The organism is Nocardia sp. MDA0666 (assembly GCF_003023875.1).
GTDB lineage: Bacteria > Actinomycetota > Actinomycetes > Mycobacteriales > Mycobacteriaceae > Nocardia > Nocardia aobensis.
In genome coordinates this window covers 114,663-171,978 of record NZ_PYHT01000006.1, presented here as the reverse complement: position 1 = coordinate 171,978, position 57,316 = coordinate 114,663, and the positions used below count along the sequence as shown (strand labels likewise).

Below are 57,316 nucleotides of genomic sequence, written 5' to 3'. Positions count from 1 at the left end.
TGCTGGATCGCAACATCCACATCCACTTCCCGGCCGGTGCGGTGCCCAAGGACGGTCCGTCCGCGGGTGTCACCATGGTCACCGCCCTGGTGTCGCTGGCCCTGGGCCGGCAGGTGCGCGGGGATGTCGGCATGACCGGTGAGGTCACGCTGAACGGACGGGTGCTGCCGATCGGCGGTGTGAAGCAGAAGCTGCTCGCCGCCCAGCGCGCCGGCCTGAAGACCGTGTTCATCCCGGCCCGCAACGAGCCGGACCTGGACGAGGTCCCCGCGGAGGTGCTGGCCGCCCTGGACGTCCGCCCCGTCGCCGACGTGGCCGACATCCTGGCCTACGCCATCGAACCGGTCACCGAACCGGCCTACCAGGCCTTCGCCGCGAGCGCCTGATCGGACGACCGGCTGTTACGAGTCGAGGGGCCGTTCACCTTTCGGGGTGAACGGCCCCTCGCCGCGTTTCGGTCTGCCGCTCGCCGTGCTCGTTCACCGGCGAGGGCGGCGCAGCAACCAAGCCCAGAAGGAGCGGCGGGGTGGTTTCGGGTAGCGGACGCGGATCGAGCCCGAGGTGATCGATCCGTCGACGCGCAGTGTCGGACAGCCCGGCAGCGGGGGTTCGGTCACCCGGTTCTTCGCCTTCCCGCTGACGAAGGACACCCGGTCCAGATCCACCTGCCAGCCGCGTGGGACGGTCAATCGCACACTGCCGGAGGCGATTCCGACGTGCATGTCCACGACGGCGAGCGGGCAGATCGCCTCGGTGAAGTCCAGGCGCACCGAACCGGAGGCGGCGGAGACGGTGATCTCGGCGGGCACGATCCACTGGCCGTCCTTGCGCAGCGAACCACTGACGGTGCTCAGAACCAGGGGTTCGCGCGCGGTCGCCACCGGCAGATCGGCGGTGACCGCGGCGAGCTCCTCGCGGGTGTCCGCCGCGTAGGCGACGGCCAGGCGCCGGTCGAGCTCGGCGAGATCGAGGGAGCCGTCGTTCAGAGCCAGTCGCAGCAGCCGCTCCACCTGGGCGCGTTCGTGGTCGGTGATGCGCACCGTGGGGGCCGGCCGGTCACGGGCGATGTCCGGGCGGCGGTCCGGGGATTCGGTCATCGGCACATCCTCATGGTCGTGATGCCGAAATCCTACGTGCGGTGCGCCCCCGGGATATCGGTCGGCGCAGCACCTACGTGTGCTGCCGTGCCGGGTGTGCGTGCTCGCCGACCATGGTGCTGTGCAGCGGCGTAAGGGTTCCCCGCCGGTGCGCCCGCAGTAATCCCCGCCTACGGCTCACGCGCTCCGTCGGTGGGCAGAGCTCGCTCGACCACGCGCACCGTGCCCTGCGCGACGGCACAGATCGTGCTGGAACCATCGCTGTCGCAATAGATCTCGCAGCGGGTGACGGCTTGGCGGCGGGTGGCGTCGGTGACCGTCGCGTGCGCGCGAAGCCGCCCGCCCCGCGCGGGGCGCAGGTAGGTGACGGTGAAGCCGCCGGTCAGGACGTTCGGGCCCAGCGCGGATCCGGCGGCGAAGGTGAGCGCGTTGTCGGCCAGATAGGCCATCACCCCGCCGTGCACGAAACCGAACTGCTGAGCGTGCTCGGGACCCACGTCGATCACCAAAGTGGCCGCACCGCCCTCGAACTCGGTGATCTCGGTGCCGACGTGCTGCGCGAACGGCTGCGCGGCCAATACCGCGCGGGCCTGCTCCACGGTGAGCTTGTCGGTCGATACACCAGCCGGTCGCGGTGGTGACGCGGTAACCTCGTCCATCTGCACTGTCCTCTGCTGCCGGAGTTGTCAGTTGTTACGCAACGACTTCCACGCCGCCGCGGCCAATTCCGTGGCGACATCGGTCGGCGCGGTGCGGATGCTGCCGCTCACCCACTGCCGCGAGTACTCCTGCGCCGGGCCCAGCCACAGCGCGTACAGCAGGTCGAATTCCAGGTCTCGGACCGTGCCGTAGCGGGCGTGGGTGCGCCACCAGCGCGCGACGGAGGTGAGGAATTCCCGATTGCTGTCGCTGTCGCGTACTCCGGGTGGCCGCGGTGACATGAGAATTGTTGCGCGGTACTGGTTTTCGGTGACCCAGCGCAGATGCTCGGTGACTCCGGCGGTGACTCCGCTCTCGGCGTCGGTGCTGTCGGCGATGCTCGCCCAGAAGGTGCGCTGGTAGTCGGCCAGCGCATTGGCCCACACCTGGCGGTACAGATCGGCCTTGTCCGGGAAGTGGTGGTACAGCGCGCCGACGCTCGCTCCCGCGTCGGCCCTGATTCGGCTCAGCGTCGCGTCGAGCGTCCCGTGCTCGGCGAACTGCCGCTCGGCCGCCAGCAGCAACCGATCTCGAATCTTCATAACCAGAATTTAGTTCTGTTTCGGCGCCGGCGCAAGGCACTACCTGCGAAGTCCCTCCGGCTGTCGGTGCCGTGCGGTAAGAACGGTCTCGTGGCCAGGTGGCTGTTGCATGTCGACCTCGACCAATTCCAGGCGGCGGTGGAGTTCCGCCGCCATCCCGAGCTGCGTGGGCAGCCGGTGATCGTGGGCGGCAACGGCGATCCGAACGAACCGCGCAAGGTGGTCACCTGCGCGTCGTATCCGGCGCGGGCCTTCGGTGTGCGGGCGGGAATGCCGCTGCGCACCGCGGTCCGCAAATGTCCGGACGGGGTGTTCCTGCCCCTGGACATGACCACCTACGAGGAGGCGTCCGACGAGGTCATGGAGGTGCTGCGGCGGTTCCCGGTGCGGGTCGAGGTGCTGGGCTGGGACGAGGCGTTCCTCGCCGCCGACACCAACGATCCCGAATCGCTGGCACGCGAGATCCGCAGTGCGATAGCGGAATTGAACCTCACGTGTTCGATAGGTATCGGCGACAACAAATTGCGCGCGAAACTGGCGACCGGATTCGCGAAGAGCGTCGGCAAAGGTACGGACGCGAAGGTCGCGGACAGCACCGACACCGAGGTCGAGGGTACGGCTGCTGACGAGGTTGCGGGACAGGAGCATTCGGAAGGGGAGGCAGCGTTGGCGCCGCGGACCGAGCCCGGTGCGGGAATCTTCCGGCTCACCGCCGAGAACTGGAACGAACTCATGGCGCACCGCCCGACCAGCGCCCTGTGGGGTATCGGCACTCGCATCGCGCAGCGAATGTCGGCCCTGGGCATCGACACCGTCGCCCAGCTCGCGGCCGCCGACCGGAACATCCTCGCCGCCGAATTCGGCCCGGCCACCGGTCCGTATCTCTGGGTGCTCGGCCACGGCGCCGGCGATACCGATGTGGTGACCGAGCCGCGAATTCCGGTGGGCCGCAGCAAATCCGAGACTTTCCCGCACGATCTGACCGATCGCGAGGAGATTCGCGCCCAGGTGGCGCGGCTGGCCCGCGAGGTCGTGGAGGAGATGGCCGCGGCCGGCCGGACCGGCACCCGGGTGGGGGTCACGGTGCGTACCAACACCTTCTACACCCGCACCAAGCAGAAGAAGCTGCCCGAACCGACGATCGACGCTGAGACGATCACCGCGGTCGCACTCGAGATCGTCGACCGCTTCGAACTCGATCGGCCGGTCCGGCTGCTCGGGGTGCGACTCGAACTCGTCCCGCCATAGCCCCAGTCCCGCAACAGCCCGGCCTCCACGTTTCCGTGCCCGGCTGCCGGATATGTCTCGGTGGTGGCGGCGTCGCACGCGGTGCGGCCGTTTGTCATGCTGGGCCCGCAGACTCGACCGAAAGGCAGCCCATGAGCGAGTACGAGACGATCACTTTCGAGCGCACCGGCCCCGTCGCCCGGATCACCCTGAACCGGCCGAAGGCCGCCAACGGTATCGACCACGTCCTCGGCCGGGAACTGGCCGATATCGCGGGACAGTGTGTGGACGATCCCGCGCTGAAGGTGGTCGTGCTGACCGGTGCAGGCAGGTTCTTCTCCGCCGGCGGCGACCTCAAGGCCATGGCTGCCCAGGACGGCGGCGCCGGCCACTACGTAAAGGGCCTGGCCGACGACCTGCACGAGGCGCTCTCGTCGTTCGCCCGGATGGATGCCCTGCTGGTCGTGGCGGTCAACGGTGTCGCCGCGGGCGCCGGATTCAGCCTGGCGATGGCCGGTGATCTGGTACTCGCGGGCGAATCGGCGGCGTTCACCATGGCCTATACCCGCGCCGGGCTGAGTCCCGACGGCGGCGCCTCCTACTATCTGCCGCGCCTGATCGGCCTGCGCCGCACGCAGGAACTGATGCTCACCAACCGCACCCTGACGGCGGCCGAGGCGCTGGACTGGAATCTCGTGCATCGCGTGGTGCCGGACGCCGAACTCGCCGCCGCCGTGGACGAACTGGTCGCGGAATTCGCGGCGGGCCCCCGGCATTCGAATGCCAGCGTCAAGAAGCTGCTGCTGGTGAGCTCCTCGCACACGCTCGAGGAGCAGACCGCGCGCGAGGCGGCATTCATCTCCGCCTGCGCCGATTCGCCCGACGGCACCGAGGGCATCGCGGCATTCCTCGGCAAGCGCGCCCCCGTCTTCGAGTGAGGGACTGAGCCGTCGCCACGAGCGAACCCGGTCGCGGGCCACTAGGGTGGGGTGCCATGTTCTCGGCGCCCGGCTTCGCACGCGGGTGGGCGCCGGTCCCGGTGTGGTCGGCGCGGCGGCGTGGCGAGGTGCGCGGAGGTCATGCGGAGATCGCCTCGTCCGGCATTCGGATCGACAGCACGACGGAGGTCGCCCCGCGCGGCTCGTCGGCCGCAGACCGCCTCGGATCGGCGCCCGCGGTGCCGCGCGGCCCATCCGGCGGATTCTCGGGACTCCGCCGTACTGCGGGTTTCGCCGGTCTGCGCGCGGTGACCCGTCGTCCCGTACTGCTGGTGGCGGTACTGCTGATCCTCGCGCAGATCGGGTTGCGCGGCTGGGTGGCCGGGCGCGGCTATTTCTACTGGGACGATCTCATCCTGGTGGGCCGCGCCGACCGCTATCCGCTCTGGTCCGCCGACCTACTGCTCTACGACCACGACGGCCACTTCATGCCGCTGGCCTTCGCCACCGCGTGGCTGGTGACCCGGATCGCGCCGCTGCAATGGGCAGGGCCGGTGGTGACCATGCTGCTGCTGCAGCTCGCGGCCTCGGTCGCGGTGCTGCGCATGCTGCTGGTACTGGTCCCACGGCGAGCCGGTGCGGTCCGCTGGGCCGTGCTGATTCCCTTGATCGGTTATCTGTTCTGTCCGCTGACCCTTCCGGCCTTCGCCTGGTGGGCGGCTTCGCTCAATGCGCTGCCGCTACAGTTCGCGCTGGCATGGGTGATCGCGGATGCGGTGCTGCTGGTGCGCACCGGCCGGGGCCGGTATGCGATCTCCGGTGTGCTGGTGCTGATCGTGGGGCTGTTGTTCTTCGAAAAAGCGGTGGTGGTGCCGTTCGTCGCGTTCGCTGTCGCGGTGTTGGAGCGCTACATCGTCGGCGCCCGCACCGTCGATGCGGATTCGCCTGCGGGCGATCGTGGCGGCCCGAGCGGGTGGGCGTCGATTCGCGACGTGGCGCGCACGGGCGCGGCGCTGTGGGCCGGTTCGGCGTTGATCCTGGCGGGCTGGGGCGCGGCCTATCTCACCGTCGCCGACCACATCGCGGTCGACACCAGCCTGGCCGGGGCGCGGCGACTTCTGCACAGCGCCACTTCCTTGGGGATCGTCCCGACCCTGCTGGGCGGGCCATGGGTCTGGGCGCGCTGGCTGCCGTCGACACCGTGGGCCACGCCGCCGGGGTGGACCGTGGTGCCCGCCTGGCTGATCCTCGCCGCGGTGGTCCTGGTGACACTGCGACTGCGCCGTCGCGTGCTACCGGTGTGGATCCTGATCGCGGGATACGTTCTCGCCGTTGCGCTTCCGATCGTGCTGATCCGCGGTGGCCCCAATACCGCCGCCGAACTCATGCAGTCGCTGCGCTATCTGGCCGACGTGGCGGTGGTGCTGGCAGCGGCGACCGCTCTGCTGCTTGCTGCGCGGCCGCGAACAACGAGCCGGCACGCGGACGCGATCGGGCCGAAATCACCTGGCCCGGTGATGGCTTCGCGGGCAGTCGCGTTCGTGCTGACAGCGGCATTCGTGGTGAGCAGCATCTACACGACCGTCTCGTTCGCGCGCTCGTGGGAAATCTCCCCCACGCGCACCTATCTCACGAATGCCCGTGCGGCCTTCGCGGATCGGGACGGCGCACCGTTGCTGGAGCAGGAGGTGCCGTGGGGTGTGCTGACGCCGATGACCTATCCGCAGAATCTCGTCGCCCAGGTGCTGGGCCCGATCGCCCCGGACGGTGCTTTCGGCACGTCCACACCGCACCTGCGGATGATCACCGACGAAGGCAAACTCGTCGATGCCTCGGTCTGGTGGAATCGCCGCATTCTTGCCGGTCCCGAACCTGGCTGCGGATACCGCATCGACGGCTCCGACCCGGTGGCGCTGTGGCTGGACGGGCCCATGATCGAGCACGGGTGGACCGCGCAGATCAACTATTTCGCGAATCGGGACGGACGCCTCACCGTGGCGATGGAACACGGCGAGACGGTGGTGGCGCCCGTGCGTGCGGGTGTCCACACGGTGTTCGTCCATGTGGTCGGCAGCGGTGAGGTGTTGCGAATCGGTTCTCGTACTTCCGGTTTGGATGTGTGCGTCGGTGTCGGTCCGGTAGGGGTCGCCGCATTCGGGCATTGATCGCCGCCGCGCCGAACGGGGTGCGGCCGCAAGTCGGTCGTAGCCGCGAGGCGTCCGCCCTCCTATGCTCGGACGCATGCAGTTCCAGGCGATGGTTGCGCACGAGACCGACGACGGCGTGGTACTGGCCCGCGAGGAGGTGGGCGAGGACTTCCTCGGGCCGGGCACGGTGACGATCAAGGTGCACTATTCGAGTGCGAACTTCAAGGACGGGCTGGCGATCACTCCGCGCGGCGGCGTGGTGCGCAATTACCCGATCATCCCCGGCATCGACCTGACCGGCGAGGTGGTGGCCTCCGAGGATGCCGCCTTCACGGCGGGTGATCTCGTGATCGCGCACGGTTACGAGATCGGTGTCGCGCACAACGGCGGCTTCGCCGAATACGCGCGCGTACCCGCCGAATGGGTGGTCAAGCTGGAGGGCCTGAGCCCGCGCGAGGCAGCGGCCCTCGGCACCGCCGGATTCACCGCGGCCATGAGCGTGCAGGCACTGCTCGACCGCGGACTGGCCCCGGGTGACGGGCCGGTGCTGGTGACCGGTGCGACCGGCGGCGTCGGCAGTGTCGCGGTGGACATCCTGTCCGGCCTCGGCTACGAGGTCACCGCCTCTACCGGAAAGACCGATGCGGGCGAACTGCTGTCCACCCTCGGTGCGGCCGCGGTGATCGGCCGCCTGCCCGAGGATCCGGACGCGAAGCCTCGCCCGCTGGGTAAGGCACAGTGGGCCGGCGCGGTGGACAGCGTCGGTGGTAATTCACTCGCCCACATCCTCAGCACCGTCCGCTACGGCGGGTCGGTGGCCGTCAGCGGCCTGACCGGCGGGACCGAACTGCCCACCACCGTCATGCCGTTCATCCTGCGTGGAGTCGGCCTGCTCGGCATCGATTCGGTGAACTTCCCGATCGACCAGCGGCGCGCGCTGTGGGCACGGCTCGGCAAGGATCTGAAGCCCCGGCATCTGTCGACGCTGGAGAATATCGCACCGATCACCGAGGCCGAGGCGGTGCTGCATGCCATCCGCGCCGGCCACCACTCGGGCCGCACCGTTCTGGCGGTGGCCGGCGAATTCTGATCGAGCGGCGGGCGTCGGATCGAACGCCCGCCATTCTCTCCCCCGGATTTTGAACTGATCTATCCAAAATGTGTTAGCCTGACCGCATGGCACGACCCAAGCAGTTCGACGAACCAGGGGCGGTGGACGCGGCCATGCGCGCTTTCTGGAGCGCCGGTTACGAGGGCACGTCCACCCAGGACCTCTGTGCGGCCACCGGTCTGGGCCGCTCGAGTATCTACAACACCTTCACCAGCAAGCATGACCTGTTCGAGCGTGCGCTGCGGCATTACATGGAGTTCAAGAACGCGGATACGTTCGAACTGCTCGACGGTCCCGGTTCGGTGCGCGACAAGATCGAGGCGCTGCTGCGGCGTGTGGTGGATGCGCCCGAGGACGATCCGCTGGGATGTCTGGTCGTGAACACGACAGTCGAGATGGGCCCCCGCGATCCCGAGGTCGCCGCGATGCTGCGTGCCGATCTGGATCGTCGGATGTCCGCGCTGGTCGGCGTGATTCGCGCCGGGCAGGCGTCGGGCGAGGTCGACGAGCGAGCCGATCCGTCCGATCTGGCCCAATTCGTCGTCGCCACCATCGGCGGTATGCGGGTCGCGGCGCGCGGCGGCGCCTCCCGGGACGCGTTGGCCGGTATCGCGGAGGTCGCCCTGCGCTGCCTCTGATCGATCGGCCGGGACGGTCCGTCACATGTTCCGGCGGTGAGTCCCGGCTACGCATGTCCGCATTTTGAACTGAATGATCCAAAATAAGAAGGGAAATGAAATGCCCTCGGCGGTATACATATTGGGCCTGGCGATATTCGCGCAGGGGACCTCGGAGATGATGTTGTCCGGCCTGCTCACGGGAATGGCCTCCGATCTCGGTGTCACCGTTCCGCAAGCCGGACTGCTGATTTCGGCCTTCGCCGTCGGCATGCTGGTGGGCGCGCCGATTCTGGCCGTCCTCACGGCGCGCTGGTCGCGGCGCACCGCACTGCTCGCCTTCCTCGCCGTCTTCGTCGCCACACACGTCGTCGCGGCGCTGACCGCCGACTACGGCGTTCTCGTCGGCACCCGTGTCGTCGGCGCCTTCGTATACGCGGGATTCTGGTCGGCGGCCGCGGCGACCGCGGTCGAGTTGGTACCGCCGACAGCGCGCGGGCGGGCGATGAGCGTCGTCGCGGGCGGCCTGACCATCGCGACCATTCTCGGCCTCCCCGCGGGCACCTTCATCGGTCAGCATCTGGGCTGGCGGGCCGCATTCTGGACGGTAGCGGCCGGATGCGCGCTGGTGATGGTCGCGGTGGCGATCGCGGTGCCCGAACAGCGCGCCGAGCAGACGCCGCCGGTGCGAAAGGAATTGCGCGCCTTGGCCACCCGTCCGGTGGCACTGCTGTACGCCACCACCGTGACGGCCACCGCCGCGCTGCTGGTCACCTTCGGATACCTCGGCGCCCTGCTCGCCGAGACGACCGGGATCGGTGAGAATTGGGTGCCGGTGGTGCTGGGTGTCTACGGCCTCGGCTCGTTCGCCGGCATCGTGACCGGCGGACGCACCGCGGACGCACATCCGCTGCGCAGCCTCACCGTCGGAATCTCGGGTCTGGTGCTCGCCTCGGTGATACTCGCGCTGACCGCGCACTATTGGGCGGCGGTCGTCGTGGTGTCGTTCCTGCTGGGCGCCTTCGGTTTCGGGACCAATCCGGTGTTGAACAGCCGGGTGTTCGCCCTGGCCCCGGCCGCCGGAACGCTCGGCGCGGCGGGCAACGTGATGTCGTTCAATATCGGCATCACCCTCGGCCCCTGGCTGGGCGGACTCGCCATCGGCGCCGGCGCGGACTACTCGGTGGTGGGCTGGATCGGCGCGGGACTGGGCGTGCTCGCGTTGGGCCTCGTCGGGCTGAGCCGGACCGCGGGTGGGACGCGTCCGGGTACGGCGGATCACTCCGATACGGCGGAAATCGCGGGACCGTCGACTGCCGGCACCTCCCGGAGATCCGCGGCAGCCGAAGACAGCGCGACTGTCGTCCCGGCGGAGTTGTAGGGACGGATCCCGGCGCGGAGGTGCGAACCGCACCTCCGCGCCGAACACTTATGCCGCAGCAACTTCCGTATCGTCGGCGAATTGGGTGCGGTAGAGCTCCGCGTACCGACCCTGTTCGGCGAGCAGTTGCGCATGACTGCCCCGCTCGACGATGCTTCCGTCCTCGATCACCAGGATCTCGTCCGCGTTCCGGACGGTCGACAGCCGGTGCGCGATGACCAGGGCGGTCCGTCCCTCCAGTGCCTCGGTGAGGGCCTCCTGCACCGCGGCCTCGGAGGTGGAGTCCAGCGACGCCGTGGCCTCGTCGAGGATGACGACCCGCGGTTGTTTGAGCAGCAGCCGGGCGATGGTCAAACGCTGCCGTTCACCGCCGGACAACCGATATCCGCGTTCGCCGACCACGGTGTCCAGACCGTCGGGCAGCCCGTCGATCACCGGGCGCAATCGGGCCCGCTCCAGCGCGTCCCACAGCTCCGTCTCACTCGCTTCGGGCCGGGCCAGCAGCAGATTGGCGCGGATGCTGTCGTGGAACAGGTGGCCGTCCTGGGTGACGAGTCCGACCGTGTCCTGGATCGAGCGGGTGCTCAGGTCCCGCACGTCGACGCCGCCCAGCCGTACCGCGCCGCCGTCCACATCGTAGAGCCGCGAGACCAGTTGGGCGATGGTCGATTTGCCCGCGCCGGAGGACCCGACCAGGGCGATCATCCGCCCCGGCTCGGCGCGCAGCGAAATCTCGTGCAGCACCTCGCTGCCGCCGCGATGATCGAGCGTCGACACATCCTCCAGCGAAGCGAGGGAGACCTTGTCGGCCGACGGGTAGCCGAAACGCACCCGGTCGAATTCCACGGAGACCGGGCCCGCCGGAACCGCCACCGCATTCGGCGCATCCTGGATCAGCGGCTTCAGATCGAGAATTTCGAAGACCCGCTCGAAGCTCACCAGCGCCGACATGATGTCCACCCGCGCACTGGCCAGCGCCGTCAGCGGGGTGTAGAGCCGGGTCAGCAGCAGCGACAGCGCGACCACGGCGCCGGCGTCGAGCTGTCCGCGCAGTGCGTACCAGCCGCCGAGGCCGTAGACCAATGCCACGGCCAGCGCGGATACGAGCGTCAACGCGGTGACGAACACCGTCTGCAGCATCGCGGTCCGCACGCCGATATCGCGCACCCGCCCGGCCCGCACCGCGAATTCCGTGGATTCCTGATCCGGCCGTCCGAACAGCTTCACCAGGGTGGCGCCGGGTGCCGAGAACCGCTCGGTCATCTGCGTACTCATCGAGGCGTTGAGCTGGGCGGCCTCGCGCTGGATGCTCGCGATCCGGGTGCCCATCTTGCGCGCGGGAAACATGAACAGCGGTAGCAGGATCAGGGCCAGCAGTGTGATCTGCCAGGACAGCCGCACCATCACCGCCACGGTCAACAGCAGCGTCACGATATTGGTGACCACGCCGGACAAGGTCGTGCTGAACGCGCGCTGCGCACCGATCACGTCGTTGTTGAGCCGGCTGACCAGCGCTCCCGTGCGGGTGCGGGTGAAGAACGCGACCGGCATCTTCTGCACGTGATCGAATACCGCGGTGCGCAGATCGAGAATCAACCCCTCCCCGATCCGCGCGGACAACCACCGGATCACGATGCCCAGGCCCGCGTCGAGCACGGCAACCAGCGCGATCACCGCGGCGAGGGTGAGGACCGAGCGCGGTGCGGCATGGCCGACGATGTCGTTGACCACTCGTCCCGCCAGCACCGGATTGGCCACCGTGAGCAGCGCGGAGGCGATGCTGAAGACTAGGAAGCCGATGAGTTGAGCCCGATGCGGGCGCGCGAATCGCAGAATGCGCGCGGCCGTCTCCCGGCGCAGACCGCGCCGCTGCTGGGGTGCGTGCGCCTGCCGGTACAGCTGACTCCACGCGACCGATTCGATGCTCATCCGCATCTCCTTCCGCTGCCGGGTTCATTCAACCCCGGGCCACCGACATTAAGACCTCAACAAAGGTTGAGAGCAAGTAGTCCTGGTTCGCCATGAGCGAAACGCGCCGGGTGACGTGCACTGCGGCGCTGCGCCCGGCTGCCGGTCGTCGGTCTCCTAAGGTCGAATCATGTCGTCGAACCACAGCATGCGAGCGATCCAGTACGAGCGAGTGGGCGGGCCCGAGGTGTTGACGCAGGTGGAGGTGCCGATTCCGGAACCCACCGGAGATCGGGTGCGGGTGGCGATCCGGGCGGCCGGGGTCAATCCGGCCGATTGGAAGATGCGCGCCGGACTCATGCCCGGCCCGCCCGGATTCCCCCGCCGTGCCGGATTCGAGATCGCCGGCGTGGTCGACGCCGCCGGCTCCGAGGCCCGGTTCCGGCCGGGTGACGAGGTGCTGGGCTGGGCGCAGGGCGGCGGCTACGCGGAGTACGCGCTGGCTACCCAGATCGTCGCCAAACCGGCCGAGCTGTCGTTCGCGGAGGCCGCCGCCATCCCGGTCGCCGCCAATACGGCCGGTACCGGCCTGGACGAACTGGCCGTGACGTCGGGCGAGACGTTGCTGGTGAACGGCGCCTCCGGCGCGGTCGGCGCGTTCGTGGTGCAGCTGGCCCGGGCTCGCGGCGCCACGGTCGTCGGCACCGCCTCGCCCGCCAACCAGGAGATCGTGCGCACGCTGGGGGCGATCCCGACCACCTACGGTCCCGGCGTCGCCGAACGTGTGCGCGAGCTGGCGCCGCACGGCGTCGACGCGGTCTACGACTGCGCCGGTCACGGATTCCTCGACGCCGCAATCGAATTGCGTGGCGGTACCGATCGGATCATCACCATCGCCGACGGCGCCGCCGCCGACAAGGGCGTCACCTTCTTCGCCCGAACCGGCGGCCCCGCCCTCGACATCGTGGCACGCGTCGCGCAGTCGGTCGCCGCGGGCGAATTCCGCCTCCCCGGGGCCGCGCGTACCTACCCGCTGTCCGAGGCCGCCGCCGCCCAGCGCGACAGCGAAACCGGTCACGGACTCGGCAAGATAATCCTGCTCCCGTAACCGGCTCGGCGGCACGCGGCGGCCGAACGGGTGTCGCCGTGCGTGGCGATCCCGAGCGGTGAGCGGATGGGTGCTCGCGTTCTACGCTGGCGATATGACCGACTCCTGGGTGCGGGCCCTGCGCGACCGGATCGACGGCGAGGTCGACGACGACGCCCGCCGCCGCGCGGAGTATTCCTCGGACGCCTCGAACTATCGTGTCCTCCCGGCGGCGGTGGTCTACCCGCGCGGCGACGAGGATGTGGCCGCGGCCGTGCGATTCGCCCGCGAGGAAGGGAAGCCGATCACCGCACGCGGAGGCGGAACATCCGTGGCGGGCAATGCGATCGGGCCCGGACTGGTGCTCGACTTCAGCCGGTACATGAACGCCGTGCTGTCCATCGACGCCGACAGCCGTTGTGCCCGAGTGCAGCCGGGTGTCGTGCTGTCCGGCCTGCAGCGGGCCGCCGGACGCCACGGCCTGCGACTGGGGCCGGACCCGTCGACGCAGAACCGCTGCACCCTCGGCGGCATGATCGGCAACAATGCCTGCGGCCCGCGCGCGGTGTCCTGGGGCCGCACCTCCGATACAGTGCGTGAGCTGCGCATCCTCGACGGCACCGGCGCGGAGCGCGCACTGGCCGCCGATCTCTCGGTGGTGCCCGGACTGGCGGAGTTCACGCGCCGCAATCTGGCGACCCTGCGCACCGAAGTGGGCCGCTTCGATCGGCAGGCCTCGGGATACGGCCTGCAGTATCTGACCCCGGAACGCGGTGCGTCGATCGCCAAGGCGTTCGTCGGGTCCGAGGGCACATGCGGCCTCGTTCTCGACGCGACCGTGGATCTGGTCCCGCTGCCGAACGCGACCGCGGTCGCGGTTCTCGGTTATCCCGATATGCCCGCCGCCGCCGACGATGTGAAGGCGGTGATGGCGGGCCGTCCCATCGCGGTCGAGGGCCTGGACGCGCGGCTGGTGGATGTCGTGCGCGCGCACGGGCGCGCGGTACCGGAACTACCCGTCGGCGGAGCCTGGTTGTTCGTCGAATTCGCCGGGGACACCGAGGAATCGGCGTACGACAGCGCGGCCGCGGTGACCGCCGCCTGTGCGGCTCTCGGCACCCGGATCGTCACCGACGCCGGGACGGCCGCCCGGCTGTGGCGGATTCGCGCCGACGGCGCCGGCCTGGCCGGGCGCACGCCCGAGGGCGAACCGGCCTGGCCGGGCTGGGAGGACGCCGCCGTCCCGCCCGAACGTCTCGGTGACTACCTCCGTGATTTCGATCGGCTGATGCGTGATCACCGCGTCGACGGCCTGCTCTACGGCCATATCGGCGACGGCTGCATCCACGTCCGGCTCGACCTTCCGATCGCCCGGGCGCCGCAACGGTTTCGCGACTTCCTGTTCGATGCCACCGATCTCGTCGTCCGTTACGGCGGTTCGGCCTCCGGCGAGCACGGAGACGGCCGTGCCCGCTCGGAACTGCTGTCGCGCATGTACTCCCCGGACGCCCTGCGCGTATTCGCCGAATTCAAAGGCCTTTTCGATCCGGACGCGATGCTGAACCCGGCGGTTCTGGTCCGGCCCGAACCCGTCGACGCCCACCTGCGTCTGCCCGGGCTGCGGCCGGTTCCGGCGGCGGGCGGTTTCCCGTTCCCCGCCGACGGCGATATCGGCGCGGCTGTCCACCGCTGTGTCGGCGTCGGAAAATGCCGTGCCGACACCCGCTCGACCGGTGGTTTCATGTGCCCGTCCTACCTAGCCACCGCCGATGAGAAGGACAGCACCCGGGGCCGCGCGCGGGTCCTGCAGGAGGTCGTCCGCGGCGCCCTGGACTGGCGTGCCGAGGCGGTCGCGCAGTCGCTGGATCTGTGCCTGTCCTGCCGGGCCTGCTCGTCCGACTGCCCGGCCGGTGTCGATATGGCGACCTACAAATCCGAGACGCTGTACCGCGCGTACAAAGGACGACCACGGCCGATCGACCACTATGTCCTCGGCCGATTGCCGCAGTGGCTGGCGGTGGGCACGAAAATGCCACGAACGGTGAACGCGCTCACCGGCATTCGATGGCTACGGCGAACGGGTATGCGCCTGGCCGGTATGGATCCGCGGCGTCCGGCGCCACGACTGGCGCCGCGCTCGTTCCGCGCTCAGTGGGCACACCGCGGACGGGACAGGAATCCGGACGGCCCGGTGGCCATGCTGTGGATCGACAGCTTCACCGATGCCTTCGCCCCGGACATCGGCTGGGCGGCCGTCGAACTCGTGGAATCGGCCGGATATCGCGTTCGCATTCCGGATCGCCGGGTGTGCTGTGGCCTCACCTGGATCAGTACGGGTCAGCTCGACGGGGCGCGCAAGCGGTTGCGGGCTGGGCTCGACGCGGTGGAGGAGCACGTTCGGACCGGCGGCTTCGTGATCGGCCTGGAGCCGTCGTGCACGGCCGCGCTGCGATCGGATCTGCCGCAGTTGCTCCCGGACGATCCGCGCTCGGTCCCCACCGCACGCGCGGTGCGCACACTGGCGGAATTCCTGACGGAGCAACCGGATTGGCAGCCGCCGGACCGCTCGGGCGAGACCGTGGTGGTGCAGCCGCACTGCCATCAGCACGCCGTCACAGGTTTCGACGCCGACCGGCGGTTATTGCGGCGGACGGGTGCGAAGATCACCGAAATCAGTGGATGCTGTGGGCTTGCTGGAAACTTCGGAATGCAATCCGGGCATTACGAGATTTCGGTCGCGGTCGCGGAGGGCGGATTACTTCCGGTGCTACGTGCGGCCGATGCGGCGACCCCGCTGCTGGCCGACGGATTTTCCTGTCGAACCCAAGCCGAACAGTTGGCCGGCCGGCCGGGTCGGCATCTCGCGCAATATCTGAACGATCGATGATTCAGATATCCGGAGGTCGCGGCGGAGACGGTCCGCGCACGCCCGCCGCATCGACGCGCGGCGGGCGAGGGCGGTGACGGATCAGCTGCCGAACGGCAGGGTGCCCGGAGGAATCTGGTAGCCAGAGCTACCGGCGGATACTCCACCCCACGCGCTGAGCAGCCAATTCAGGATGTTGGTAAGCATGGACACCTCCGTTGTGACATTGCCGAATGATTGCTGTTGACATCATTCCCCAGCGAGATCGGCGTGCGTGATCGTATCGTTACATGGTGGCGCGAATCCGTCACGTCCGCCATATTCCCACCTGAGAGTTTCCTCGAGACATCGTTGCGACCGGCGCCGCGCGGCTTTCTCCGGCGGGTCCCGGCTCGGCGGTCCCCGCGGGCGGCGCACAATGGGTCGGTGCGAGGACGCGGCAGGCCGATGATCGAGGACCCCGGATCCGGGGTGACCGCGCCCCGGTACCGCTCCCCGCACACGAACGCCTCGCCGGCGAATCTCGGCGCCACCGAACGCGGCCACTCCCGCACCCTCACCACCTCCCGGCCGATAGCCCTCGCGGACACCCTCGCCCCCCTGCGCCGGGGGCAGGGCGACCCGTGCCATCGCGTCGCGCCCGACGGTGCCCACTGGCGAGCGTCGCGCATGGCGAGCGGACCGGTGACCTACCGCCTCGTCCAGGCCGGCACCGATGTGGTCGCGGCGCGAGCCTGGGGCCCGGGCGCGGCGGAATTCCTCGACCAGCTGCCCCGCATGCTGTGTGTCGACGAGGAGCTCGACGGCTTCGCGCCCGACCATCCCCGCATCGCCGAGGCGCACCGGCGTCATCCCGGCCTGCACATGCTCCGCACCGGATTGGTCTTCGAAGCCCTGGTGCCGGCCGTGCTCGAGCAGCGGGTGCACACCGTCACCGCTCGTGGGTCGTATCGAAAGCTGGTGTGGCAGTACGGCGAACCGGCGCCGGGGCCGACGCCCGCGCCGATGCGGGTGCCGCCGTCGGCGCAGACCTGGCGCTATATCCCGTCCTGGGTCTATCACCGCGCCAATGTCGATCCGCAGCGTTCGCGCACGATCGTCACCGCCGCGCGGATGGCGGAGAAGCTGGAAGCCGCCGCGACGATGGCGCCGGAGCAGGCTGCCGAGCGGCTGCGCGCGGTGCCGGGGATCGGGGTGTGGACAGCCGCGGAGATCGCGCAGCGGGCCCTCGGTGACGCCGACGCGCTGTCGGTCGGTGATTTCCATCTGGCCGCGATCGTCGGCTGGAGTCTGCTGGGCCGCCCGCTCGACGACGAGGGCATGGTCGAGTATCTCGAACCGCTACGCCCGCACCGCTATCGGGCGATCCGGCTGCTCGAGATATCCGGTCAGGCGCGCAAGCCGGCGTTCGGCCCGCGCACCCCGCTGGTCGACCACAGCCGGATCTGAGCGGCTCAGCGCTGCGCCGTCGCCTGCGCGGCGGTCTGGGCGTGACGCAATGCCTCGGGCACCGGGACGCGGCCGAGGAACATCTCGTCGAAGATCGGGTCGATCGCCTGCAGCGCGGCCGCGAATCCCGGCCCGCCGCCCGACGCGATCCGCGGCCCCTTCAGCACATCGAAGAACGGGGACACGTCGATCCCTTGTGCCGCCCAATAGTCCCGGTACAGATGCTGATCCGCCACCACCGCCGGAATGGTCTGCCCACCGGCCGCCAGATAGCGGTTGCCGGCGGCGCTGCCGAGCCAGGTCAGCACGCGCCGCACCGCGTCGGGATGGGCGGTGTGGGCGCCCGCGGCGATGCCGATCGCATTGTCGGTGCTCACCCGCCCCGCGGGCCCGGCCGGGATCATCGCGATCCCCCAGCCGAAGCGCGCCTGCTGCGCGATCTGCGCCAGAGTGAAACTCCCGGATTGGAACAACGCCAGCTTGCCCTGCAGGAAGGCGTTCTTCGCGAAATCACTGCCGCTGCGGGTATCGGCCGCCGGCGGGGTGAGCCCTGCCCGAACCAGTCCGACGAGATATCCGAAGGCATCCACACCCTGTGGACTGTCGAAGACGTACCGATCCCCGTCCTGGAATCGCCCGCCCGCCGATCCCAGATACGGCAGCGACAGCGACTGGAAATCGTTGGCGGCGTTGTAAGCCCACGGCGCGGCAGCGGTGATCCGGCGCAACAGCTGCTCGAAGGAATCCGGTCCGTGCGGATTCCAGGTCGCGCGTGCGAGCTCCGCGGGGGCGATTCCGGCCGCGGTCAGCAGGTCGCGGTTGTAATAGACCGCCGTACCGCCGTCCACGAATTGCGGTACCGCCCAGAGCTTTCCGTGGCGGGTGTACTGCTCCACCGCCCCCGGATCCCACTGCCGCACCGCCTCGGGTCCCAGCATCGCGCCGATATCGGCCAGCCGCCCGGCATCGGCGTAATCGGTGTACAGATTCGTCCAGAACAGGTCGTCCACCGTGCCGCCCGCCACGTCGAGGCGCAATTTCTGCTGATAGGACGCCCACGGCACCACCGTGATCCGGACCTCGACATCCGGTTCGGCTCGCTGGAATTCGTCGAGTGCGGCGCGATAGGCCGGTACGAAACTCGCGTCCCAGATCCGCAACCGGATCACCGTGCGACCCGCGCCGCCCTCGTCGTCGTGGCCCAGCCACAGCGCCGCGGTCACCAGCAGGACCACGCCGAGCACGACGGCGAGCACGTTCAGCGTCGAGGTCTTCACGGCTCTCATTTCAGGCCCGTCCATGCGATGGAGCGCAGCACCTGCCGCTGGAACACCACGAACAGCACCAGCAGCGGCACGATCGCCAGCGTCGTCGCCGCCATCACCAGCGTCCACTGCTCGTTGTAGCGGGTCTGCAGATCCGCGGTCGCCACCGTGAGCACCTGCCAGCGGCCCGAGCCGGCGACCAGCGGCCACAGGAAGCTGTTCCACTGGGTCACCACGGTGATCACCGCGAGTGTCGCCAGAATCGGACGGCTCATCGGCACCACGACGTGCACGATCACATCGACGGTGTTCGCGCCGTCCAACCGCGCCGCGCCGATCAACTCGCGCGGTATGCCCCGGAAGTATTGGCGCAGCAGGAAAATCGCGTACGGCGAGCCGAAGACGAACGGCAGCACCAGCGCCCAGAAGGTGTTCAGCCACCCCAGGTGCGCGAACATCAGATACAGCGGAATCAACGTGACGATCGGCGGCACCATCATGGTCGCCAGATAGATCCAGAACAGCAGATCGCGGCCGCGAAACTCGGTGCAACCGAACGCGTATGCGGCGGCGATCGAGGTGATCAGCTGCCCGGCGGTGATGAACGCGGTCATCAACGCCGTCACCAGCACCGCGCGGCCGAACCCCTGCTCGAACGCGGCGCGGAAGTTGTCCCAGGTCGTCGGATCCGGGAGTACGAGCGGAGATTCCGTGGCGAACTGCCCCGGCGTCTTCACGGCCGTGAACGTGCCCAGCACCAGCGGCGCCACCGTGCACAATGCGCCCGCGAGCAGCAGCAGGTATGCGGCGACCGATCGCACAGCTGCCGAAGGCCGTTGCCGCACATCAGAATTCATAGCTGGTCCTGGTGCGGAAGTAGCGGTGCTGGAGGACGGTGATCGCCAGCATGATCACGCACACCACGATCGCCATGACCGCCGCCCGCCCGGGCCGCGCCGCGTCGAACGCTTCCGAGAAGATCTGCATCGCCACCACATTCGTGCGATCGCCCGGACCGCCCTTGGTCAGCGCGTAGATCGTGTCGAAGGTCTGGAACGCGGTGATGGTTCCGGTGACCAGGACGAAGAACAGGGTGGGGCGCAGCAGCGGCAGTGTCAGCCAGCGAATCCGCCGCCAGCCGGTGGCCCCGTCCAGCGCCCCCGCCTCGTGGATCTCCGGCGGTATCACCCGCAGACCCGCGACGAAGAACAGGGCCACATAGCCGACGTTCGACCAGATGCTCACCGCCGCAACCGAAGGCAGTGCCAGCGCCGGATCGGCCAGCCATTCGATCCGCCGGCCGAGCAGGGCGTTGAGCGCACCGTCGGTGGGTGCGAACAGCCAGCGCCAGATCACGCCGACCGCCACCGGCGCGCACATCCAGGGCAGTGCGAACAGCACCCGGAACGCACCACCGGCCCGCCGGCGCGCCAGCAGCGCGGCCACCGCGAATCCGAGGACGGTCTGCAGCGGCACCACGAGCAGGGTGAGCGCACCCGTCACCAGGAGCGATCGGCCGAATGCGCCATCGGACAGCACCGAGCGCCAGTTGCGCAGGCCCACGAATTCCATGGGCCCGAGCAGATTCCAGCTGTGCAGGCTGAGCCAGCCGACCAGCACGATCGGCAGGATCAGGAAGACCCCGATCCCGAACAGGCTCGGCGCCAGCAGCACCCAACTCGTCACGGCACGACGAACCGCTCGTCGGTTCACAGCAGGTGACGCTACCGGGCACCCGATACCGCCGTCGGGCTCGCTCAGTCCAGCGGACCGCCGGCGACGTAGACGACCTGTCCGGAGACGAAGCCGGCGCCCTCGCTGACCAGGAACGACGCGGTGTGCGCGATATCCTCGGGCCGGCCCACCCGCTGCACCGGGATCTGGGCGGCGGCCGCCTTCTGGAAGTCCTCGAACGGTACGCCCACCCGCTCGGCGGTCGCGGCGGTCATATCGGTGACGATGAAGCCGGGCGCGATGGCATTGGCCGTGACGCCGAATTTGCCGAGTTCCAGCGCGAGGGTCTTGGTGAAGCCCTGCAGGCCGGCCTTGGCCGCGGAGTAGTTGACCTGGCCGCGGTTGCCCTGCGCCGAACTGCTCGACATGTTCACGATGCGACCCCACTTGGCGTCGACCATGTACTTCTGCACCGCGCGGCTCATGAGGAAGGCGCCGCGCAGGTGCACGTTCATCACGGCGTCCCAGTCGTCGACGCTCATCTTGAACAGCAGGTTGTCACGCAGGATGCCGGCATTGTTGACCAGGACGGTCGGCGGTCCGAGCTCGTCGGCCAGCTTCGTCACCGCAGCGGCGACCGAATCCTCGTTCGAGACGTCGGCGCCCAGCGCGACGGCCCGGCCGCCGGCGTCGGTGATCGCCTGGACGGTATCGGCGCAGTGCGCCGCGTCCAGGTCGAGTACGCCCACCTTCAGTCCGTCCTGAGCCAGCCGGGTCGCGATCGCGGCCCCGATGCCTCGTGCCGCGCCGGTGACGACAGCAACGCGTTCAGCCATTGGCGGTCCTCCTGTACCTCTCGGAACATTCGCTGTGAGAGAACGGTACGCGCCGCTGTTCCACCCCCCGCGGCGGCAGCCGCTAATCGACCCCCCGCGGCGGCAGCCGCTAATCGACCCCCGCGGCGGCAGCCGCTATTCCACCCACAGCGACCAGATACTGCTGCGTCCCTGTCCTTCGCAGACCAGCGCGTGCCCGTCCGGGGTGCGGGCCGTCTTGTCCAGACCGGGATCGCATTTCGCGCCGCCCTCGTACACCGCCGTCGACACCGAGTACGGCCCGGTCCAGCGATAGCCGCTGCTGCCGTGCAGGCACAGCAGGGTGGCGCCGTCGCTCGCGGACCCGATCAATCCGGCCTGGGCCTGTGTGCACACCTCTCCCTTGGCCGCCGAGACGGGCCCGGCGGGAGCGGCCATGGTGGTGGCCGGTGGGATGGGTGGAGGTGTCACCACCGTCGTCGGTGCGACGGTGCGGGAGGTCGCGGTATTCGAGGTGACGGTGTCGGTGCTGAGTGCGGCGGGAACCGTGCCCAGCGTGGTGTGCGGCAGGGTGACGCCCGAAAGCACCAGCGCCGCAGCGAGAACCAACACCTCGGCCAGGCCGAGCAACAGGGCCGACATCGCCATCACCCGCCCGCGCGGATGGCTGAAGGCGATCAGCCCGAATACTATTGCCACCGGGAACAATCCGAGCAGAGCGGCCACCAGCGCCACGATCGCGTACGGATTGACGATCGGCGGCACCTCGACCCGCAGCCGGCCGGTGCGGCGGCGATTGGGTGCGCTGTCCCAGCGGTCTTCCTCGGCTTCGGCCGTCGGCCGGCGCCGGTTCGGTGTGGTTTCCCACCGATCGTCGGACGGTTCGGCGACTCGGGGATTGGCGGCCCGTCGCGGCGGTGGCGGATCCCAGCGGTCGTCCGCGGGGACCGGCTCGTCGGCCCAGTACTCCTCCTCGGGGACCTCGGGCCAGCGTTCGTCCGCGTACTGGTTGCGGGCCATGTGGTTCCTCTCGGTCGTGCAGGAACCTGGACACGCGGACCCCGCCCGTTACCGAGAAGAATAGGTGGATCGGCGCGACCCGCAACCCCCGTTTCTCCAGGGCCGGGCGACGGCGCGCCCGGAGGCGCCGGACGTCATCCCCGAGCGTCCGGCGCGCGCCGCTAGACCTCGTCGATCACATGCTCTCCGACGAAGGCGATCCGGATCGCCAGCAGCCAACCGGCAATCGCGAGAACGATGCGGTCGTACAGATCCGGTCCGCTGCGTCGCGCATGGCGTGGGCGGTGCGCGCCGACGACGGGTAGCGGCCGGGTCTCCGGTAGCCGGCCGGTCGCGCGGTATCCACCACCGACCCGGTGCCGTGCGTGCCGGTGGGCGGCATGCCGGGCGCCTCCCCCGGCGAACGCGGTCACGGGATGGCCCGATCGTCGAGGACGCAGCGGCCCTGTTCGACCAGCACCGCCCGCGCCCGCCGCCTGACCACGCACGTATCGACGGTGCAGTCGAGGTGCAATTGCATTGCGGCATGGGCTTGTTCGACGGTCATGATGCCCGGATCGGCGCCGCAGCGCAGCAGCCCGGCGACCGGCATGTGCAGATTCGTCAGTTGCATTCGGACACCCCCGCCGCGAACCGGCGGCGCGGTGGAGCTGGTGGATCCTGTGGTCCGGTCGCGGCGCGGCCGGTCGAAGCGGACGAAAGCTCGCTGGTCATCAACGACGACCCGATGACATGAACAGCCATGACTCCTCGTTCCTGCATGCGATACCCGACTGTGCCCGGCGAACCGACTCCGGGGGCCCGCTGCGAGCACACTCCCAGCATCCATCAGATCGGCGCTGCGCGGGGCGGAATCGCCGATCCCGTCCGATTCCCAGCGAATCGTCAGCACTGAAACAGCTTGGGAGAAAAGGACTTTTCGCATCCGCTCGAGCCTCGCTACCTGCGAACACGTCGGGCATGCCGCAGCGCCGCGCCCCCGAATCCGCGCCCCGAATATTTGCCCGCAGATCACGAAACCGCACCCGTTTCGCAACGAACGTATGTTTACCCCGGACGTGATCGGGTAATCAGAACTACATGGATCGCGGGCTGAGAAATACCCCACCTCGGTACCGCAAACTGCTTCCGGGTGATTGGGTCGAACATCTGATCGTCGGAATGTTGTTCGTGGTATCGGCCGTCGGGGTTTACGTACTGACCGGGGCCATGCTCTCGTCACTGCTGGTAGGAGCACTGGTCGCGGTGGTCGCGATCGGGGTCGTGACAATGCTGTAGCCGGTCGGCGAACCGACCGGCTACCTGATTTCCCTTATTCGAAACGGACGAAATCAACGGCGGAATCAGCGATGAATATCATCGCCGATTCCGCCGTCGAATTATCGCCGGAACAATTTGTTACCCAACCAGACGATGGGATCGTATTTGCGATCCACCACCCTTTCCTTCATCGGAATGAGGGCATTGTCGGTGATCTTGATGTGTTCCGGGCACACCTCGGTGCAGCACTTGGTGATGTTGCAGTAGCCGAGCCCGAACTCCTCCTGCGCCATCTCGCGCCGGTCGGCCACATCGAGTGGATGCATCTCCAACTCGGCCACTCGCATCAGATACCGCGGCCCCGCGAAGGCGTTCTTGTTGTCCTCGTGGTCGCGCACGACGTGACAGGTGTTCTGGCACAGGAAACATTCGATGCACTTGCGGAACTCCTGCGAACGTTCCACATCGCGCTGCTGCATCCGGTAGTCGCCGGGCTTCAGATCGGCCGGCGGCGTGAAAGACGGTATCTCCCTGGCCTTCTGGTAGTTGAACGAGACATCGGTGACGAGGTCGCGGATCACCGGGAAGGTGCGCATCGGCGTCACCGTCACCACCTCGTCGGCGGTGAAGGTCGACATTCGGGTCATACACAGCAGGCGCGGGCGGCCGTTCACCTCCGCCGAACAGGAACCGCACTTACCGGCCTTGCAGTTCCAGCGCACCGCCAGATCCGGAGCCTGGGTGGCCTGCAACCGGTGAATGATGTCGAGGACGACCTCGCCCTCGTTCACCTCCACGGTGTAGTCCTGCAGTTCGCCCTTGTCGTCGTCACCGCGCCACACGCGGAAGTGGGCATCGTAACCCATTGCTACTCATCCCCTTTCGCGGATGATTCGGCGGCCGCGGGATGAGCGGCGGTCTCTGCCGGGGTGTAATACTTCTCCAGCTCGCTCAACTCGAACAGGGCGAGCAGATCCGGCCGCATCGGCTTCTGATCCTCCGAGGTGACCGTCACCGGCGGCACGGTCTGGCCGACACCGTCCGGATCGGTCCGGCACACCAGCAACCGATTGCGCCACTGCGCATCCATCTGCGGATGGTCGTCGCGGGTGTGACCGCCGCGGCTCTCGGTGCGCAGCAGCGCCGCCTGCGCGACACATTCGCTGACCAGCAACATGTTTCGCAGGTCGAGTGCGAGATGCCAGCCGGGGTTGAATTGCCGGTGGCCCTCGACGGTCACACTGTCGTAGCGCTCACGCAACTCGGCCAGGCGCCCGATGGCCTGTTCGAGTTCGTGCTCCTTGCGGATGATGCCGACCAGGTCGTTCATCGTCTGCTGCAGATCCGTGTGCAGGGTGTACGGATTTTCCCCGGTCCCCGTGGCCGGCGGATCGAAGGGTGCCAGTGCGGATTTCGCGGCCGCGTCGATATCGGCGTCGGCAACGGCCGGGCGCTGAGCCAGCTGTTCGACGTAGGCGGCCGCGCCCAGCCCGGCGCGTCGCCCGAAGACCAGCAGGTCCGACAGCGAGTTGCCGCCGAGCCGGTTGGATCCGTGCATACCGCCGGAACATTCACCGGCGGCGAACAATCCGGGCACGGTGGCCGCGCCGGTGTCGGGATCGACCTCGATACCGCCCATCACGTAGTGACAGGTCGGCCCGACCTCCATCGGCTCCTTGGTGATGTCGACATCGGCCAGCTCCTTGAACTGGTGATGCATCGACGGCAGCCGCCGCATGATCTCGGCGGCCGGCAGCCGGGACGCGATGTCGAGGTACACCCCGCCGTGCTCGGTGCCGCGCCCGGCCTTGACCTCTTCGTTGATCGCGCGGGCCACCTCGTCGCGCGGCAGCAGGTCCGGGGTGCGGCGCGCGGAGTCGTTGTCGCGCAACCACTGATCGGCCTCGTCTTCGGTCTCGGCGTACTGGCCCTTGAACACCGCCGGGATGTACTCGAACATGAAGCGCTTGCCCTCGGTGTTCTTGAGCACGCCACCGTCACCGCGCACACCCTCGGTGACCAGAATGCCCTTCACACTCGGCGGCCAGACCATGCCGGTCGGATGGAACTGCAGGAATTCCATGTTGATCAGCGATGCGCCGGCGCGCAACGCGAGGGCGTGACCGTCGCCGGTGTACTCCCACGAGTTCGAGGTGACCTTGTAGGACTTGCCCACCCCGCCGGTGGCCAGCACGACCGCCGGGGTCTCGAACAGGACGAACCGACCCGACTCCCGCCAGTACCCGAACGCACCGGAGATGGCGTCGCCATCCTTGAGCAGATCGGTGATCGTGCATTCGGCGAACACCTTGATCCGGGCCTCGTAGTCGCCGGTCGCGGCGTAATCCTCCTGTTGCAGCGAGACGATCTTCTGCTGCATGGTGCGGATGATCTCGAGGCCGGTGCGGTCGCCGACATGGGCGAGGCGGGGGTAGGTGTGCCCGCCGAAGTTGCGCTGGCTGATCCGCCCGTCGGGCGTCCGGTCGAACAGCGCCCCGTAGGTCTCCAGCTCCCACACCCGGTCGGGTGCTTCCTGGGCGTGCAGTTCGGCCATGCGCCAGTTGTTGAGGAATTTTCCGCCGCGCATGGTGTCGCGGAAATGCGTCTGCCAGTTGTCCTTCTCGTTGGCATTGCCCATCGAGGCGGCGCATCCGCCTTCGGCCATGACCGTATGGGCCTTGCCGAACAACGATTTACACACCACCGCCACCGAGAGGCCGTGTTCGCGCGCTTCGATCACCGCACGCAGGCCGGCGCCACCGGCACCGATCACGACGACGTCGTACTTGTGCCGTTCGACTTCAGGCATGAAACGAATACTCCTGGGACACTGAGGAATGGGGCTCTATGGCGTTGTCTGTCGCCGGAATCAACCGATGAAACGCGGATCGGAGATGGTCCCGCTGGCGACCAGCATGATGTAGAAGTCGGTGATCGCCAGGGTGGCCAGCGTGGTCCATGCCAGTTGCATGTGCCGCGTGTTCAACTTCGACACCTGCGTCCACATCCAGTAGCGCACCGGATGGGCGGAGAAGTGTTTGAGACGTCCGCCGGTGATATGCCGGCAGGAGTGGCACGAGATCGTATATGCCCACAGCAGAACGACATTCACCACCAGGACGATGTTGCCCAGGCCGAAGCCGAAGCCGCCGTCCTTGCCGTGGAACGCCATGACCGCGTCGTAGGTGTTGACCACCGACACGACGACCGCGACATAGAAGAAGTAGCGGTGCACGTTCTGGATGATCAGCGGAAGCCGCGTCTCACCGGTGTATTTGCCGTGCGGTTCGGCGACCGCGCAGGCCGGCGGCGAGAACCACACCGCGCGGTAGTAGGCCTTGCGGTAGTAGTAACAGGTCAACCGGAACAGCAGTAGGAACGGCAGCACCAGGAAACCGAGCGGAATCCACATCGGCAGGTTGCCGACCCAGTGCCCGAAGTGGCTCGAACCCTCGACGCACGAGGTACTCACGCAGGGTGAGTAGAACGGCGTCAGATAGTGGTAGTCGGAGACCCAATATGCCGTTCGCACAAAGGCTCTCACGGTTGCGTAGATGATGAATGCGGCCAGTCCGAGCACCGTGAGCAGTGGGGGGACCCACCATCGGTCGGTACGCAGAGTGCGTGTGGAAATGGCCGCGCGGCCTTTGCTGAAAACTCCCGTGCCCGCCTCGGGGGCGCGTGTCGGTGCTGCGCTCACTGCAAGCTGCCTCGCTGGTCTACCCCGTGGAACGTCATCGTTACCTCCGGCGTCGAATGTGATGCTGAGCACCATACGACAACCGGGCTATGACTCGAGGCCGGTCCAGACAAGATCTATCGCCGCTCCGTCCTATGATTTGCGCCACATTTTCTGAGCGCTCGACGGCGGCGGTGCAACGAGTGAATGACGAGCTACTTCGGACCTTCTTCGCGAATACGGCGGGGTGGGGAACCGACGGGCCGCAGCGCCGTCACGGCGGAATGGATGGCCGCCGCGACGACCCGTGCTGCTGGTGAACGTCGGGTTACTTGGTGCGCGGCCTCGAATGGAAGCCGAGGCCCTCGTCCTGTGCGCCCATCCACGCCGCCTCGTCGGACTTGCTGTCCGGCACGTAGATGACCTCCTGCTGCCGGCGGCTGTCCACCTCGGGCGGCGGGGTGTGCTCGAACTCCTCGGCGTCGATGGTGAGTCGTTCGAGATCGTTCTCCAGCCGGCGGACCGAGTTGGCATCTCCGTAGTGGGTGCGCAACGCGCCGACGCATTGCCGGAGCTGTCCGACCGCGAAGCGCAGTTCGGCGATCTCACTGCGTGTCATCGAAACCTCCTGGTGCTTCCGGGCCGATCACCGGATCGGATCCCGCCCTGCAGGGCAAGATCAAACCTGTGACGGACCGCACATCGTGATCTACAACACATTACGTGATCATTCGCGTTCTGGCTCGTCGCAGATGGAAAAAGTTCTCGCCACCTGCGTGCCCGGCGCGGTGCGCGAACCTCATCCGGCGGCCGGCAGGGTCGCCGCGACCGACGGGGACTCCATCCCGACGAGCGTGGCGAGAACCGGAAGCGCGGCGGTCTCGGCTCCACGACCTTCGAGGGTGACGGCCGGCGTTCCGGTCGCGCGGTCCACGAGTGCCGCGACGGCCACCGCCACCTCCTCGGCGCGCTCCAGGATCACGCTGTGTCCGGCGCCGTCGAGCCGGACCAGTTCGGCGCCGCCGAGTTGTGCGGCAAGGACCACCGAATGCGCGAACGGAATCATGAGGTCGGCCGATCCGCCGAGAACCAGGGCCGGGAGATCCGACAGCAGGCGCAGGGTGGGCGTCTCGTCGAAGCGGATGAGTGAATCCAGGAAGTAGGCCATGGTCGGCAGCGGGGTGTCGTTGAGCATCGCGGTGGCGAGTGCGGCCATGCGCGGATTCACCCGCCGCGAGCCGAAACTCGCCTCCCGCACCATCGGCTCGAAAACGCGGCGCCCCAATCGCTTCGACACCTGCAGCGCCCGCGGCGCCCGCTGGACCGCGACCCGCAGGGAGGTCACGGTGTGCCGGTTCAGCAATCGGCCCAGCCCCACCGCCGTGATGCCGGCGGCCGCCCCGGCGATCAGCCCGACGCCGACCACCCGGGTGCCGATCGTGGCCGGGAACAGGCGGGCGTAGGCCAGCACCACCATCGCGCCCATGGAATGGCCGACCAGCACGACCGGGCCCGTCGGCGCGACCGCCCGCAGGACCGCGTCGAGATCGTGGCCCAGCTGGTCGATGGTGTAGGTCATCGGATCGGCGCCGGCGGAATCGCCGTGACCGCGGTGGTCGTAGAACACCATCCGGGTGCCGGAGCCCCATTGCCGCAACAGCTGATCTCGCAGGAACCACCAGGATTCGGTCCGCAGGCAGTGACCGTGGACGAACACCACGGTCACCGAGGCCGTGGGCGGACCGAAGGTCCAGGCGGCCAAGGGGGTGCCGTCGTCGGCGCAGACGGTGACGCGGGTGGCGATCGTCGTGGACATGACGTCCTCCTGCAGAGTCCGTACCTGCCCGGATGTCGGATTTGATTGCCGCCGCGTTAACGGTCATAACCTGGTGTTATGCAGAAGTTGTACAACTGCTGCCGCTCGTTCGCCGACGATCCGGCGCGAGGGGAATCGTCAGAATATTTCCATCTCTACTGAGGTTCGTAGAAAGCCCTAGAAAGAACTCGACTCGGCTCCCGGTACTAGGACCGAAACTGGCCTATATCGCCCCTAGCGTGATGTGCATGAGCGCAGAGATCCGCAGCTTCCGCATAGACATTCCGCAGTCCGATATCGACGATCTGCACGATCGGCTCGAGCGGACGCGCTGGGCGCCGCAATTGCCCGGCGCGGAGGGCAGCCGGGGTGTCCCGGTGACTCGGCTCCGCGAACTGGCCGACTACTGGCGCACCGAATACGACTGGCGGGCACAGGAAGCCCGGCTCAATCGCTTCCCGCAGTACCGCACCGGCATCGACGGTGTCGATGTGCACTTTCTGCACGTGCGCTCGCCGGAGCCGGAGGCGCTGCCGCTGGTTCTCAACCACGGCTGGCCCAACACCTTCGCCGAATTCGCCGGCCTCATCGACCTTCTCGTCGACCCCCGGGCGCACGGTGGCGATCCCGCGCGGGCCTTCCATGTGGTCGTACCGTCGGTGCCGGGATACGGTTTCTCGGCCGCGCCTGCCGAAACCGGCTGGAGCACAGACCGTGTCGGCCGGATGTGGGTGGAACTGATGGCCCGGCTCGGCTACGAGCGGTACGGCGTACAGGGCGGCGACCTGGGCACCTACGTGGGCACCGCGATGGCCGAGGCGGCGCCCGACCGGGTGGCGGGGCTCTACATCACCGCCGGTCTCGGCTTCCCCACCGAGGCCGATGTGCCGGTCCTGACCGATGCCGAACGAGCCGGCTACGAGGCGATGATGTCGGCGGACTGGGTCAACGGCGTGGATCATCACGGGCTGCTGCGTGCGGCGCCGCAGACCTTCTCGATCGGGTGGAACGATTCACCCGCCGCCGCGCTGGCCTGGATGGTGCAGAAGTACACCGACTTCAGCGCCGCCGGCGCGCTCGATACGGCGATCGACCGCGACGCGCTGCTGACCACCGTCGGCATCTACTGGTTCACCCAGAGCTTCGGGACGTCGGCGTGGTCGTACTACGACAGCACCGGCTTCGCCTGGCCGACCGGTTCGGCGCGGGTCCCGACCGGGGTGTACAGCGGCGCACCGGGCATCCGCCGGCTCGCCGAGCGCACCGCGAAGATCGTGCACTGGCCGGAGGGTAATCCGGCGGGACACCATTTCATCGCGATGGATCAGCCGGGGGCATATGCGGCCGACCTGCGCAGATTCTTCAGCGATCTCGCCTGAGTGACGTGCCATCGGGAAATCTGAGGCTCTCGATCCCTGAAACTAGACAGCCCTAGATTTCCCGATGGATCGCTACACGTCGGCGGCCGTGCGCGTGGATGGCAGGAACGGGGTGAGCAGATTGTGCTCGGTGGACGGGCCGAATTCCCACTCCGCGATCCACGGGCCGGTGCCCTCGCTCGGATCGAGCACACCCGACTCCAGCCATTCGTAGCGGCCCTCGAGCACCTGCCGGGTCAGCGCGGTGTCGGCGTCGTCGGTGTTGTCCCACAGTGCGTCGAAGGCGGCCTCGACCCGCAACCGGGACTGGCGGCAGAAGGTGTCGGCCAGTTCCGTCGCCGCGGCCGCGTCCCGGCTGTTCTCGGCGCGCATGGCCTGGGCTCGGACGCACGCCGCCGACATGGCGAACAGTTCCGCGCCGATATCGACGAGGCGGCCCAGGAACCCCTGCCGGTATTCGAGTTTCGCCTGCCAGCGCGCCATCGCGTACATCAGTTCGCGCGCCTGCTTGCGCGACATCCGCTCGACGAAGCGCAGATGCGTTGCCAGCGGCCCGAATTCGGTGTAGCCGGCGGGGAGCGTGCCACGGCCGACCGCCAACTGCGGGAACCATTTCGCGTAGAAGCCGCTCGCCCCGACCGCGGCGGTGGCCTTGTCCTTCAGTGCCGCATGGCGATCCACGAGCGCGCCCGCGGCGGCCATATGCGCATCGGCCATCTCCCGGGCGATCAGCAGCCGCATGATCTCGCTGGAACCTTCGAAGATCCGATTGATCCGCAGATCGCGCACCAGTTGTTCGGCCGGTACCGCGCGCTCGCCCCGATGGCGCAGGGAGGCGGCGGTCTCGTAACCGCGTCCGCCGCGAATCTGGACCAGTTCGTCGGCGATGCGACAGCTCATCTCGGAGGCCCACAGTTTGGCCAGTGCGGCTTCGATGCGGATGTCGTTGCGCGCCTCGTCGCACATGGTCCCGGACAGTTCGAGGACCGCCTCCAGCGCGAAAGCGGTTGCGGCGACGAAGGATATCTTCGACGCGACCGCCGCGTGTTCACCGACCGGGCGGCCCCACTGCACGCGCGCCGCCGACCAGCCGCGGCTGATCTTCAGCGACCACTTCGCCGCCGCGGTGCACAGTGCGGGGATGGCCAGCCGTCCCGCGTTGAGCGTGGTCAGCGCGATCTTCAGGCCGTCGCCCTCGCGTCCGATCAGATTGCGCGCCGGCACCCGAACCTTGTGCATGCGGGTGACGCCGTTCTCGATCCCGTGCAAACCCATGAAGGCGTTACGGCGCTCGACGGTGATGCCGGGGGTGTCGGCCTCCACCACGAAGGCGGATATCCCGCCGCGATGGCCGGGCCCCTTGGGCACCCGCGCCATCACCACCAGCAGTTCGGCGACCACACCGTTGGTCGTCCACAACTTCACGCCGTCGAGTTCGTAGGCCTCGCCGTCGGCGGTCGGGGTCGCGGTACTCGCCATCCGGGCCGGGTCCGATCCGACGTCCGGTTCGGTCAGCAGGAAGGCGCTGACCGCGCCCCGCGCGCACCGGGGCAGGAATTCGCGCTTCTGTTCCTCGGTGCCGGCCAGCTTCAGCGGTTCCGGTACGCCGATCGACTGATGTGCCGACAGCAGCACGCCCAAACTCGCGTGCACCGAGCCGACCATCATCAGCGCCCGGTTGTAGCCGACCTGCGACAGGCCCTGCCCACCGTATTCCGGCGGGATCTTGAGCCCGAAGCAGCCGAGTTCGGCCAGGCCCCGGACATAGTCGTCGGGGATCTTCGATTCGGCCTCGATGACCGACCCGTCCAGCGTCTCGCAGAAGGCCCGCAGGCGTTCCAGATAGGCCTCGGTCCGCGCGGCGTCGTCGGGAGCCGGTTGCGGATATGGATGAATCAGGTCGAGCCGGAACCGGCCGAGGAACATCTGCTTGGCGAACGACGGTTTGGCCCAGGTGCTTTCGCGCGATTCCTCGACCAGTGCGCGGGCCTGTTCTTCGGTGGCGTGAACTTTCGCGGCTGTCGCCATGGGATCCTCCCTCGAAACGTGACCAGGATCACATTTGAGTGTAGGAGAGTTAGTTACTCGCCGGTAGGCCTATGGCGAAATCGGAAGGCGAAGAATTACTGGACGCCGCGCAGATATCGCCCGAAATGTGGCACCGTGAAGCCGATGGTGCCCCGCTCGGCCGAATAGATCAGCCCCTTCTTGATGAGCCCGTCCCGGGCCGGAGACAAGGATGCGGGTTTGCGGCCCAGTTCCTTGGCGACCGCCGCGGTCGGTACCGGCCCGTCGTCGCCGGCCAGATCGGCCATCGCCCGCATGTACTCGCGCTCGGCGGGAGTTGCCCGCTCGTAGCGGGAGCCGAAGAAGCCGACCGCCAGTTCCTCCTCGGCCGCCGGGGCCGCCAGTTCCACATCCTCGGCGCCGATCGGGCTGCGGGCGGCCACATCCCAGGTGGCCTTACCGTAGGCCTGGACGAAATAGGGGTAGCCATCTGCCTTGTCGTACAAGGCTTTCAGCGCCTCCTCGGTGAACTCCACCGCCTCGCGCTCGGCGGGCGCGATCAGCGCGCGATCCGCGGAATCGCGATCGAGCCGGTCGATGCGGTGGTAGCCGAAAAGTCGCTCGGAGTAGCTCTTGGAGGCCGAGAGCACGGCCGGCAGATGTGGCAGGCCCGCGCCCACCACGATCAACGGCGCTGTCTCCTGGCTCAGTTCATGGCAGGCGCCGCAGATGGCGGAGATGTCGGCCGGTCCCAGATCCTGCATCTCGTCGATGAACACGGCGATGCCGACGCCGATATCGCGGGCCAGCTGAGCCGCCTCGAGGAGCAACTCCACCAGATCGATCTCGATGTCACCGGAGTCCGCGCGTCCGGTGACGGCCGGGACGTCGATTCCGGGCTGCCAGCGTTCGCGCATTCCCTTGTCGGCGGTCGCGCGCAGGGCGAAGGCCTTGAGGATGCCCAGGAAATCGTCGACCATCTCGGGATTGCGGTGGGCGACCGCGATCTGGCGTACCGCCATATGCAGCGCCGAGGCCAGCGGCCGCCGCAATTCCTGATCCGGGCGTGCCTCCAGTTTGCCGGTTCCCCACCCGCGCGAGCGGGCCGTGGACCGAAGTTGATTGAGCAGCACCGTCTTTCCCACGCCGCGCAGGCCGGTGAGCATCACACTGCGTTCGGGACGTCCGCGCGAGATGCGTTCGAGCACGATGTCGAACGCGTCGAGCTGTTTGTCGCGCCCGGCGAGTTCGGGCGGGCGCTGGCCGGCGCCCGGGGCATACGGATTCCGCACGGGGTCCATGCCCCGACACCGTAGCGCGTTCGCATCGAAATCTCGGGATATATACGGGATGTCCTAGATTGCGCTATCCGATCGAATGGCAGCCGCCGCGCGGGGTGGCCGGGCGCGGTGCGCTCTACGCTGGGGGCCGATCGAGGTCCGAAATGTCCGCAGGAGGGGTCATGTCCACCGATTCGGAAGATCAGCAGTCCGGCGATCGGCCGAACCCCACGGTGGCCGAGGTCGTCGGATCCTGGGACGTGCCCGCCGGAGCGAGCGTGGCGCGGCAGATTCGCGACAACATCCTGCACGCGATCGCGCAGGGGTACGACGATCCGCAACTGGTGGCCGATCTCGCGGTCGGTCCCCTCGTGATAGCCCTGGGCCGGCTGGAAACCGAACTGGCGGACGCGCGTGGTCGCATCGCCGAACTGGAGCGCGCGGTCTGTCCGCGCGGAGAGGCCGAGTGAATCCGCCGCCGGTGTAACGCTCGGGCGACTCGTTTCGATAACGAGCACAGGGCCGTGGATACCGTGTCGTGATCTCCATAGCAGATCGATTCGCCGGGCTGTAATCGGGGGTGGTCCTGGCGATTTGGCGACACGCGGGCAGACACGCCGTCGTGTGGGGTGGACAACAACACCGAGCCGTCGTAATCTCTTCGTGACTTCGCGGAGTATGTCGCTTCATTAGAGGGGCGGCCCGTTGAGTCACCGCCTAATCAGCAGTCGAGTGGGCAGCTCGATCGCTGAACCGGGGACCCAGGTTACTGGGGTGAATCCTCTTCGGTCGCAAGGTCGATGGGGTAGGGCCGAATCTTCCCGGTCCGAACCCGTCAGCTAACCCGGTCGGCGCGTGGGCAAGGAAGAAACAGGAGACTCAGCTCGGTGGGTAAACACAGTCTGCAACGGGAATCTCGGCTGCCGAATTCCGTCAAGGGTGCGCTGGTCTGCGGCGCAGTAGCGGCAACAACCGGTGCGATTCCGGCGATTCCGGCCATGGCGGCCACGATCAACGTTCCCGGCGTCGGCAACTTCGACGTTCCGCTGGGTTCGGATTTCGACCAGCAGGTCAGCCAGGCGAACCAGGTGCTCGCCGATCACGCGGATCAGATCAAGGGAGTTCAGCAGGCGCTGAGCTCGCAGGCGATCGCGCCCAGCATCCCCAACGCCGCGCAGAACCCGATGGGTAGCATGTTCGGCCAGCCGCAGCAGCAGCACGGCGTCGGCGACGTCGCTCTCGACGCTGCGCGCAGCAAGATCGGCGCCGACTACGTGTGGGGCGCCTCCGGTCCTTCGAACTTCGACTGCTCCGGTCTGGTGCAGTGGGCGTACAAGCAGGCCGGAATTCAACTGCCGCGGACCAGCTTCGAACAGTCGCATGTCGGCAAGCCGGTCGCCTTCCAGGACCTGAAGCCGGGCGACCTGGTCATCCAGAACGGTGGCGGCCACGTGTCCATGTACGCCGGGGATGGCAAGATTCTCCAGGCGCCGCAGTCGGGCGAGACCGTCAGCTACGCGCATCTGGATCCCGACTCGATCGTCACCGCACGCCGCGTCGCCTAGTCGTTCCGCTCGACAGCACGGCCCGGCGGTGATCCGCCGGGCCTACTGTGAGGAGCGAAACTGGAACAGGCACAACCAGCTACAGCTCGGGTCGACTCCTGGATCTGGGCTGTCCGGCTGTTCAAAACTCGATCCGCTGCGGCCACCGCGTGCCGCGGCGGACACGTGCGTGTCAACGGCACGGCCGTCAAACCCGCTCATCAGATCAAGTCCGGTGATGAGGTGCGGGTCCGTAATGCCGGAGTCGAACGTATCGTCGTCGTGGTCCGGCTGGTCGTCAAACGCGTCGGCGCTTCGATTGCCACGCAGTGCTATATCGACAAGAGCCCTCCCCCGCCCGCACCCGACATCGTCGCCGCGATGCCCAAGCGCGACCGCGGTGCCGGACGGCCCACAAAGCGCGAACGCCGCGAGACCGATCGGCTACTCGGCCGCGATTCGACCTGAGGTGCCGCCGCCGAACTCCCCTGCCCGATAGAGTTCGCGGCACTCGCCCCGGCGCAGCTTTCCGCTCGAGGTTTTCGGAATCGCGCCGCGCGGCAGCAACAGCACCGCCGCCGGCGAGATGCCGTGCACCGTCGCCACCGCGGCCCGGACCCGCCGGCCGAGATTGTTCGCGGCGGGCTGTGGGCTCGTCATTTCCGCGATGATCACCAGGTCCTCGCGTTCACCGGTATCGACCCCGAACGCCGCGATATGCCCGGGCCGCAGTTCGGGGGCCGAGTCGGCGGCGGTGGCTTCGATATCGGCGGGGAAGTGGTTGCGGCCGTCGATGACGATGGTGTCGCGCAAACGTCCCGCGATGTAGAAACCCCCGTTGTGGACGAAACCGAGATCGCCGGTGCGCAGCCATGTTCCGGGCTCTCCGGGCAGCACCGCGCCGAAGGTGGCGGCCGTCCGCTCGCGCAGCCCCGCATATCCCGCGCCGACATTCGGGCCCTGCACCCAGATCTCGCCGACGGCACCGTCGTCGCGGGGGGTGAGAGTGATCGGGTCGACGATGCGCACGGTTTGCCCGGCGGGACGGCCACAGTCGACCAGGGCGAGACCATCCGCCCGGCCGCCGAGCGCATGGCGCGCGGACGCGACGATCGCCCGGCCCGAGCTGAGGGCGGCGCGATCGAATTCGACGCAGACCGGTTCCGCCTCCGGGCGCGAGATGGTGACCGGAAGGGTCGCCTCCGCCAAGCCGTATCCCGCGGTGTGGGCCTGATGACGAAATCCGTGCGGTGCGAAGGTGCGGGTGAATGCGCCCAGGGCGGTGGCGCGGATCGGTTCGGCCCCGTTGAGCAGCAGATCCAGTGGCGACAGGTCGAGACCGTCGCGTTCCTCCGCGCTGGTTCCCGAAACTGCCAGGGACAGGCCGAAATTCGGGCTCGCCGTCGTGGCCGCGTGATAGTCGCTGCACGCGCGCAGCCATCGGATCGGCCGTTTGGCGAAGTCGGCCGGTGGCAGCGTGATCGCATGGACGCCGAGATACAGCGGCAGCGCCAGGGCGAACACCAGGCCCATATCGTGGAAGAACGGGAGCCAGTTCACCATCGGGCCATCGTCAGCCGGTGCCAGGGCGCCATGCAGCTGATCCAGTGCCGCCGCGAGGTTCGCATGGGAAACACACACTCCCGCAGGCGAAGTGGTGGACCCGGAGGTGTACTGGAGGTAGGCGGGATGCGTGCCGACCGTATCCACTCGGACATCGTCGGTGCGAGCGTGCGCATCGACCGTGAGGAGTTCGCGGTGCGGCAGGCGAGCGGCATCCGGACTTCGGGCGCCGGGCACCGGCTGCGCCGAACCGGGCGAGACGAGCCGCAACCTCGGCTCGGCATCGCCGAGGATCGTTCGCAACCGGCCGGCGTTGTGGCGCACCGTGTCCGGGAACAGCGGCACGGCGGTGCGTGCGCTGTAGAGACAGCCGAGGAAGGCGACGACATAGTCCAGGCCGTGTTCGCACTGAATCGCGACGCGATCACCGGGCGCCGTCCGTTCACGGATGGCGGCTGCCAGTGCACCCGCCGCGCGGTGCAATTCCGAGGTCGTCACGGTGACCGCCACCTGTCGGCCGCCGGGATGAGACAGGGCGGTGAAAGCCGGATCGTCCGGTGCTTCCGCAGCTCGCGCCGCAACGGCCGCCGCCAATCGGTCGGTCATGTCATGCTCACTCCTGTCGCGGCAACCGCGCTGCCAGTGCCGCCGACAAGGCTGTGACGGAGGGGTTGTCGAACAGCTCGGTCGTTGCGATACGAATTCCCAGCCCGGCCTCCAAACGGCGTCGCAGATCGATCGCCAGGAGCGAGGAGAGATTCAGCGTCGCGAAGTCGGCGTCGGAATCGACGGATTCGACCGGGCGCGAGAGCGCGCCGGCGACGGTGGCGCGAACGATGCGTCGAACCTCCTCCGCGTTCGTCACGGTATCGGCCGGTGCCGCTTCGCGTGCCGGACCGACTGGCAGTGATCCGGTCCTCTGCGGTGGCAGCCGAGCGGAGGGAACCTGCCGATCCGACCGCGACAAAGAATCATGGTGCGGCGCAGCAGGAATCAGCGCCTCGCGCAGCCGGGCTGCGATCGGACCGGAGTCGTCGGTGGGCGTGTAATCCAGCGCGAGCACCACCGCTTGCGGGCGGCCGAGGACCGCGGAGAGCACGGACATGCCGCGGGCGACATCGAAGGGCGTGATGCCGGCCGTTCGCAGATGCGCGGCGCCCCCGGCCGAGCGGGCGAGTCCGGCGTCCCAGCTGCCCCACGCGATGCTGGTCACCGATCGGCCGGTGGCGCCGAGCGCCAGCGCGTCCAGAGCGGCATTCGCCGCGGCGTACGCGGCCTGTCCGGGGGCGCCGAAAAGCCCGGTGGCGGAGGAGAACAGGACCGTGAAGTCGACCGGGTCGTCCGCTGTCAGTTCGATCAGTGAGATGGCCGCGGTCACTTTGGGTCCGAAGTGCAATGCCAGCGATTCGCTTGTCACCCGGTCGAATTGGGCGTCCTGCAACATGCCCGCGGCGTGCACCAGGCCGCGAATCGTCGATCCGCATGCCCGGATGTCGTCGAGGGCGTTGGCCAGGTCCGCGCGATCGGCGGCATCACAGCGCACGACCACCACCCGGTCCTCGGCGCCGTCGAGTAGCGGCGGCAGCGGCCTGGGACGTCGGGTCAGGACGACGACATCGCGCGCTCCCTGTTCGAGCAGCCACCGAACCGCGGCGGCCCCCAGCGCGCCGAGCCCGCCGGTGACCACGTAGGTCCCGTCGGCGCAGAGCGGAACCGCGGAGCCGGTTCCTCCGAGCCGTCGAAACCGCCGCACCAGCGTTCGCGCACCTTCGACACGCACTTCCGTGGGCCCACCCGAACGGAGCACGAGGTCGCGTACGGCATCGGCGCCTGATTCGTCGGACCAGATCAGGCGCACCGGTCGGCCGGATTCCAACTGCAGGGTCCGTACCAGTGCGGCCACGGCGTTGTGTGCGACGGATGCCGGATGACGCAGCACCACGGTGAGGCTCGCCGTCGTTTCCGCGGCGATCACCTGCTGCAGGACGCGCAAGGCTTGCCCGAGGCCGGTGACGAGCGAATCGCTGCGTGCGGCGTCGGCCCTCGTACCGCTCGGGCCCGTATCCGGCCAGACCAGGACGACAGCCGTGGGGGCCGATCGTCCCGCTGCCGCCGACAAGGCCGTCGACTCGTCGCCGGGCTCGCGGGCGATCCGCTCGGCGGGGATATGCCGGTCCAGGGCGCGGGCGATCGACTTCGCGAGGTGCGATTCTCCGACGACCGCAACCCGCTCGATGACCGGATTCACCGCCTCCGCACCTCCGGCGGAGAACGGCGAGGCGATCCACTGTTCCTCGCGCAGTACGGAGTTCGCCCACTCGGGTGCCGTGGCCACCGTGGCGTCGTACTCGGCTCGTCCCCGCACGGCGGTGCGCCCGCGAAGCAGGTGCATCCCCGCGCTCGCGAGGCCTTCGAAATCGACACCGGCACTGCCTGATTCGCGCGGCGCATCCGGAACCGGTGTGCGAGCTTTCTCCGGCTGTGTGTTGGGGCTGTCGCCGGCGGCAGCGCCGGAACGGTCGCCGCCGAACTCGGTGTCTCCGGAAGGGCGGGAGGCGACCGTGTGTCCGGACCGGAAACCCGGCGCTCGCTCCGAGACGAGACCCTTGCCCGAGAATGCAATCCGCACACCGATGAACGCGACTGCGGGGGCGTCGTCCTGGTCCAGCGCGATGACATCGCACAGGAGGCCGCCCGGCTCGTGCTCGCGCACGAACGCATGCGCCTCGGTCAGCAGCACGCGGTGGGCATCGGAAAGCCAGACCGACGCGATCGCCACCGGCACCGCGAGTCCGTCCGCGGGCAAGACCTCCCGGCCGGCGGCGGCGATCAGTTGCAGACAGCCGTCGAGCGCGGCGGTGGACAGCGGAATCGAATCGAAGACGCCGACCGCGGTACGGTTTCCGGCACGAACGGCCGCCAGCGGGCGAAAGCGCGGACCGTAGTCGAGTCCGCGGTGGCGCAGGGATGCGTAGAACTCGTCGATATCGAGTTCGTCCGCTGCCGCAACGGAGGTTCGATGGTCGTCCACCGTGCGCATCCAGCCGAGGATGTCGGCGGGTGCGGCGGCGCTGTCGGTACGGGCCGAGGCGAGCGACACCGGCCCCAGCAGTACGCGCAGATCCGCACCGCTGCGGTAGCCGACCGCCGCGAGATCGGCGATATCCGTGCGTTCGTGCACCGCGAAGTCGGCCAGCCGAATCGGTCCGGGTGCCGAATCGAGCAGGCGCCGAATCCAATACGCGGCGGGCACGGTCGGCACGCCGTCCACCACGTGATCGTCGAGACGCTCGCGTCCGGGGTCGGTCGTGGTGCGGGTGAGCAGTGGGAAACTTTTTCGCCGCCACCGCCGTTCGATCACCGGACCGGCAGCCGGGCCCTGGATCGACCAGTCGACGTGACGCCCCCGCACATACATCGCGCCGACGGTCCGGAGCAGGGCGGCGACCTCGCCGTCGCGGTGCGCGGCCGCGAAGACGGAGTCGGCCAGTTCGGGATAGTCCCGTACGGCCGGCGCCAGCACCGGATGCGGCGATATCTCCACGATCGAGGTGTATCCCCGGCCCATGGCCGATTCGACGGCGGCGTCCAGATCGACTGTGCCGCAGAGGTTGTCGATCCAGTACTCGGTATCCATGGCGGCGGAATCGATGACCAGGCCCGACCGTGCCGTCGAGAACACCGGCACCCTGGGCGCGCGCGGCTGCGGCGCCCGGAGCGCGGTACTGAATTCGCCGGCCAGCGCGCGAACCTGCGGGCTGTGCGCCGCGAAATCCACCGGCACCGGCCGCACGTAGTACTGGCGCCGCCGCGCTCGCCGCAGCAGCGTCTCCATGTACCGCGTGGTGCCGGAGACCACCACCGTCCGGGGGCCGTTCACCGCCGCGACGGCGACCTCCGCACGCAGTGGCTCGACCAGCCGCCGCGCCTGGTCCGGTGTCGCCTCGAGCATCGCCATCATGCCCTGCCCGGCCAGCCGGCCCAGCGCCCACGAGCGCACGGTGACCAGATGTGCGGCATCGTCGAGGGACAACGCTCCCGCGACCACGGCGGCCGCGATTTCCCCCAGGCTGTGCCCCGCCACCGCATCCGGTTCGATTCCCCATGTCGCGAGCAATCGGGCCAGCGCCACCTGGTAGACGAACAGCGACGGTTGCACCGTCTCGGTGGCGCCGAGGCCGTCGGCGAAGCCGTGCCGAGGCGTCCACACTCGTGGCCCGCCCGCATCCGCCACCGCGTCCGCCGCTTCGGCCACCGCGTGGACGAATTCGGGATACCGGGCCGCCAGTTCGCGCCCCATTCGCGGATGCTGGCCGCCCTGTCCGGAGAACAGGAACAGCACGCGCCCGCGCCGGCGGCCACCGACTCCGAGCAGGGCCGGCGAGCGGGAACCGCTCGCCAGCGCGCGCAGTGCGTCGGCGGCATCGTCGACCTCGTCCGCGACGATCGCGGCCCGAATCGGCTGGGGCAGTGCGCGTCCGGCTGCGGCCAAGCCGGACAGTGACAGCTCGCCGGTGCCCGCCAGCCGGGCCGCGGTCTCGCGCAGTTCGTCCGCGTCGCGACCGGTGAGTCCGATGAGCACCGGAGGCCGCACCTCGGGTACCGGTCCCGGCTCCGCCTCCCGCACGACCACATGCGCATTGGTTCCGCCGAATCCGAACGAGCTGACTCCCGCGCAGCGCCGATCGCCGGAGTCCGCGGCCCAGCCGACCACTTCGCCCGGCACCCGCAGGCCGCGTTCGGCCAGCCGCAGCAGCGGATTCTCGCGCTGGAAGTTGATGGTGGGCACGATGGTTCCGTGGTGCAGGCACAGCGCCACCTTGGCCAGCCCGGTCACCCCGGCAGCCGCCTCGAGATGGCCGATATTCGATTTGATCGATCCGACATACGGTTTCACCGCACCGCGCGGCGCGTCGAGGACGGCGGCCAGCGCCTCGATCTCCACCGCATCGCCGACCGGTGTTCCGGTGCCGTGACATTCGAAATACCCGGCGGAGCGCACGTCCAGGCCCGCGCGTGCCCACGCCGTCCGGATCACCTGTTGTTGCGCGCGTCCGTTCGGCGCGTACAGACCGTTCGAGCGTCCGTCCGAACCCACTGCGGCACCGGCGATCTCGGCATAGCGACGATTGCCCTCACGCTGAGCGTCGGCCGTGCGCTGCAGCACCAGCACCGTCGCACCGTCACCGCGCACGTATCCGTCGGCGGCCGCGTCGAACGGTTTGCACCGCCCGTCCGGCGCCAGGAAGCCGCCCTGTTCCAGATACTGCGAAGTATGTGGCAGCAGTGCGAGATTCACGCCGCCGACGATGGCGTACGGTACCGCCTCGTCGGCCAGCAGCCGCAGCGCGAGGTCCACCGCGGCGAGCGAGGACGAACACGCGCTGTCGAGCACCACACTCGGTCCGTGCAGATCCAGCGCATAGGAGATCCGATTGGCGATGATGCTGAGCGCCGATCCCGTCACCGCGTAGGGCGCGTCCTGCCCGCCGCTGCCGAGGACGACCGTTCCGTGGTCGAAACCGCAGGCGCCGAGCAGAACCGCCGTATTCGATCCGCCCAGCCGATAGCCGATTCCGGCGTCGTCGATCGCCTCGACCGCGACCTCCAGCGCCAGCCGCTGTTGTGGATCCATCAGGGCCGCTTCACGATCGGAGATCGAGAAGCGCTCGTTGTCGAATTCCGCGATCGACTCCAGATAGCCGCCCCGGCCCGCGCCGTCGCGATCCGGCGGGGGGTCGCCGACACCGCTGCGGCTCTCGATCAGCAAGCGCCACAAGTCGTTCACGCCGGACGCTCCCGGCACTCGGCAGCCGATACCGATGATCGATATCGGTGGCGTGGCGGGTGTCATCGGCCCTCGAGATGGTCGACGAGCCGCTCGATATCCGGGTTGTCGTAGAGGTCGGTGAGCGAGATTTCCACGCCCAGCGCGTCTTCCAGCACACCGGTGAGGCGGGCGAGCTGCGCGGAGGTCAATCCCAGATCGGTGAAAGGCAGTGTGGTCGAAACGGATTCGGGTTCAGCGTCCAGCATGTGCGCGATCGCCGCGACTGCCGCGTCCGCCATGGTGTCGATCCGCTCCCGCTGCCCCACCGCCACTTCCTCCCCGTATAGTGCAGGTTCCCCAGCGATTATGCCGACAAGTCGGGGCCCGGTGAAGAGGTCGAGACAGCTGAGGCCACAGGGACGAGAGTGACGGAAACGAGCCGCGACCGTGGCGGTCGCGGCTCGCGCCGTATGCCGGAATCAGACGACCAGTGAGCCCAGCCGCGAGTTGATCAGCGCCTCGGCCTCGTCCACGATGCGCGAGATCAGTTCGGCGCAGGTGGGGATGTCGTCGATCAGGCCCTGCACCTGTCCGGCCGACCAGATGCCGGCGTCCAGGTCGCCCTCGTCGAACACGCGGCGGCCGCGCGCGCCGGCGACCAGATCGCGCACATCCTCGAATTTGCCTCCGGCGGCCTCGATTTCGACCACCTTGCGGCTGATCTCGTTGGCGGCCACCCGGGCGGTGTTGTTCATGGTGCGGAAGATGAGCTGCGTGTCACGCTCGGTGTGGGCGACGATCTGCTCCTTGACCTTCCGATGCACCGGGGACTCCTCGGTGCACAGGAAGCGGGTGCCCATGTTGATGCCGTCGGCGCCCAGCGCCAGCGCGGCGACCAGGCCGCGGGCATCGGCGAAACCACCCGACGCGATGACCGGGATGTCGAGCGCCTTGGTGGCGGCCGGGATCAGGATCAGGCCGGGCACGTCGTCCTCACCCGGGTGTCCGGCGCATTCGAAACCGTCGATGCTCACGCCGTCGACGCCGATCTTCTGCGCCTTGAGCGCGTGCCGGACGCTGGTGCACTTGTGCAGCACCTTGATTCCGGCTTCCTTGTAGTACGGCAGGAACGGCTCCGGGTTGCTGCCGGCGGTCTCCACGATCTTCACGCCCGACTCGATGATCGCCTGGACGTATTCCTGGTACGGCGGCGGATTGATCGACGGCAGGATGGTGACGTTGACGCCGAACGGCTTGTCGGTGAGCTGCCGGGTGCGCTCGATCTCGCGCCGCAGATCGTCGGGGGTCGGCTGGGTCAGCGCGGTGATGAAGCCGAGGCCTCCGGCGTTGGCGACCGCCGCCACGAGTTCGGCGCGGCCGACGTGCATCATGCCGCCCTGCACGATCGGGTGTTCGATACCGAACATCTCGGTGAATCTGGTGCGCAACATCTGGTTGTCCTCCTGGCCGCGGTACGACTCGGGGCGGCGCGCCCGGCATCTCCGGCACGACTCGATGCCGGTGTGTGCACAGACTGCCGCCCCTCGGGTGCCTGGCCGCGTGCGAGCCGGGCCTGCCCGGATGGGTCGATACTGGCATGACGACCGCATCGGAGACAACAGGATGTGAGTGGCAGTTTGCTCCGACGGCCTCGAAGGCCGTGGAACTGACGTCACCGTGCACTCAGATAAAATCCCAGGTTATCGCCATGAGACGGCGCAGTATGGCGAACCTTCTGTGAACCGGGATTCTCGTATGTAACCCTTGTCACGGCAAAAAGTTAGTTGCTATTCTCGCTGTTGGTTCAGCCGTCGACGCCGCCGGGCCATCCGGTGGCGAACTCTGACGGGCCGAGAGGAGTTCCTGCATGACCACCGGTGTCCAGACCGACGAGCCGATCCGGTCGCGTCGCAACCACTGGAACAACCAGATCGCCACGCATGCGCTGATGCGCCCGGACGCGGTGGCGATCCGGTTCCGCGGGCAGGACACCACCTGGAAACAGCTGCACGAGCGGTCACTGAAATTCGCCGATGCCCTGGCTCGGCGCGGTGTCGGCTTCGGCGACCGGGTGCTGATCCTGGCGCTCAACTACACCGAGTACCTGGAGGCCGTGTTCGGCATCAACGCGCTGGGCGCGATCGCGGTACCGGTGAACTTCCGGCTCACCCCGCCCGAGGTCGCCTATATCGTGGCCGATTCGGGGGCCGCGGCGATCGTCACCGACTCGCTGCTGCAGCCGCTGGCCACCGGTGTGATGGCGCAGAGCGAGACGCTGCGCACGTGCGTCGTCATCGGCGGCACCACCGGCGAGGGTGTCATCGGCTACGACGACTTCCTAGCCGAAACCGGCGAACCCCATGTGCCGCAGGATATTCCGGAGGACACTCCGGCGTTGATCATGTACACCTCGGGCACCACCGGCAGCCCCAAGGGCGCGATCCTGTCCTACGCCAACCTGAATGCCCAGGCGCTGACCTGCATTCGGGCGATGAACTCGACCCCCGACAGCATCGGCTTCTGCACCTCGCCGCTGTTCCACATCGCCGGACTGGGCGCTCTCGCCCCGGCGTTCATGCTCGGCTCCACGACCGTCCTGCATCCGCTGGGCGCGTTCAACGCCACCGAATTCCTCGACGCCATCGAGGCCGAACAGGCCACCACCGCGTTCTGTGTCCCCGCCCAGTGGCAGCTGATCTGTGAGGACCCGACGGTCAAGGAGCGCAAGCTCGCGTTGGAGACACTGAGCTGGGGTGCGGCGCCGGCGTCGGAGACCGTGCTGCGGGCGATGGCCGAATGCTTCCCGAACGCGCAGAACGTCGCCGTCTTCGGCCAGACCGAGATGTCGCCGATCACCTGCGTGCTCGAGGGTAAGGACGCGCTGCGCAAACTCGGCTCGGTCGGCAAGCCGATCCCGACCATCCAGAGCCGCGTCGTCGACGACGAGATGAACGACGTCGCGCCGGGCGAGATCGGCGAGATCGTCTACCGCGGGCCGACCATGATGCAGGGCTACTGGAACAAGCCCGAGGCGACCGCGGAAGCCTTCGCCGGCGGCTGGTTCCACTCCGGCGACCTGGTTCGCCAGGACGAGGAGGGCTTCGTCTGGGTGGTCGACCGCAAGAAGGACATGATCATCTCCGGCGGCGAGAACATCTACTGTGCCGAGGTGGAGAACGTGCTGTTCGCGCATCCGAAGATCCATGAGGCCGCGGTGGTCGGCCGGGCCCACGAGAAGTGGGGCGAGGTGCCGGTGGCCGTGGTCGCGCTGCTCGACGGCGAAACGCTGACCCTCGAGGAACTGACCCCGTTCCTCAACGACAACCTCGCGCGATACAAGCATCCGAAGGATCTGGTGATCGTGCCGGAGCTGCCGCGCAACGCCAGCGGCAAGGTCGTGAAGGTGCAACTGCGTAAGGACTACGCGGGCTGATCTTCGGCATTGCGCCGAAACGGCCTGCGGCTCAGATCATGTCGTGCTTGGTGAGCCAGTTCATCAGCGGCCAGCCGCAGAAGACCGGCAACCAGCAGGTCAGTACGCGGTAGAGCAGCACCGCCGGCACGCCGATCGCGGCGGGCACACCGAAGGCGGCCAGACCGCCGATCAGCGCCGCCTCCACCGCGCCCACGCCACCGGGTGTGGGCGCGGCCGAGGCCAGCGTGCCGCCGATCATCGTCACGACCGTCACGGTCACGAATGTCGTTGCGCCACCGAAGGCTTCGATGGCGGCCCACAGCGCGCCCGCCGCGCCGAGCGTGGTGGTCGCGCAGCCGCCGACGATCATCAGCAGCCGTTTCGGTTCACGTGCCAGCGTCCGCAGTTCCGCGACTACCTCCGCCAGCTGCGGCCGCACCTCGTTGCGCAGCCAGCGCCGCACCGTCGGGACGAACATGGCCGCGCCGACCGCACCCAGCAGACCACCGGCCAGCAGGTACAGCACGGTCGCACTCGGCACGAAATGTTCCAGGTTCGCCGAGACACCGGCCGCCACACTGAAGATGATCAGCAGCGCCACGTGCGTGATCACCTGTACCGCCTGGTTCAGCGCCACCGCCGCGGTCGCCTTCACCGTGCCCAGGCCGCTCTTCTGCAGGAATCGCACACTCAGCGCCAGCCCGCCGACCCCGGCGGGTGTGGTGGTCGCGGCGAAGGTGTTGGCGACCTGCATGCCGAGCAGCTTGCGGAAATTCACCGACGTCCCGGCGCACCCCCACAGCGCCATCGCCGCGCCCACGTAGGTGGCGGCCGAAATCGTCAGCCCCAGCAGCGCCCACCACCAGTTCGCCGTGCGCAGTTCGGTGAAGAAGGTCGGCACCTGGCTGATGAACGGGTAGGCCACGTACACCAGCGCGATGAGCAGCACCAACTGCACTATCTGATTGCGCGAGTACCGGGTGATCCGCGCGGCCTCGATCCGATCCTTACCGGTCTGCTGAAGTACTTGAGCGCGGATGGTTTTCATCAGTTCGCCGCCGGCGGGCACCGATTTGCGGACCTGCGCGCCGATCCCGTTCTTGGTGAGCCGTCGGGACGCGTCGAGCACCGCCTGTTCCCCCAGCACGTGAATGGCGGTCGCCACCACGGTTTGCGCCCCGAACAGCGAGCTCGTGGTGAGCAGCAACTGCGCGATATCGGCGGAGAAGCGGGAGTCGAAGGCGCCGAATTCCGCGGCCATGAAGCCACCGAACAGCACCCGTCCCTCGGCGATGCGGATTTCCTCGACCCGCAGATCGCCGTGGGTGATCTGGGCCCGATGCATGTTCTGCAGCGACCGCCAGACGTTGGTCAGCACCACCTCGCTGTCGGTGGCGGCCAGCTGCCGGCCCCGGGGCGCGGTGTGCGCGTACAAGGTCCAGCCGCGGCTCAGGGCGGCCACCGTCAGCGGTTTGTTGCTGGCCAGGCCCAGGTCGCCGAGCGCTATACCCATCAGTGCGCGGTGTTCGACCGCGCGGCGCATCGAGGCGAAGGCGGGGGTGCGTTCACTGCTGCGGAAGGTCAGCCAGCGCCGTACCTGCCGCAACATTCCCCAGCTGCGCTGATTCTGTCCGTACATCTCCACGACCAGCTGGCGATGCGGTCCGGTGTCGGCGCTCAGCAGCAGTGGTCCCGGACCGGCCGGGCGCAGCACGGTGAAGCCGGTGACGGTGTATCCGCGTCCGGCCAGTACTCGCACGGCGGCCTCGAGCGGCACCTCCAACGCGGGGGTGCCGACGACCAGCACGATCACCGCGCCGACGAACCAGCCCACGACCAGCCCGAACATCGCCCGCGAGGGCACCACCAGACTGACGAACAGATGCAGCGGTACGAACGCGATCAGCAACGCCCACCACAAGCGACGCCACGAGACCGGCAGCCACGGGCTGGCCACGGTCAAGCCGGCGGCCAGCATCGCGATCCAGCGCGGATCGTCGAGAAATTGCGACAGGAAGGTGTCGAGCTGACGTGGCACCGCCAGGTGCCACTGCGGCGCCGAGATCCCGGATTCGGTGATCGACAGCGCCAGCACCGCGATCAGACCCGCCGCCACGTAGCCGCTGAGCAGTTTCCACTGCAGCCGGAGGACCAGTCGCACCAGGATCGCGAAGGGCAACGCCAGAATCGCGATGCCGTAGAGCAGGTAGACCAGGTTGGACTGTTCGGGCGTGAGGAAGCCGACGATATCGGAGACCGATCGCTCCAGGGCCTCCCAGCGCGGCCGGGTGACGAGCGATCCGGCGACTACCACCGCCACCAGCAGGGCGGACAGCACCACGCGAATGATGTCGCTGGTCCGCCTGATCCGCGGCTGCAGCAGACTGCCGGAGACGGGGATCTCCCGCCCGTCTACTCGCATGTCGTATCGAAACTTTCGGATCGAGGGAGCTGCGTCGGTCCCAGGGTCGGCTCGGGTGTGAGTATGCAGGAGGCCCTCCGAGCACCCGTCGGCAACACGCCGTTCCCCGGGTTCGCGCAGGTGGGCGTCCGCGTACTCCACACGAGCCGATCGGACTCGGGCGGATGCTCCGCGTCCGGATCTCCGTTCGCTCGCGCCGGGACCACCGCGCGAGCGCCCGGGTCTTCGCGGACCGGCAGGGCGCAGCGTCACCCGGGCGGTCCCGGACTGACCGTGACGGGCTCGGGTGCGTCGGTGTCGCCGACGCTGAAGACGCCGCCGGTCATGGTGCCGGTATCGAGTTCGGCGATCGCGGCCGCGACCAGTTCGGTCGGCACCAGCGCGGGAAAGGAATTGGGGGCGACGGCATTCGCGCGGACCCCGAATTCGGCGAATTCCGCGGCGATATGCCTGGTCAGATGGTCGAGCGCGGCCTTGGTCGCGGAGTAGACGGCCTGTCCGCCGGAATAGACCCGGGATCCCGACAAGCTCGAGACGTTGACGATATTGCGATTACGCACCCGATTCTCGTCCCCGCGATGCAACCAGCAGCGTTGCGCGAGCCGCGTCGCCAGTCGCAGCGGCACCTCGACGTTCATCGCGAACTGCGGCGCGAGCGCGTTCAAGGCGGTGTCGCCGTCGACCAGCCCGTTCGGCTGTAGATCCAGATGCGCCGCATTGTTGACCAGCAGATCGACCGCGCCGAACTTCGCCAGTGCCAGATCCACCACGCGCTCGGCCTCGCCCTCGCGGGTCAGATCGGCGCGCACGACGAAGATGCGGGAGTCGTTCTCCGGAACCGGCTGCCACGGCTCCAGCGGATCGATGAACCATTCCTCCTGCGAGGGCGCGGCCGGAACCCGATTGCGGCAGACCGCCACGATGTCGTAGTTCCGGTAGTACGCGCGGCAGAACGCGTCGCCCAAACGCCCACCCGCCCCGGTGAGCAGGCACACTCGACGGGCGTCACCAGTTGACAATGCGATCCCCTCCCCAGCGGCTCGCCGCCTGCTCCTTCGGCCGATGCAACCACATCACCACACTGTTGCGGGCCGCGATGTTCGCACCGAGGAAGGTGTGCCAGGACCGCGGCGTGCATTCGAACACGACCATCGAATTGTCCAGGGGCGGAACCACCACCGTCGGCGCCGGGTCCGCGGTGCCGACATCGGCGAACAGTCCCGTCTCGCCGCCGTCGCCCGGCTGCCATTCGCCGTTGCCGAGATAGAACAGCACCGCGACCGCGCGCACCATCTCGCGGGCCGGCACCCCCGCGGGCCGGGCGCCGGACTTCAGATCGATGTCCTCCGCCGGCAGACCGACCGCCTCCGGACCCGGTTCCGCACCCGGGAACCAGGCCGGGGTGAGGTCGTGGTGCGGCCAGCCGCGCGGACTCCCCGGCGGATGATGGTGCAGGGAGCCCTCCACATCGCCGCTGGCCGAGACGCCCGCGACCCGTTCGATCAGGTCGTGCCAGGCGCGCGACAGGAAGACCTCGAGCGGGCCGTTGCGCATCCCGGTCAGGCTCGCCCCGGAGGCGCCGTATCCCGCGGCGACCGGACCGAACAGATCCGGGCGCTCGGTGCGCACCCGGTCGAATTCGGCCGCGAGCCGCTGATAGAACTCGGCGACGAAGACGTCACGAACGTAGACGTGGGGGAAGGGGCGGGTGCGGCGAATCCATCGCCGATGTGCCAGCAGATCGATGAACCAGCGCGGCAACGGCGCCTCGGACAACATACAAGCTCCCTCCCGGACTACCCCGCCGATCTTATTGCCTTCCCGGTACCGCGCCGAGTTCGTCCCGGTTTGTGCAACCATCACCCGGTGGTGCGCGACGTCCGGGTCTGTTTCGTGGGGGATTCTCTGGTTGCGGGACTGGGAGATCCGCAGTGCCTCGGCTGGGCCGGCCGCCTCGCCGGCCGCGCGACAGCGGCCGGAATACCGCTTACCTATTACAACCTCGGGGTGCGACGCCAGACCTCCTCCGATATCGCCGCCCGCTGGGAAGCCGAATGCGGGCAGCGATTATCCGGCGAGGTCGACGCGCGAGTCGTCTTCTCCTTCGGCGTCAACGACACGCTCTGGGAGAACGAGGCGATCCGGGTGCCGGCCGAGGAGTCCGCGGCCAATCTCCGCCGTATGCTGCGCCGCTGCGCCGAACTCGACTGGACCGTCCTGGTGGTCGCGCCGCCGCCCTGTATCGACGACGAACAGAACACGCGCACAATCGAATTGGATGATCGATTCACCGACATGTGCGCCCGCGAACACGTTCAGTACCTTCGCGTTCACCAACCGCTGCGCCACAACGACATCTGGATGCGCGAACTGCGCAACGGCGACGGCTACCATCCCGGCGCGCCGGGTTACGAGCAGCTGGCCGCGATGATCGGCCCGCACTGGCTGCAATGGCTGACCGAACCCCGCACTCGCCTCCCGACGGTGAGCTGATTCGCGGATTTCTCCGCACCGATTAGTTAGCGTTGATCGTCGGAGTCTTCATGGTTCGAACGCATCGGCCGACCGGGCCGGTGACAGGTTGGGAGAGGAGCAGGTCAATCATGGGGAAGATCGTTGTCGCCGAATTCGTTTCGCTGGACGGATTCATCCAGGATCCACTGTGGACCGCACCGTTCTGGTGCGACGGCATCGCGAACTACAAATCCGGTGAGCTGGAGGCGGTCGACGCCTTGCTGCTGGGTCGCACCACGTATCAGATGTTCGCCGCGTCCTGGCCGGACCACCCGGAGGAGGGTGCGTACAAGGACAAGATGAACAGCATGCCCAAGTATGTGGCGACCGATTCGCTGCGCGATCTGGAGTGGAACGCTCAGCGCATCGAGGGCGATCTCGCCGCCGGCATCGCGAAACTGCGGACCGAGCAGAACCTGCTCGTCTTCGGCAGCGCCTCGCTGGTGAAGTACCTGCGCGAACACGAACTGGTCGACGAGTACCGCCTGGTCGTCTACCCCGTCCTGCTGGGCAGCGGGCTGCGGCTGTTCGAGGCCGTCGAGCCCGAAGCCACCCTCGCCCTCGCCGACTCCGAGGTGCTCGACAACGGCGTCGTCCTGACCACCTACCGGGTCACCGCCAATTCGGTGGTGCGACCGAGCTTCGGCTGACCGGTCCGCGATTCACTCGCGGTGGCGGACGATATTCAGCACGTTGCCGTCCGGAGCGCGAACCAGGAACCGGCGAACTCCCCACGGTTCGGTGGTCAGCGGATGGACGATCTCGTAGCCCAGCCGCCGCGCCTCCGCATAGGCCGCGTCGACGTCGTCGACCAGCACCGATGCGACGGAGTCGGCGGGCGCGGCCGCGTCCCGGGTGACGAGCTGGATGTTGGCGCCGCTGTCCGGCGAGGTGTATCGGGCCACCCAGCCCATATTGAATTCCTCGGTGCTCAGACCGAGGAAATCGGTGTAGAAGCCGTGGGCGGCCTCGATATCGGCCACTCGAAGATTGGTGATGATGCGATGGGTGCGCATGCGGTCCTCCTGTCCGCCGGGCGGTAATGCTAGTCCGATGTCGGGGTGGTGCGGCCCATGATCTCCAGGACCGCCATGGCCGCGTTGTGGCCGCCGATCCCGCTCACTCCACCGCCGCGGACCGCGCCGGCGCCGCACAGGAAGATGTTGCGATGGTCCGTGCGGACGCCCCAGCGAGCGGCGGGTGAGGCATCGTCGTCGGTGCGATACGGAAAATCCAAGTCGCCGTGGAAGATATGGCCGCGCGGCAGGCCAAGTTCGGCTTCCAGTTCCAGCGGCGTTCTTGCTTCGATACACGGGTCGCCGTTCGCATCCGCGGCGAGACAGCCGGAAATCGGCTCGGCCAGTACGGAATCCAGCTCACGTAGTGTCGACGCGAGCAGCTCGTCGCGGAAGCCGTGCTCGAAAAGTGTTGCCGGCGTGTGCAAGCCGAACAGGGTCAGCGTATGCATGCCGCGTTCGGCGGCGTCGGAACTCAGAATCGACGGGTCCGTCAACGTATGGCAGTAGATCTCCGACGGCGGGGCGCTCGGGAAGCGGCCGGCGGCCGCCTCGCGATATGCCCGTTCGAGCCGGCCGTATCCCTCCGCGATATGGAACGTGCCCGAGAACGCCTCGCGCGGATCGATATCGGTGCGCAGGCGGGGAAGCCGGCGCAGCAGCATATTCACCTTGAACTGACTGCCCTCGGGCATCGCGTCGACCGGCTCGCCCATCAGCTGGGCGAGGGTTGCCGGCGCCGCGTTGACCAGGACGTGGCGGGCGTCCGCCAGACCGGATTCGTCCGACGTGTCGAACCGCACCTGCGCTGTGTCGCCGTCGGTATCGATACCGGTCACCGTGCAGGATGTGCGCAGGTGCGCGCCTGCCTGCCGGGCCGCATCGGCGAGGGCATCGGTGAGTGCGCCCATACCGCCCACCGGAACGTTCCACTCGCCGGTCCCGTTGCCGATCACGTGGTAGAGGAAGCAGCGATTCTGCCGCAGCTCCGGATCGTGCGCGTGCGTGAACGTGCCGATCAGCGCATCGGTGAAGACCACCCCGCGCACCGTGTCGTCGCGGAATCGCGCCTCGACGGTTTCACCGAGCGGCCGCTCGAACAGCATCTCCCAGGTATCCGGATCATCGAGCGTCCGCTGTAGTTCGGCACGGGTGGGCAGCGGCCGCAGCATCGTAGGGAAGATCCGCTGCGCGGCCCGCGCGGTCGCCGCGTAGAACTGTTGCCATGCTGCGAAATCCGCATCGGATCCGGTGACCCGGCGGAAGCTCTCGCGAGTTCGTCCGGCATCGGCGGTATCGATGAGCAGTCCGGTGTCGCCGACCGGCGTGTACGAGGAGATCCGCCGCTCGCGGGTTCGGAACCGCAGCTCCAGATCCCGGACGATCCGATCGGGAAGCAGGCTCACCAGATACGAATAGCGCGACAGGCGCGCATCGACCCCGGCGAACACCCGTTCCGAGACCGCCGCGCCACCGGTGTGGTCCTGCCGCTCGAGCACCAGCACCGACAGTCCGGCGCGCGCCAGATACGCCGCGGCCACCAGCCCGTTGTGCCCGCCGCCGACGATGACGACGTCATAGGAGTCGCGCATCAGCCCTGGATATCACGAATCCGCGCGACCCGCGTCCGATCCGCCGGGTGTCGCGGACTTGCGAACCAGCAGATATCCGTGCGGACACCGCTCGTCGGGTTCCGGCGGGCGAACCATCCGGACCACCGGGACGAACCCGTGCGGCCGCAACATCTCCGCCAGCGCCTCGGGCGACCACCGCACCACCGGCGCCACCTTGTGGTCGTAGGGTTGCCGGTCGGCGCCGTCGTCGGCGGCTTGAAACGCCAGCATCAGATAGCCGTCCGCGGCCAGCGCCCGCGCGAATTCCGCGAACAGATCCGGCAATTGCTCCGGCGGCATGTGAATGATGCTGTACCAGGCCACGATTGCGCCGAGACCGCCGTCGGCGACCTCCAGCTTCTCCATCGACCGGTGCTCGAATCGCAGGTGCGGATGAACCTCGCGGGCCATCCGGATCATCTCCGCCGACGCGTCGAGGCCGAAGGTGTTCAGTCCCAACGCATCCAGATGTCCGGTGATCCGGCCCGGCCCACATCCCAGATCCGCCACCGGCCCGCGGTCCTCGGCCCGCACCAACTCCGCGAACAAACCCAGCATCGCCCGATCGACCGGTGCGTTCACCATGGCATCCCGGAAGAGGCCGGTATAGAGCTCCGCCACCTCGTCGTACGCCGCCGCCACCGCCTCGGAATTCGCACTCACTCCGGCAGCCTACCGACGCCGATCCCCGGCCGGCGCATGGTTTCGGCGCGTAGGGTCGCGGCATGGCCACCTCGACGCAGCACCGGGAGGCGGACGGATGAGGACGCTCACCTCCCGCATCGTGTATCGCAATCCCTGGATCGAGGTCCGCGAGGACAGTATTCGCCGCGCCGACGGCTCCACCGGCATCTACGGCGTGGTGCACCGCGCCGCATTCGCCGTGGTGGTACCGCTGGAGGGCGATCGGCTGCATTTGGTGGAACAATTCAGATATCCACTGGGACAACGGTGTTGGGAGTTCCCGGCGGGTGCGCTGCCGGGCGGCGAGTCCGGCGACCCGGTGGAGATCGCCCGCCGGGAACTGCGCGAGGAGACCGGCCTGCGCGCCGCCGACCTGACCCACCTCGGCGTCCTCGACGCCGCCCCGGCCACACTCGCCCAGCGCGGCCACGCCTATCTGGCGACCGGCCTCACCGCGGGCGAACCCGAACGCGAACCCGAGGAACAGGACATGCGCTCGCGGTGGTTCGACCGCGACATCGTCGAACGGATGATCCACATCGGCGAAATCACCGACTCGCAGACCATCGCCGCCTACGGCCTGCTCCTGCTCCACGAGCGCCGCTGATTCGGCGTCACTCAACGCTTCCGAGCGCGGAACACACTGTCCTGCACGGTGATCGATTCGCCGCTCGAACGAGCGACGGACCGCGTCCGGGTCTCGACCAACCGGATATCCCAGCGATCCGGCGCCAATCCCGCGGCGATCTGTTCGGCGGTGACGTGCACATGGGCAGCGGAGGTGTGCGACGCCGACTCGTGGTCACCGGGGGCGTGGCCGACGATGAACAGCGTGCCGCCCGGTGCCACCGCGGCGGCCAGGCGCTCGAACAGGGCGTCGTTCGAATCGACCGGATGCACGTAGCACGCGCAGACCAGGTCGAAGCGGTCGATGTCCGCATCCCACTCCGTCAGATCCGCTGCGTGCCAATCGATCCGGCCCGCGATGTCGTGACCGGCCCGATCGGCCTTCTCCCGCCCGCGCGCGACGGCCGCCGCCGCGATGTCGACGGCGGTGACGTGCCAGCCGCGTTCGGCCAGCCAGATCGCCTCCGCCCCCTCGCCGCAGCCGGCGTCCAGGGCCGTGCCGGGCGGCAGGTCGGCGAGTTCGCCGGTGAGGTGGGGATTGGGTTCGCTCGTGGAGGCCGAACCGGCACCGTGGTAGCGCTGTTCCCAATAGTGCCGGTCGAATTCACGTCCGCCGGAGCTGTGCTCGTGATGTGCGTGCCCGCCCGTCGTGTCCCTGCCGTTCGTGTCCCTGCCGTTCATGTCGACTCCTTCGCCGGGGTGCGAGTTCACAGGCCGTGCCGCCGATCGCCGAGCACGCGCTCGGTCAGGGCGCTCTCATCGTCGGCGGAGAACCCGCGCCGGTGGCGCTCCACGGCCCGGGTCGTCTCCACCTCCACCAGGTCGGCATTGATCTGCGCGGCCGCGAACGCACCCGCGGCGGCCGCCGCACCCACCTGCGCGCTCAGGTCGGTGACATTGCCCGCCGCCCATACGCCCGGAACGTCGGTGCGGCCCATCGCGTCGGTCGCAATGTATTCGCCTGCGCCCGAAGGATGTTCGACGGGTTCGACTCCGAGTTTGCGAAGGATCTCGCTCCGCGCGACCATGCGCGGGCCGACGGTGATCACCTCGCGCGCTACCACTGTCCCATCGGCGAGCCGCACGCCGGTGATGTGGTCGCCCGCGATCTCCAGGGCCGCCACCTCCCCCGTGACGACCGCGATGCCGCGCGCGGCGAGCTTTTCCGCCGCTTCGGCGCCGGGTGCGTCCATGGTGTGGGTGAACAGGACGACATCGTCGGTCCACTGCCGGAACAGCAGTGCACCGTGAACGGACATCGGACCGTTGGCGATCACGCCGATCCCGCGGTCGCGCACCTCCCAGCCGTGGCAGTACGGACAGTGCACGACATCGCGACCCCAGCGTTCCCGCAGGCCCGCGACATCCGGGATCTCGTCGATCAATCCGGTGGTCACCAGCAGCCGGCGCGCTCGCACGGTCCGCCCGTCGGCGAGTTCGAGCAGGAATTCGCCGTCCTCGCGGATCGCGCCGGTGATCTCACCCGACACGATGTGCCCGCCGTAGCCGCGCACCTCGGTGCGGCCGCGGGCGAGCAGTTCCGCCGGCGGCATCCCCTCGCGGCCGAGCAGTCCGTGCACCCCGTCGGCCGGGGCGTTGCGGGGCGCGCCGGCGTCGACCACCGCCACCGATCGGCGGGCCCGCGCCAGCATCAACGCGCCGTTCAACCCGGCCGCCCCACCGCCGACGATCACCACGTCGTAGTTGCTGTTCAGCTCATCGGTCACCATGACCACCTCCTGGCGTCCACCGTGCCCGACAGACCGGAAAGCTGGCAAACATCTTTGCTGAAATGGCAAACTGGGGTCATGGACGACCACCTGGACCGCGCGCTCGACGCCGTGGGCCCACGGCTGCGCGCGCTGCGACACCAACGCCAGACCACGCTCGCCGACCTGTCCGCGACGACCGGCATCTCGGTGAGCACCCTGTCCCGGCTGGAATCGGGTGCCCGCAAGCCGACCCTCGAACTGCTGCTGCCACTGGCCCGCGCGCACGGCGTCACCCTCGACGAACTCGTCGACGCCCCACCGACCGGCGATCCACGCATCCATCTGCGGCCGATCACCCGGCACGGTATGACCATGCTGCCGCTGACCCGGCGCGCGGGCGGCATTCAGGCCTACAAGATGGTGATCCACCCCGAGAACCGCCGCGGTGAACCCGACCCGCAGACCCACGAGGGCTACGAGTGGCTGTACGTCCTCAACGGCCGCCTCCGCCTGATCCTCGGCGAACACGACCTGGTGCTGTCTCCCGGTGAGGCGGCCGAATTCGACACCCGGGTCCCGCACTGGTTCGGCCCGGCCGACGAGCGGTCCGTCGAATTCCTCAGCCTGTTCGGCAAACAGGGCGAGCGCGCCCATGTGCGGGCCCGCCCCGGAACCAGCGGAGCCTGACGGTCAGCGTCCGGCCATATCCAGCGCGGCCAGATGGCTGAACAGCACCGACGCTCCGATCGGATTGCCGCCGCCGGGATAGACGGTCCCGCTCACCGCGGCCATGGTGTTGCCCGCGGCGTACAACCCGGGAATCGGTGTGCCGGATTCGTTCAGCACCCGCGCGGCCGTATCGGTGCGCAGTCCGCCCTTGGTGCCCAGATCGGAGATGCCGAAGGCCGCGGCATGGAAAGGTCCCTTCCGAATCGGCACCAGCGGTGACTTGCCCTCGGAGAAGGCGCGGTCGTAGGCCTCGTCGCCGCGGCCGAAATCCTCGTCGACGCCACGGTCGGCGAAGGCGTTGAACCGGTCCACGGTCTCGACCAGCGCCTGCGCCGGAATGCCGATCTTCGCGGCGAGTTCTTCCAGGGTCGCCGCACTGTGCCGCAGCCCCGCGCGCACGTACTCCTCGTGGTCGACCATCGGGACGTTGCTGGCCTGCACCG

51 protein-coding genes and 1 riboswitch (2 of these 52 only partly in view) are annotated in these 57,316 nt (G+C 68.4%); of the genes, 20 read left to right on the top strand and 31 right to left on the bottom strand.

Annotated elements, in window-relative coordinates; all coding sequences use genetic code 11:
• Positions 1–386 carry the final stretch of an endopeptidase La gene (lon, locus tag C8258_RS12375; protein WP_369974747.1) on the top strand. 2,074 nt of this gene lie to the left of the window's left edge, so the window shows 386 of its 2,460 coding nt (coding positions 2,075–2,460); the start codon falls outside the window, past its left edge; it ends in the stop codon at positions 384–386.
• 93 nt (positions 387–479) lie between these two features.
• Here lon and C8258_RS12370 read toward each other — a convergent pair whose 3' ends face one another.
• The 3 genes from C8258_RS12370 to C8258_RS12360 form a co-directional block, all read right to left on the bottom strand.
• On the bottom strand, positions 480–1,097 hold the full coding sequence (locus tag C8258_RS12370; protein WP_106955303.1) for a DUF1707 domain-containing protein: 618 nt from the start codon (positions 1,095–1,097) through the stop codon (positions 480–482).
• 170 nt (positions 1,098–1,267) lie between these two features.
• Complete coding sequence (locus C8258_RS12365) at positions 1,268–1,756, bottom strand: PaaI family thioesterase (protein WP_106955302.1); 489 nt, start codon at positions 1,754–1,756, stop codon at positions 1,268–1,270.
• A 27-nt stretch (positions 1,757–1,783) separates the two neighbouring features.
• Positions 1,784–2,338: a TetR/AcrR family transcriptional regulator gene (locus tag C8258_RS12360; RefSeq protein ID WP_063014382.1), complete on the bottom strand. Its 555-nt coding sequence runs from the start codon at positions 2,336–2,338 to the stop codon at positions 1,784–1,786.
• Positions 2,339–2,428: 90 nt separating this feature from the next.
• Here C8258_RS12360 and C8258_RS12355 point away from each other — a divergent pair, with 90 nt between their 5' ends.
• From C8258_RS12355 to C8258_RS12330, 6 genes are all read left to right on the top strand, one after another.
• Positions 2,429–3,586 (top strand): DNA polymerase IV, encoded by a 1,158-nt coding sequence (locus C8258_RS12355; RefSeq protein WP_106955301.1) that lies wholly within the window; start codon positions 2,429–2,431, stop codon positions 3,584–3,586.
• Between the two features lie 131 nt (positions 3,587–3,717).
• Positions 3,718–4,503: an enoyl-CoA hydratase/isomerase family protein gene (locus tag C8258_RS12350; RefSeq protein ID WP_062994978.1), complete on the top strand. Its 786-nt coding sequence runs from the start codon at positions 3,718–3,720 to the stop codon at positions 4,501–4,503.
• A 56-nt stretch (positions 4,504–4,559) separates the two neighbouring features.
• Entirely contained in the window at positions 4,560–6,668 is a 2,109-nt protein-coding gene (locus C8258_RS12345) for a hypothetical protein (protein WP_233225041.1), read from the top strand.
• A 76-nt stretch (positions 6,669–6,744) separates the two neighbouring features.
• On the top strand, positions 6,745–7,740 hold the full coding sequence (locus C8258_RS12340) for an oxidoreductase (RefSeq protein ID WP_106955378.1): 996 nt from the start codon (positions 6,745–6,747) through the stop codon (positions 7,738–7,740).
• Positions 7,741–7,826: 86 nt separating this feature from the next.
• Positions 7,827–8,399, top strand: a complete 573-nt coding sequence (locus C8258_RS12335) for a TetR/AcrR family transcriptional regulator (RefSeq protein WP_106955300.1) — start codon at positions 7,827–7,829, stop codon at positions 8,397–8,399.
• Positions 8,400–8,499: 100 nt separating this feature from the next.
• Entirely contained in the window at positions 8,500–9,759 is a 1,260-nt protein-coding gene (locus C8258_RS12330) for a Cmx/CmrA family chloramphenicol efflux MFS transporter (protein WP_106955299.1), read from the top strand.
• Positions 9,760–9,807: 48 nt separating this feature from the next.
• On the opposite strand, the gene C8258_RS12325 is transcribed toward C8258_RS12330, so the two are convergent.
• Positions 9,808–11,688 carry an ABC transporter ATP-binding protein gene (locus C8258_RS12325; protein ID WP_106955377.1) on the bottom strand — a complete coding sequence of 627 codons (1,881 nt, stop codon included), beginning with the start codon at positions 11,686–11,688 and terminating at the stop codon, positions 9,808–9,810.
• Positions 11,689–11,875: 187 nt separating this feature from the next.
• On the opposite strand from C8258_RS12325, the gene C8258_RS12320 reads away from it, so the two are divergent.
• From C8258_RS12320 to C8258_RS12310, 3 genes are all read left to right on the top strand, one after another.
• Positions 11,876–12,775, top strand: a complete 900-nt coding sequence (locus C8258_RS12320) for an NADP-dependent oxidoreductase (RefSeq protein WP_106955376.1) — start codon at positions 11,876–11,878, stop codon at positions 12,773–12,775.
• Between the two features lie 94 nt (positions 12,776–12,869).
• On the top strand, positions 12,870–15,641 hold the full coding sequence (locus C8258_RS12315; RefSeq protein WP_106955375.1) for an FAD-binding and (Fe-S)-binding domain-containing protein: 2,772 nt from the start codon (positions 12,870–12,872) through the stop codon (positions 15,639–15,641).
• Between the two features lie 426 nt (positions 15,642–16,067).
• Positions 16,068–17,069 carry a DNA-3-methyladenine glycosylase gene (locus C8258_RS12310; protein ID WP_233225039.1) on the top strand — a complete coding sequence of 334 codons (1,002 nt, stop codon included), beginning with the start codon at positions 16,068–16,070 and terminating at the stop codon, positions 17,067–17,069.
• A gap of 5 nt (positions 17,070–17,074) precedes the next feature.
• Here C8258_RS12310 and C8258_RS12305 read toward each other — a convergent pair whose 3' ends face one another.
• The 7 genes from C8258_RS12305 to C8258_RS12275 all read right to left on the bottom strand — a co-directional run bounded on the left by C8258_RS12305 (position 17,075) and on the right by C8258_RS12275 (position 22,456).
• Positions 17,075–18,355: a sugar ABC transporter substrate-binding protein gene (locus tag C8258_RS12305; protein ID WP_106955298.1), complete on the bottom strand. Its 1,281-nt coding sequence runs from the start codon at positions 18,353–18,355 to the stop codon at positions 17,075–17,077.
• A complete protein-coding gene (locus C8258_RS12300; RefSeq protein ID WP_106955297.1) occupies positions 18,352–19,191 on the bottom strand; it encodes a carbohydrate ABC transporter permease in 840 nt (279 codons plus the stop codon). Before C8258_RS12300 ends, C8258_RS12305 begins: the two co-directional genes overlap by 4 nt.
• Positions 19,181–20,047: a carbohydrate ABC transporter permease gene (locus C8258_RS12295; protein WP_106955296.1), complete on the bottom strand. Its 867-nt coding sequence runs from the start codon at positions 20,045–20,047 to the stop codon at positions 19,181–19,183. The genes C8258_RS12300 and C8258_RS12295 overlap by 11 nt, the downstream gene beginning before the upstream one ends.
• A gap of 44 nt (positions 20,048–20,091) precedes the next feature.
• Entirely contained in the window at positions 20,092–20,844 is a 753-nt protein-coding gene (fabG, locus tag C8258_RS12290; RefSeq protein ID WP_036507270.1) for a 3-oxoacyl-ACP reductase FabG, read from the bottom strand.
• A gap of 135 nt (positions 20,845–20,979) precedes the next feature.
• Entirely contained in the window at positions 20,980–21,843 is an 864-nt protein-coding gene (locus C8258_RS12285; protein ID WP_106955295.1) for a DUF4190 domain-containing protein, read from the bottom strand.
• 161 nt (positions 21,844–22,004) lie between these two features.
• A complete protein-coding gene (locus tag C8258_RS12280) occupies positions 22,005–22,256 on the bottom strand; it encodes a hypothetical protein (RefSeq protein ID WP_106955294.1) in 252 nt (83 codons plus the stop codon).
• Complete coding sequence (locus tag C8258_RS12275) at positions 22,253–22,456, bottom strand: hypothetical protein (RefSeq protein ID WP_036507264.1); 204 nt, start codon at positions 22,454–22,456, stop codon at positions 22,253–22,255. The genes C8258_RS12280 and C8258_RS12275 overlap by 4 nt, the downstream gene beginning before the upstream one ends.
• Positions 22,457–22,923: 467 nt before the next feature.
• Here C8258_RS12275 and C8258_RS12270 point away from each other — a divergent pair, with 467 nt between their 5' ends.
• A complete protein-coding gene (locus tag C8258_RS12270; protein WP_036507263.1) occupies positions 22,924–23,121 on the top strand; it encodes a hypothetical protein in 198 nt (65 codons plus the stop codon).
• A 101-nt stretch (positions 23,122–23,222) separates the two neighbouring features.
• Here the strand turns inward: C8258_RS12270 and C8258_RS12265 are convergent, their stop codons facing one another.
• The 5 genes from C8258_RS12265 to C8258_RS12245 all read right to left on the bottom strand — a co-directional run bounded on the left by C8258_RS12265 (position 23,223) and on the right by C8258_RS12245 (position 28,598).
• Positions 23,223–23,969 (bottom strand): succinate dehydrogenase/fumarate reductase iron-sulfur subunit, encoded by a 747-nt coding sequence (locus C8258_RS12265; protein WP_036507260.1) that lies wholly within the window; start codon positions 23,967–23,969, stop codon positions 23,223–23,225.
• 2 nt (positions 23,970–23,971) lie between these two features.
• Positions 23,972–25,912 carry a fumarate reductase/succinate dehydrogenase flavoprotein subunit gene (locus tag C8258_RS12260; protein WP_106955293.1) on the bottom strand — a complete coding sequence of 647 codons (1,941 nt, stop codon included), beginning with the start codon at positions 25,910–25,912 and terminating at the stop codon, positions 23,972–23,974.
• A gap of 60 nt (positions 25,913–25,972) precedes the next feature.
• Positions 25,973–26,803, bottom strand: a complete 831-nt coding sequence (locus C8258_RS12255; protein WP_039781718.1) for a hypothetical protein — start codon at positions 26,801–26,803, stop codon at positions 25,973–25,975.
• 307 nt (positions 26,804–27,110) lie between these two features.
• On the bottom strand, positions 27,111–27,401 hold the full coding sequence (locus C8258_RS12250; protein WP_030514117.1) for a hypothetical protein: 291 nt from the start codon (positions 27,399–27,401) through the stop codon (positions 27,111–27,113).
• Positions 27,402–27,581: 180 nt separating this feature from the next.
• The gene (locus tag C8258_RS12245) at positions 27,582–28,598 is read right to left on the bottom strand and encodes an alpha/beta fold hydrolase (RefSeq protein ID WP_106955292.1); all 1,017 of its coding nucleotides are present in this window, start codon (positions 28,596–28,598) and stop codon (positions 27,582–27,584) included.
• 248 nt (positions 28,599–28,846) lie between these two features.
• Here C8258_RS12245 and C8258_RS12240 point away from each other — a divergent pair, with 248 nt between their 5' ends.
• The gene (locus tag C8258_RS12240) at positions 28,847–29,977 is read left to right on the top strand and encodes an epoxide hydrolase family protein (RefSeq protein WP_106955291.1); all 1,131 of its coding nucleotides are present in this window, start codon (positions 28,847–28,849) and stop codon (positions 29,975–29,977) included.
• Between the two features lie 72 nt (positions 29,978–30,049).
• On the opposite strand, the gene C8258_RS12235 is transcribed toward C8258_RS12240, so the two are convergent.
• Both C8258_RS12235 and C8258_RS12230 read right to left on the bottom strand, forming a co-directional pair.
• Positions 30,050–32,005, bottom strand: a complete 1,956-nt coding sequence (locus tag C8258_RS12235; RefSeq protein ID WP_106955290.1) for an acyl-CoA dehydrogenase family protein — start codon at positions 32,003–32,005, stop codon at positions 30,050–30,052.
• Positions 32,006–32,100: 95 nt separating this feature from the next.
• Positions 32,101–33,285 carry an ATP-binding protein gene (locus C8258_RS12230; RefSeq protein ID WP_039781715.1) on the bottom strand — a complete coding sequence of 395 codons (1,185 nt, stop codon included), beginning with the start codon at positions 33,283–33,285 and terminating at the stop codon, positions 32,101–32,103.
• Between the two features lie 161 nt (positions 33,286–33,446).
• On the opposite strand from C8258_RS12230, the gene C8258_RS12225 reads away from it, so the two are divergent.
• The 3 genes from C8258_RS12225 to C8258_RS12215 all read left to right on the top strand — a co-directional run bounded on the left by C8258_RS12225 (position 33,447) and on the right by C8258_RS12215 (position 35,276).
• On the top strand, positions 33,447–33,734 hold the full coding sequence (locus C8258_RS12225; protein WP_106955289.1) for a hypothetical protein: 288 nt from the start codon (positions 33,447–33,449) through the stop codon (positions 33,732–33,734).
• A 234-nt stretch (positions 33,735–33,968) separates the two neighbouring features.
• A riboswitch (cyclic di-AMP (ydaO/yuaA leader) is annotated at positions 33,969–34,133 on the top strand.
• An 18-nt stretch (positions 34,134–34,151) separates the two neighbouring features.
• Positions 34,152–34,829 carry a C40 family peptidase gene (locus tag C8258_RS12220; RefSeq protein WP_063920660.1) on the top strand — a complete coding sequence of 226 codons (678 nt, stop codon included), beginning with the start codon at positions 34,152–34,154 and terminating at the stop codon, positions 34,827–34,829.
• A 60-nt stretch (positions 34,830–34,889) separates the two neighbouring features.
• A complete protein-coding gene (locus C8258_RS12215; protein WP_106955288.1) occupies positions 34,890–35,276 on the top strand; it encodes an RNA-binding S4 domain-containing protein in 387 nt (128 codons plus the stop codon).
• Here C8258_RS12215 and C8258_RS12210 read toward each other — a convergent pair.
• The 4 genes from C8258_RS12210 to C8258_RS12195 all read right to left on the bottom strand — a co-directional run bounded on the left by C8258_RS12210 (position 35,253) and on the right by C8258_RS12195 (position 43,592).
• Positions 35,253–36,977, bottom strand: a complete 1,725-nt coding sequence (locus C8258_RS12210; protein ID WP_106955287.1) for a fatty acyl-AMP ligase — start codon at positions 36,975–36,977, stop codon at positions 35,253–35,255. The genes C8258_RS12215 and C8258_RS12210 overlap by 24 nt on opposite strands.
• A 7-nt stretch (positions 36,978–36,984) precedes the next feature.
• Positions 36,985–42,225 carry a type I polyketide synthase gene (locus C8258_RS12205; protein ID WP_106955286.1) on the bottom strand — a complete coding sequence of 1,747 codons (5,241 nt, stop codon included), beginning with the start codon at positions 42,223–42,225 and terminating at the stop codon, positions 36,985–36,987.
• Positions 42,222–42,467, bottom strand: a complete 246-nt coding sequence (locus tag C8258_RS12200; RefSeq protein WP_233225036.1) for an acyl carrier protein — start codon at positions 42,465–42,467, stop codon at positions 42,222–42,224. Before C8258_RS12200 ends, C8258_RS12205 begins: the two co-directional genes overlap by 4 nt.
• A 153-nt stretch (positions 42,468–42,620) precedes the next feature.
• On the bottom strand, positions 42,621–43,592 hold the full coding sequence (locus tag C8258_RS12195) for a nitronate monooxygenase family protein (RefSeq protein WP_106955285.1): 972 nt from the start codon (positions 43,590–43,592) through the stop codon (positions 42,621–42,623).
• 416 nt (positions 43,593–44,008) lie between these two features.
• Here C8258_RS12195 and fadD5 point away from each other — a divergent pair, with 416 nt between their 5' ends.
• Positions 44,009–45,574: a fatty-acid--CoA ligase FadD5 gene (fadD5, locus tag C8258_RS12190; protein WP_106955284.1), complete on the top strand. Its 1,566-nt coding sequence runs from the start codon at positions 44,009–44,011 to the stop codon at positions 45,572–45,574.
• 31 nt (positions 45,575–45,605) lie between these two features.
• Here the strand turns inward: fadD5 and C8258_RS12185 are convergent, their stop codons facing one another.
• The 3 genes from C8258_RS12185 to C8258_RS12175 all read right to left on the bottom strand — a co-directional run bounded on the left by C8258_RS12185 (position 45,606) and on the right by C8258_RS12175 (position 49,757).
• Positions 45,606–47,978: a lysylphosphatidylglycerol synthase transmembrane domain-containing protein gene (locus tag C8258_RS12185; RefSeq protein WP_106955283.1), complete on the bottom strand. Its 2,373-nt coding sequence runs from the start codon at positions 47,976–47,978 to the stop codon at positions 45,606–45,608.
• Between the two features lie 248 nt (positions 47,979–48,226).
• On the bottom strand, positions 48,227–48,997 hold the full coding sequence (locus C8258_RS12180; RefSeq protein WP_233225035.1) for an SDR family NAD(P)-dependent oxidoreductase: 771 nt from the start codon (positions 48,995–48,997) through the stop codon (positions 48,227–48,229).
• Entirely contained in the window at positions 48,984–49,757 is a 774-nt protein-coding gene (locus C8258_RS12175) for a 2OG-Fe(II) oxygenase (protein WP_106955281.1), read from the bottom strand. Before C8258_RS12175 ends, C8258_RS12180 begins: the two co-directional genes overlap by 14 nt.
• A gap of 87 nt (positions 49,758–49,844) precedes the next feature.
• On the opposite strand from C8258_RS12175, the gene C8258_RS12170 reads away from it, so the two are divergent.
• Positions 49,845–50,471 (top strand): GDSL-type esterase/lipase family protein, encoded by a 627-nt coding sequence (locus C8258_RS12170; RefSeq protein WP_106955280.1) that lies wholly within the window; start codon positions 49,845–49,847, stop codon positions 50,469–50,471.
• 110 nt (positions 50,472–50,581) lie between these two features.
• Entirely contained in the window at positions 50,582–51,142 is a 561-nt protein-coding gene (locus C8258_RS12165) for a dihydrofolate reductase family protein (RefSeq protein WP_036507187.1), read from the top strand.
• 12 nt (positions 51,143–51,154) lie between these two features.
• Here the strand turns inward: C8258_RS12165 and C8258_RS12160 are convergent, their stop codons facing one another.
• Genes C8258_RS12160 through C8258_RS12150 form a run of 3 tightly spaced genes read right to left on the bottom strand, consistent with a single transcriptional unit; the run spans position 51,155 to position 53,784 of the window.
• Positions 51,155–51,508 carry a VOC family protein gene (locus C8258_RS12160; protein ID WP_106955279.1) on the bottom strand — a complete coding sequence of 118 codons (354 nt, stop codon included), beginning with the start codon at positions 51,506–51,508 and terminating at the stop codon, positions 51,155–51,157.
• Positions 51,509–51,537: 29 nt separating this feature from the next.
• A complete protein-coding gene (locus C8258_RS12155; RefSeq protein ID WP_106955278.1) occupies positions 51,538–53,100 on the bottom strand; it encodes an NAD(P)/FAD-dependent oxidoreductase in 1,563 nt (520 codons plus the stop codon).
• A 12-nt stretch (positions 53,101–53,112) separates the two neighbouring features.
• Entirely contained in the window at positions 53,113–53,784 is a 672-nt protein-coding gene (locus C8258_RS12150) for a class I SAM-dependent methyltransferase (RefSeq protein WP_233225034.1), read from the bottom strand.
• Positions 53,785–53,881: 97 nt separating this feature from the next.
• On the opposite strand from C8258_RS12150, the gene C8258_RS12145 reads away from it, so the two are divergent.
• On the top strand, positions 53,882–54,412 hold the full coding sequence (locus C8258_RS12145; protein ID WP_106955277.1) for an NUDIX hydrolase: 531 nt from the start codon (positions 53,882–53,884) through the stop codon (positions 54,410–54,412).
• Between the two features lie 11 nt (positions 54,413–54,423).
• Here C8258_RS12145 and C8258_RS12140 read toward each other — a convergent pair whose 3' ends face one another.
• Positions 54,424–55,113: a bifunctional 2-polyprenyl-6-hydroxyphenol methylase/3-demethylubiquinol 3-O-methyltransferase UbiG gene (locus C8258_RS12140; protein WP_106955371.1), complete on the bottom strand. Its 690-nt coding sequence runs from the start codon at positions 55,111–55,113 to the stop codon at positions 54,424–54,426.
• 26 nt (positions 55,114–55,139) lie between these two features.
• Positions 55,140–56,162, bottom strand: a complete 1,023-nt coding sequence (locus C8258_RS12135) for an NAD(P)/FAD-dependent oxidoreductase (RefSeq protein ID WP_106955276.1) — start codon at positions 56,160–56,162, stop codon at positions 55,140–55,142.
• A gap of 78 nt (positions 56,163–56,240) precedes the next feature.
• Between C8258_RS12135 and C8258_RS12130 the strand changes: the two genes are divergently transcribed.
• Positions 56,241–56,831: a helix-turn-helix domain-containing protein gene (locus tag C8258_RS12130; protein ID WP_106955275.1), complete on the top strand. Its 591-nt coding sequence runs from the start codon at positions 56,241–56,243 to the stop codon at positions 56,829–56,831.
• A 3-nt stretch (positions 56,832–56,834) separates the two neighbouring features.
• Here the strand turns inward: C8258_RS12130 and C8258_RS12125 are convergent, their stop codons facing one another.
• Positions 56,835–57,316 carry the 3' portion of an FAD-binding protein gene (locus tag C8258_RS12125; protein WP_106955274.1) on the bottom strand. Its footprint extends 1,054 nt past the window's final position, so the window shows 482 of its 1,536 coding nt (coding positions 1,055–1,536); the start codon falls outside the window, past its right edge — the gene reads right to left on this strand; the stop codon is at positions 56,835–56,837.

Excerpts from the sequence above, each read along its gene's own strand:
- C8258_RS12370 (WP_106955303.1), bottom strand. The coding sequence starts at position 1,097 with ATGACCGAATCCCCGGACCGCCGCCCGGACATCGCCCGTGACCGGCCG.
- C8258_RS12365 (WP_106955302.1), bottom strand. The coding sequence starts at position 1,756 with ATGGACGAGGTTACCGCGTCACCACCGCGACCGGCTGGTGTATCGACC.
- C8258_RS12360 (WP_063014382.1), bottom strand. The coding sequence starts at position 2,338 with ATGAAGATTCGAGATCGGTTGCTGCTGGCGGCCGAGCGGCAGTTCGCC.
- C8258_RS12350 (WP_062994978.1), top strand. The coding sequence starts at position 3,718 with ATGAGCGAGTACGAGACGATCACTTTCGAGCGCACCGGCCCCGTCGCC.
- C8258_RS12345 (WP_233225041.1), top strand. The coding sequence starts at position 4,560 with ATGTTCTCGGCGCCCGGCTTCGCACGCGGGTGGGCGCCGGTCCCGGTG.
- C8258_RS12340 (WP_106955378.1), top strand. The coding sequence starts at position 6,745 with ATGCAGTTCCAGGCGATGGTTGCGCACGAGACCGACGACGGCGTGGTA.
- C8258_RS12335 (WP_106955300.1), top strand. The coding sequence starts at position 7,827 with ATGGCACGACCCAAGCAGTTCGACGAACCAGGGGCGGTGGACGCGGCC.
- C8258_RS12330 (WP_106955299.1), top strand. The coding sequence starts at position 8,500 with ATGCCCTCGGCGGTATACATATTGGGCCTGGCGATATTCGCGCAGGGG.
- C8258_RS12325 (WP_106955377.1), bottom strand. The coding sequence starts at position 11,688 with ATGAGCATCGAATCGGTCGCGTGGAGTCAGCTGTACCGGCAGGCGCAC.
- C8258_RS12320 (WP_106955376.1), top strand. The coding sequence starts at position 11,876 with ATGCGAGCGATCCAGTACGAGCGAGTGGGCGGGCCCGAGGTGTTGACG.
- C8258_RS12315 (WP_106955375.1), top strand. The coding sequence starts at position 12,870 with ATGACCGACTCCTGGGTGCGGGCCCTGCGCGACCGGATCGACGGCGAG.
- C8258_RS12310 (WP_233225039.1), top strand. The coding sequence starts at position 16,068 with ATGATCGAGGACCCCGGATCCGGGGTGACCGCGCCCCGGTACCGCTCC.
- C8258_RS12305 (WP_106955298.1), bottom strand. The coding sequence starts at position 18,355 with ATGAGAGCCGTGAAGACCTCGACGCTGAACGTGCTCGCCGTCGTGCTC.
- C8258_RS12300 (WP_106955297.1), bottom strand. The coding sequence starts at position 19,191 with ATGAATTCTGATGTGCGGCAACGGCCTTCGGCAGCTGTGCGATCGGTC.
- fabG (WP_036507270.1), bottom strand. The coding sequence starts at position 20,844 with ATGGCTGAACGCGTTGCTGTCGTCACCGGCGCGGCACGAGGCATCGGG.
- C8258_RS12285 (WP_106955295.1), bottom strand. The coding sequence starts at position 21,843 with ATGGCCCGCAACCAGTACGCGGACGAACGCTGGCCCGAGGTCCCCGAG.
- C8258_RS12275 (WP_036507264.1), bottom strand. The coding sequence starts at position 22,456 with ATGCAACTGACGAATCTGCACATGCCGGTCGCCGGGCTGCTGCGCTGC.
- C8258_RS12270 (WP_036507263.1), top strand. The coding sequence starts at position 22,924 with ATGGATCGCGGGCTGAGAAATACCCCACCTCGGTACCGCAAACTGCTT.
- C8258_RS12265 (WP_036507260.1), bottom strand. The coding sequence starts at position 23,969 with ATGGGTTACGATGCCCACTTCCGCGTGTGGCGCGGTGACGACGACAAG.
- C8258_RS12260 (WP_106955293.1), bottom strand. The coding sequence starts at position 25,912 with ATGCCTGAAGTCGAACGGCACAAGTACGACGTCGTCGTGATCGGTGCC.
- C8258_RS12250 (WP_030514117.1), bottom strand. The coding sequence starts at position 27,401 with ATGACACGCAGTGAGATCGCCGAACTGCGCTTCGCGGTCGGACAGCTC.
- C8258_RS12245 (WP_106955292.1), bottom strand. The coding sequence starts at position 28,598 with ATGTCCACGACGATCGCCACCCGCGTCACCGTCTGCGCCGACGACGGC.
- C8258_RS12240 (WP_106955291.1), top strand. The coding sequence starts at position 28,847 with ATGAGCGCAGAGATCCGCAGCTTCCGCATAGACATTCCGCAGTCCGAT.
- C8258_RS12235 (WP_106955290.1), bottom strand. The coding sequence starts at position 32,005 with ATGGCGACAGCCGCGAAAGTTCACGCCACCGAAGAACAGGCCCGCGCA.
- C8258_RS12230 (WP_039781715.1), bottom strand. The coding sequence starts at position 33,285 with ATGGACCCCGTGCGGAATCCGTATGCCCCGGGCGCCGGCCAGCGCCCG.
- C8258_RS12225 (WP_106955289.1), top strand. The coding sequence starts at position 33,447 with ATGTCCACCGATTCGGAAGATCAGCAGTCCGGCGATCGGCCGAACCCC.
- C8258_RS12210 (WP_106955287.1), bottom strand. The coding sequence starts at position 36,977 with ATGACCGACCGATTGGCGGCGGCCGTTGCGGCGCGAGCTGCGGAAGCA.
- C8258_RS12205 (WP_106955286.1), bottom strand. The coding sequence starts at position 42,225 with ATGACACCCGCCACGCCACCGATATCGATCATCGGTATCGGCTGCCGA.
- C8258_RS12195 (WP_106955285.1), bottom strand. The coding sequence starts at position 43,592 with ATGTTGCGCACCAGATTCACCGAGATGTTCGGTATCGAACACCCGATC.
- fadD5 (WP_106955284.1), top strand. The coding sequence starts at position 44,009 with ATGACCACCGGTGTCCAGACCGACGAGCCGATCCGGTCGCGTCGCAAC.
- C8258_RS12185 (WP_106955283.1), bottom strand. The coding sequence starts at position 47,978 with ATGCGAGTAGACGGGCGGGAGATCCCCGTCTCCGGCAGTCTGCTGCAG.
- C8258_RS12175 (WP_106955281.1), bottom strand. The coding sequence starts at position 49,757 with ATGTTGTCCGAGGCGCCGTTGCCGCGCTGGTTCATCGATCTGCTGGCA.
- C8258_RS12165 (WP_036507187.1), top strand. The coding sequence starts at position 50,582 with ATGGGGAAGATCGTTGTCGCCGAATTCGTTTCGCTGGACGGATTCATC.
- C8258_RS12160 (WP_106955279.1), bottom strand. The coding sequence starts at position 51,508 with ATGCGCACCCATCGCATCATCACCAATCTTCGAGTGGCCGATATCGAG.
- C8258_RS12155 (WP_106955278.1), bottom strand. The coding sequence starts at position 53,100 with ATGCGCGACTCCTATGACGTCGTCATCGTCGGCGGCGGGCACAACGGG.
- C8258_RS12145 (WP_106955277.1), top strand. The coding sequence starts at position 53,882 with ATGAGGACGCTCACCTCCCGCATCGTGTATCGCAATCCCTGGATCGAG.
- C8258_RS12140 (WP_106955371.1), bottom strand. The coding sequence starts at position 55,113 with ATGAACGGCAGGGACACGAACGGCAGGGACACGACGGGCGGGCACGCA.
- C8258_RS12135 (WP_106955276.1), bottom strand. The coding sequence starts at position 56,162 with ATGGTGACCGATGAGCTGAACAGCAACTACGACGTGGTGATCGTCGGC.
- C8258_RS12130 (WP_106955275.1), top strand. The coding sequence starts at position 56,241 with ATGGACGACCACCTGGACCGCGCGCTCGACGCCGTGGGCCCACGGCTG.